Origin of the sequence: Pseudonocardia sp. EC080619-01, assembly GCF_001420995.1 — a bacterium.
GTDB lineage: Bacteria > Actinomycetota > Actinomycetes > Mycobacteriales > Pseudonocardiaceae > Pseudonocardia.
This window is the reverse complement of the sequence record NZ_CP012184.1, coordinates 1,613,176-1,669,495: the sequence shown is the minus strand read 5'-3', so window position 1 is coordinate 1,669,495 and position 56,320 is coordinate 1,613,176. Positions and strand designations below refer to the sequence as shown.

The 56,320-nt window shown below is 74.5% G+C and carries 55 protein-coding genes (1 of these 55 cut by a window edge); 31 read left to right on the top strand and 24 right to left on the bottom strand.

Annotated features, from left to right (window positions below; genetic code table 11):
• Positions 1–152 carry the 3' portion of a multicopper oxidase family protein gene (locus AD017_RS07670; RefSeq protein ID WP_060573749.1) on the top strand. It extends 1,372 nt beyond the left edge of the window, so 152 of the gene's 1,524 nt are visible here — the last part of the coding sequence; the start codon falls outside the window, past its left edge; it ends in the stop codon at positions 150–152.
• Complete coding sequence (locus tag AD017_RS07665) at positions 145–555, top strand: hypothetical protein (protein WP_060573747.1); 411 nt, start codon at positions 145–147, stop codon at positions 553–555. The genes AD017_RS07670 and AD017_RS07665 overlap by 8 nt, the downstream gene beginning before the upstream one ends.
• Here AD017_RS07665 and AD017_RS07660 read toward each other — a convergent pair.
• Positions 545–2,071 (bottom strand): AMP-binding protein, encoded by a 1,527-nt coding sequence (locus tag AD017_RS07660; protein ID WP_060573745.1) that lies wholly within the window; start codon positions 2,069–2,071, stop codon positions 545–547. The genes AD017_RS07665 and AD017_RS07660 overlap by 11 nt on opposite strands.
• 136 nt (positions 2,072–2,207) lie before the next feature.
• Between AD017_RS07660 and AD017_RS07655 the strand changes: the two genes are divergently transcribed.
• Positions 2,208–3,176, top strand: a complete 969-nt coding sequence (locus AD017_RS07655; RefSeq protein WP_060576290.1) for an aldo/keto reductase — start codon at positions 2,208–2,210, stop codon at positions 3,174–3,176.
• Positions 3,177–3,193: 17 nt separating this feature from the next.
• Here AD017_RS07655 and AD017_RS07650 read toward each other — a convergent pair whose 3' ends face one another.
• Positions 3,194–4,426, bottom strand: a complete 1,233-nt coding sequence (locus AD017_RS07650; RefSeq protein ID WP_082538354.1) for an MFS transporter — start codon at positions 4,424–4,426, stop codon at positions 3,194–3,196.
• Between the two features lie 45 nt (positions 4,427–4,471).
• Between AD017_RS07650 and AD017_RS07645 the strand changes: the two genes are divergently transcribed.
• Complete coding sequence (locus AD017_RS07645) at positions 4,472–5,659, top strand: ROK family transcriptional regulator (RefSeq protein WP_060573743.1); 1,188 nt, start codon at positions 4,472–4,474, stop codon at positions 5,657–5,659.
• Positions 5,660–5,663: 4 nt separating this feature from the next.
• Here the strand turns inward: AD017_RS07645 and AD017_RS07640 are convergent, their stop codons facing one another.
• Positions 5,664–7,376, bottom strand: a complete 1,713-nt coding sequence (locus AD017_RS07640) for a pyruvate dehydrogenase (protein ID WP_060576288.1) — start codon at positions 7,374–7,376, stop codon at positions 5,664–5,666.
• A gap of 238 nt (positions 7,377–7,614) precedes the next feature.
• Here AD017_RS07640 and AD017_RS35195 point away from each other — a divergent pair, with 238 nt between their 5' ends.
• Positions 7,615–7,770, top strand: a complete 156-nt coding sequence (locus tag AD017_RS35195; RefSeq protein WP_010226402.1) for a hypothetical protein — start codon at positions 7,615–7,617, stop codon at positions 7,768–7,770.
• A gap of 203 nt (positions 7,771–7,973) precedes the next feature.
• Here AD017_RS35195 and AD017_RS07635 read toward each other — a convergent pair whose 3' ends face one another.
• A complete protein-coding gene (locus tag AD017_RS07635) occupies positions 7,974–8,858 on the bottom strand; it encodes a 3-keto-5-aminohexanoate cleavage protein (protein ID WP_227012689.1) in 885 nt (294 codons plus the stop codon).
• 168 nt (positions 8,859–9,026) lie between these two features.
• Between AD017_RS07635 and aroQ the strand changes: the two genes are divergently transcribed.
• The 7 genes from aroQ to AD017_RS07600 all read left to right on the top strand — a co-directional run bounded on the left by aroQ (position 9,027) and on the right by AD017_RS07600 (position 15,726).
• Entirely contained in the window at positions 9,027–9,629 is a 603-nt protein-coding gene (gene aroQ / locus AD017_RS07630; RefSeq protein WP_202968835.1) for a gamma subclass chorismate mutase AroQ, read from the top strand.
• A 99-nt stretch (positions 9,630–9,728) separates the two neighbouring features.
• On the top strand, positions 9,729–10,775 hold the full coding sequence (locus tag AD017_RS07625) for a hypothetical protein (RefSeq protein WP_060576286.1): 1,047 nt from the start codon (positions 9,729–9,731) through the stop codon (positions 10,773–10,775).
• A complete protein-coding gene (locus AD017_RS07620; RefSeq protein WP_060573740.1) occupies positions 10,772–11,518 on the top strand; it encodes an aspartate/glutamate racemase family protein in 747 nt (248 codons plus the stop codon). Before AD017_RS07625 ends, AD017_RS07620 begins: the two co-directional genes overlap by 4 nt.
• Positions 11,519–11,645: 127 nt before the next feature.
• Positions 11,646–12,368: a GntR family transcriptional regulator gene (locus AD017_RS07615; RefSeq protein WP_060573738.1), complete on the top strand. Its 723-nt coding sequence runs from the start codon at positions 11,646–11,648 to the stop codon at positions 12,366–12,368.
• Positions 12,365–13,369 carry an ADP-ribosylglycohydrolase family protein gene (locus tag AD017_RS07610; RefSeq protein ID WP_060573737.1) on the top strand — a complete coding sequence of 335 codons (1,005 nt, stop codon included), beginning with the start codon at positions 12,365–12,367 and terminating at the stop codon, positions 13,367–13,369. Before AD017_RS07615 ends, AD017_RS07610 begins: the two co-directional genes overlap by 4 nt.
• 9 nt (positions 13,370–13,378) lie before the next feature.
• A complete protein-coding gene (locus tag AD017_RS07605; protein ID WP_060573735.1) occupies positions 13,379–14,824 on the top strand; it encodes a cytosine permease in 1,446 nt (481 codons plus the stop codon).
• Positions 14,821–15,726 carry a PfkB family carbohydrate kinase gene (locus tag AD017_RS07600; protein WP_060573733.1) on the top strand — a complete coding sequence of 302 codons (906 nt, stop codon included), beginning with the start codon at positions 14,821–14,823 and terminating at the stop codon, positions 15,724–15,726. Before AD017_RS07605 ends, AD017_RS07600 begins: the two co-directional genes overlap by 4 nt.
• Before the next feature lie 6 nt (positions 15,727–15,732).
• Here the strand turns inward: AD017_RS07600 and AD017_RS07595 are convergent, their stop codons facing one another.
• From AD017_RS07595 to AD017_RS07550, 10 genes are all read right to left on the bottom strand, one after another.
• The gene (locus AD017_RS07595; RefSeq protein WP_139317005.1) at positions 15,733–16,209 is read right to left on the bottom strand and encodes a hypothetical protein; all 477 of its coding nucleotides are present in this window, start codon (positions 16,207–16,209) and stop codon (positions 15,733–15,735) included.
• 154 nt (positions 16,210–16,363) lie between these two features.
• Positions 16,364–17,224, bottom strand: coding sequence for an alpha/beta fold hydrolase (locus AD017_RS07590; RefSeq protein ID WP_060573729.1), 861 nt, complete (start codon positions 17,222–17,224; stop codon positions 16,364–16,366).
• Positions 17,221–17,859 (bottom strand): isochorismatase family protein, encoded by a 639-nt coding sequence (locus AD017_RS07585; RefSeq protein ID WP_060573727.1) that lies wholly within the window; start codon positions 17,857–17,859, stop codon positions 17,221–17,223. The genes AD017_RS07590 and AD017_RS07585 overlap by 4 nt, the downstream gene beginning before the upstream one ends.
• Entirely contained in the window at positions 17,856–18,374 is a 519-nt protein-coding gene (locus AD017_RS07580; RefSeq protein ID WP_010223929.1) for a (2Fe-2S)-binding protein, read from the bottom strand. Before AD017_RS07580 ends, AD017_RS07585 begins: the two co-directional genes overlap by 4 nt.
• Positions 18,371–20,728, bottom strand: coding sequence for a xanthine dehydrogenase family protein molybdopterin-binding subunit (locus AD017_RS07575; RefSeq protein ID WP_060573725.1), 2,358 nt, complete (start codon positions 20,726–20,728; stop codon positions 18,371–18,373). Before AD017_RS07575 ends, AD017_RS07580 begins: the two co-directional genes overlap by 4 nt.
• Positions 20,721–21,506: a xanthine dehydrogenase family protein subunit M gene (locus tag AD017_RS07570; RefSeq protein ID WP_010223925.1), complete on the bottom strand. Its 786-nt coding sequence runs from the start codon at positions 21,504–21,506 to the stop codon at positions 20,721–20,723. Before AD017_RS07570 ends, AD017_RS07575 begins: the two co-directional genes overlap by 8 nt.
• On the bottom strand, positions 21,503–22,813 hold the full coding sequence (locus tag AD017_RS07565; protein ID WP_227012688.1) for an MFS transporter: 1,311 nt from the start codon (positions 22,811–22,813) through the stop codon (positions 21,503–21,505). Before AD017_RS07565 ends, AD017_RS07570 begins: the two co-directional genes overlap by 4 nt.
• A 115-nt stretch (positions 22,814–22,928) precedes the next feature.
• Complete coding sequence (locus AD017_RS07560) at positions 22,929–24,197, bottom strand: FAD-dependent monooxygenase (RefSeq protein ID WP_060573723.1); 1,269 nt, start codon at positions 24,195–24,197, stop codon at positions 22,929–22,931.
• Between the two features lie 161 nt (positions 24,198–24,358).
• Complete coding sequence (locus tag AD017_RS07555; RefSeq protein WP_060573721.1) at positions 24,359–24,871, bottom strand: MarR family winged helix-turn-helix transcriptional regulator; 513 nt, start codon at positions 24,869–24,871, stop codon at positions 24,359–24,361.
• A gap of 82 nt (positions 24,872–24,953) precedes the next feature.
• Positions 24,954–25,547: a TetR/AcrR family transcriptional regulator gene (locus AD017_RS07550; protein ID WP_010223919.1), complete on the bottom strand. Its 594-nt coding sequence runs from the start codon at positions 25,545–25,547 to the stop codon at positions 24,954–24,956.
• A 172-nt stretch (positions 25,548–25,719) separates the two neighbouring features.
• Here AD017_RS07550 and AD017_RS07545 point away from each other — a divergent pair, with 172 nt between their 5' ends.
• A complete protein-coding gene (locus AD017_RS07545) occupies positions 25,720–26,643 on the top strand; it encodes an SDR family NAD(P)-dependent oxidoreductase (protein ID WP_060573719.1) in 924 nt (307 codons plus the stop codon).
• Between the two features lies 1 nt (position 26,644).
• On the opposite strand, the gene AD017_RS07540 is transcribed toward AD017_RS07545, so the two are convergent.
• Positions 26,645–28,279: a glycoside hydrolase family 13 protein gene (locus AD017_RS07540; RefSeq protein WP_060573717.1), complete on the bottom strand. Its 1,635-nt coding sequence runs from the start codon at positions 28,277–28,279 to the stop codon at positions 26,645–26,647.
• Between the two features lie 48 nt (positions 28,280–28,327).
• Here AD017_RS07540 and AD017_RS07535 point away from each other — a divergent pair, with 48 nt between their 5' ends.
• A complete protein-coding gene (locus AD017_RS07535) occupies positions 28,328–29,362 on the top strand; it encodes a LacI family DNA-binding transcriptional regulator (protein ID WP_060573715.1) in 1,035 nt (344 codons plus the stop codon).
• Here the strand turns inward: AD017_RS07535 and AD017_RS07530 are convergent.
• The gene (locus AD017_RS07530; protein WP_060576284.1) at positions 29,336–31,372 is read right to left on the bottom strand and encodes a copper-translocating P-type ATPase; all 2,037 of its coding nucleotides are present in this window, start codon (positions 31,370–31,372) and stop codon (positions 29,336–29,338) included. The two genes, AD017_RS07535 and AD017_RS07530, sit on opposite strands and share 27 nt — an antisense overlap.
• Positions 31,373–31,501: 129 nt before the next feature.
• On the opposite strand from AD017_RS07530, the gene AD017_RS36105 reads away from it, so the two are divergent.
• The 6 genes from AD017_RS36105 to AD017_RS07500 are packed head-to-tail and all read left to right on the top strand — an operon-like array spanning position 31,502 to position 36,096.
• Complete coding sequence (locus AD017_RS36105; protein WP_060573713.1) at positions 31,502–32,899, top strand: NUDIX hydrolase; 1,398 nt, start codon at positions 31,502–31,504, stop codon at positions 32,897–32,899.
• Complete coding sequence (locus AD017_RS07520; RefSeq protein WP_060573711.1) at positions 32,896–34,689, top strand: ABC transporter ATP-binding protein; 1,794 nt, start codon at positions 32,896–32,898, stop codon at positions 34,687–34,689. The genes AD017_RS36105 and AD017_RS07520 overlap by 4 nt, the downstream gene beginning before the upstream one ends.
• A gap of 24 nt (positions 34,690–34,713) precedes the next feature.
• Positions 34,714–34,932 carry a hypothetical protein gene (locus AD017_RS07515; RefSeq protein WP_010227438.1) on the top strand — a complete coding sequence of 73 codons (219 nt, stop codon included), beginning with the start codon at positions 34,714–34,716 and terminating at the stop codon, positions 34,930–34,932.
• A 27-nt stretch (positions 34,933–34,959) separates the two neighbouring features.
• Positions 34,960–35,331, top strand: coding sequence for a cupin domain-containing protein (locus AD017_RS07510; protein WP_010227440.1), 372 nt, complete (start codon positions 34,960–34,962; stop codon positions 35,329–35,331).
• Positions 35,312–35,641, top strand: coding sequence for an META domain-containing protein (locus AD017_RS07505; protein WP_075314005.1), 330 nt, complete (start codon positions 35,312–35,314; stop codon positions 35,639–35,641). The genes AD017_RS07510 and AD017_RS07505 overlap by 20 nt, the downstream gene beginning before the upstream one ends.
• A gap of 38 nt (positions 35,642–35,679) precedes the next feature.
• Positions 35,680–36,096 (top strand): META domain-containing protein, encoded by a 417-nt coding sequence (locus AD017_RS07500; protein WP_060573707.1) that lies wholly within the window; start codon positions 35,680–35,682, stop codon positions 36,094–36,096.
• Between the two features lie 16 nt (positions 36,097–36,112).
• Here the strand turns inward: AD017_RS07500 and AD017_RS07495 are convergent, their stop codons facing one another.
• Positions 36,113–36,886 (bottom strand): alpha/beta hydrolase family protein, encoded by a 774-nt coding sequence (locus AD017_RS07495; RefSeq protein ID WP_010225261.1) that lies wholly within the window; start codon positions 36,884–36,886, stop codon positions 36,113–36,115.
• A 134-nt stretch (positions 36,887–37,020) separates the two neighbouring features.
• Here AD017_RS07495 and AD017_RS07490 point away from each other — a divergent pair, with 134 nt between their 5' ends.
• From AD017_RS07490 to AD017_RS07480, 3 genes are all read left to right on the top strand, one after another.
• On the top strand, positions 37,021–38,226 hold the full coding sequence (locus AD017_RS07490) for a macrolide family glycosyltransferase (protein ID WP_010225259.1): 1,206 nt from the start codon (positions 37,021–37,023) through the stop codon (positions 38,224–38,226).
• A 125-nt stretch (positions 38,227–38,351) separates the two neighbouring features.
• On the top strand, positions 38,352–39,857 hold the full coding sequence (locus AD017_RS07485; RefSeq protein WP_227012687.1) for an alpha/beta hydrolase: 1,506 nt from the start codon (positions 38,352–38,354) through the stop codon (positions 39,855–39,857).
• An 84-nt stretch (positions 39,858–39,941) separates the two neighbouring features.
• On the top strand, positions 39,942–40,532 hold the full coding sequence (locus AD017_RS07480; protein WP_060573703.1) for a hypothetical protein: 591 nt from the start codon (positions 39,942–39,944) through the stop codon (positions 40,530–40,532).
• Here the strand turns inward: AD017_RS07480 and boxB are convergent.
• From boxB to AD017_RS07460, 4 genes are all read right to left on the bottom strand, one after another.
• Positions 40,489–41,901: a benzoyl-CoA 2,3-epoxidase subunit BoxB gene (gene boxB, locus AD017_RS07475; RefSeq protein ID WP_010225253.1), complete on the bottom strand. Its 1,413-nt coding sequence runs from the start codon at positions 41,899–41,901 to the stop codon at positions 40,489–40,491. The genes AD017_RS07480 and boxB overlap by 44 nt on opposite strands.
• Before the next feature lie 4 nt (positions 41,902–41,905).
• Positions 41,906–43,615, bottom strand: a complete 1,710-nt coding sequence (boxC, locus tag AD017_RS07470) for a 2,3-epoxybenzoyl-CoA dihydrolase (protein ID WP_060573700.1) — start codon at positions 43,613–43,615, stop codon at positions 41,906–41,908.
• Between the two features lie 84 nt (positions 43,616–43,699).
• The gene (locus AD017_RS07465) at positions 43,700–44,143 is read right to left on the bottom strand and encodes a GNAT family N-acetyltransferase (RefSeq protein WP_060573699.1); all 444 of its coding nucleotides are present in this window, start codon (positions 44,141–44,143) and stop codon (positions 43,700–43,702) included.
• Positions 44,144–44,243: 100 nt separating this feature from the next.
• Positions 44,244–45,905 (bottom strand): benzoate-CoA ligase family protein, encoded by a 1,662-nt coding sequence (locus AD017_RS07460; RefSeq protein ID WP_082399104.1) that lies wholly within the window; start codon positions 45,903–45,905, stop codon positions 44,244–44,246.
• A gap of 143 nt (positions 45,906–46,048) precedes the next feature.
• On the opposite strand from AD017_RS07460, the gene AD017_RS33275 reads away from it, so the two are divergent.
• Positions 46,049–47,998 (top strand): AAA family ATPase, encoded by a 1,950-nt coding sequence (locus tag AD017_RS33275; protein WP_082538353.1) that lies wholly within the window; start codon positions 46,049–46,051, stop codon positions 47,996–47,998.
• A gap of 13 nt (positions 47,999–48,011) precedes the next feature.
• Here AD017_RS33275 and AD017_RS07450 read toward each other — a convergent pair whose 3' ends face one another.
• The gene (locus AD017_RS07450; protein ID WP_060573697.1) at positions 48,012–48,239 is read right to left on the bottom strand and encodes a hypothetical protein; all 228 of its coding nucleotides are present in this window, start codon (positions 48,237–48,239) and stop codon (positions 48,012–48,014) included.
• Between the two features lie 101 nt (positions 48,240–48,340).
• On the opposite strand from AD017_RS07450, the gene AD017_RS07445 reads away from it, so the two are divergent.
• Genes AD017_RS07445 through AD017_RS07430 form a run of 4 tightly spaced genes read left to right on the top strand, consistent with a single transcriptional unit; the run spans position 48,341 to position 50,701 of the window.
• The gene (locus tag AD017_RS07445) at positions 48,341–48,547 is read left to right on the top strand and encodes a hypothetical protein (protein WP_060573695.1); all 207 of its coding nucleotides are present in this window, start codon (positions 48,341–48,343) and stop codon (positions 48,545–48,547) included.
• Positions 48,544–49,029, top strand: a complete 486-nt coding sequence (locus AD017_RS07440; RefSeq protein WP_060573694.1) for a DUF6879 family protein — start codon at positions 48,544–48,546, stop codon at positions 49,027–49,029. Before AD017_RS07445 ends, AD017_RS07440 begins: the two co-directional genes overlap by 4 nt.
• Positions 49,026–49,871: a helix-turn-helix transcriptional regulator gene (locus AD017_RS07435; protein WP_060573693.1), complete on the top strand. Its 846-nt coding sequence runs from the start codon at positions 49,026–49,028 to the stop codon at positions 49,869–49,871. Before AD017_RS07440 ends, AD017_RS07435 begins: the two co-directional genes overlap by 4 nt.
• A gap of 26 nt (positions 49,872–49,897) precedes the next feature.
• A complete protein-coding gene (locus tag AD017_RS07430) occupies positions 49,898–50,701 on the top strand; it encodes a PIG-L family deacetylase (RefSeq protein ID WP_060573692.1) in 804 nt (267 codons plus the stop codon).
• Here AD017_RS07430 and AD017_RS07425 read toward each other — a convergent pair.
• On the bottom strand, positions 50,698–51,828 hold the full coding sequence (locus tag AD017_RS07425; protein WP_227012686.1) for an acyltransferase: 1,131 nt from the start codon (positions 51,826–51,828) through the stop codon (positions 50,698–50,700). The two genes, AD017_RS07430 and AD017_RS07425, sit on opposite strands and share 4 nt — an antisense overlap.
• Positions 51,829–52,068: 240 nt before the next feature.
• Between AD017_RS07425 and ctaD the strand changes: the two genes are divergently transcribed.
• Genes ctaD through AD017_RS07410 form a run of 3 tightly spaced genes read left to right on the top strand, consistent with a single transcriptional unit; the run spans position 52,069 to position 55,830 of the window.
• Positions 52,069–53,823, top strand: a complete 1,755-nt coding sequence (gene ctaD / locus AD017_RS07420) for a cytochrome c oxidase subunit I (protein WP_010231630.1) — start codon at positions 52,069–52,071, stop codon at positions 53,821–53,823.
• A 37-nt stretch (positions 53,824–53,860) separates the two neighbouring features.
• A complete protein-coding gene (serB, locus tag AD017_RS07415; RefSeq protein ID WP_010231629.1) occupies positions 53,861–55,084 on the top strand; it encodes a phosphoserine phosphatase SerB in 1,224 nt (407 codons plus the stop codon).
• Positions 55,081–55,830: a peptidyl-tRNA hydrolase gene (locus tag AD017_RS07410; RefSeq protein WP_010231625.1), complete on the top strand. Its 750-nt coding sequence runs from the start codon at positions 55,081–55,083 to the stop codon at positions 55,828–55,830. Before serB ends, AD017_RS07410 begins: the two co-directional genes overlap by 4 nt.
• A 1-nt stretch (position 55,831) precedes the next feature.
• Here AD017_RS07410 and AD017_RS07405 read toward each other — a convergent pair whose 3' ends face one another.
• Positions 55,832–56,254, bottom strand: a complete 423-nt coding sequence (locus AD017_RS07405; protein ID WP_060573691.1) for an organic hydroperoxide resistance protein — start codon at positions 56,252–56,254, stop codon at positions 55,832–55,834.
• Between the last annotated feature and the right edge of the window lie 66 nt (positions 56,255–56,320).

The window sequence follows — 56,320 nt, the reverse complement described above, 5'->3', positions numbered from 1 at the left end:
GCCACCCCGACCCGGCGGTGCCGTACATGTACCACTGCCACCTGCTCCACCACGAGGACCAGGGAATGATGGGGCAGTTCGTCGTGGTGCCGCCCGGGACCGCCGACGTGCCGCGGACCCTCGCCGCCGTGGTGAGCGGCCACCATGGCTAGGCCGCTCGCCGCCGTCCCGTTCCGGGTGTGGGCGGTGTTCCACGGGCTGCTCGTGCTGGCCCAGGTCGGGGCGGCCGGCGCGCTGCTCGACGCCGTCGGCCCGGCACTGGCCTGGCACGGCGGCATCGGGGGCTCGCTGATCCTCGTCGCGATGGTGCAGACGGTGCTCGCGGTCCCGGCGGTGTGGCCGGGCGGGATGCCGGTGTGGCCGCTCGCGGTGAGCGCGGTGCTGGTCGTCGCCGACACCGCGCAGGTCGCGATCGGGCACGCGGGGCTCCTGACGCTGCACGTCCCGCTGGGGATCGCGGTCGTCGTGACCCAGGTGGTGGTGGCGGTGCGGGCGCTGCGCCCGGCCCGGCCCGCCGCGCGGACGGCGGACCGGGCGCCGGTGCTCAGGCCGTGACGCCGGTGAGCTCGGCCCGCAGCCGCTTCTTGTCGGTCTTTCCGATCCCCGTCAGGGGCAGCTCGGGGACGAAGCTGACCCGGGGGACGTACATGTCCCCGGCGCGCTCGGCGACCAGGCCGGTCAGGTCCCCGGCGGACGGCGCCGGGTCGCCCGCGACCACGGCGGCGTGCACGACCTCGGTGCCGTCGCCGTCCGGGACGCCGAACACCGCGGCCTGGCGGACGCCCGGGTGCTCCATGAGGGTGTCCTCGAGCTCCGAGGTGTACACGTGCCCGCCGACGACGATCACCATGTCCTTCACGCGGTCCACGACGTGCAGGTAGCCGGCGTCGTCGAGCCGGGCGACGTCACCGGTCCGGACCCAGCCGTCGGAGATCGTGCGGGCGGTCAGCTCCGGCTGCTTCCAGTAGCCGTCCATCTCGGTGCCGGTGTGCACCCACAGCTCGCCGTGCTCGCCGTCGGCGACCCGGGCGCCGTCGTCGCCGGTGATCGCGATCTCGGTGCTCGGGACGATCCGCCCGACGGTGCCGAGGAGCTCCGGCTTCTCGTGCTCGGCGGGGGTGAGGATGCTGATCCCGCCGGCCTCGGTCTGGCCGTAGAACTGGGTGAGGACCGGCCCGATCCGCTCGTGCGCCTCCGCGATCCGGCGGGGGTTCGCGGGCGCCCCGCCGTAGAGCAGCGAGCGCAGCGACGACAGGTCGGTCTCGTCGAGGCCGGGGTGGTCGAGCAGCCGGTACAGCAGCGGCGGGAGCAGGAACGAGTGCGTGATCCGCTCGCGCTCGACGGCGGCGAGGAAGTCGCCGGCGTCGAACCGGTCGAGCAGGACGACCGTCCCGCCGCCGGTGAGCATCCGGTCGGCCACCCCGCCACCGGCGTGCGCGACCGGCGTGGCGACCAGCATCCGGGCCGGGCCCTGCGGGGTCAGCGGCTCCATCGCCTCGCGCAGCCGGGCCGCGCGGGTGTGGTGGTCGAAGGTGTAGGTGATCCCCTTCGGGTGGCCGGTCGTGCCGCCGGTGTGCCGGATCTGCTCGACGTCCTCCGGGCGGGCCCGCCCGCGGACCGGCTCGGTGGACGCGGCGGCGGACTCCGCCAGGACGTCCTCGCGCCCGGCGACCGTGCCCAGCGCCAGGACCTCGGCCGGCGCCGCGTGGTCCAGGACCGCGGCGGCCTGCTCCGCCTGTGCCGCGTCGACGAGGACGAGTGCGGGCTCGACGTCGTCGACGATCCGGGCCTGCGCCGCGGCGGCCAGTCCCTCGTGCGGCTGGGTGACCCCGGCACCGAGGAGGTTCACCGCGTAGCGCGCGATCAGCGCCTCGGGCGAGTTCCCGGCGAGCAGCGCGACGACCTGGCCGGGCCCGACCCGGCCGTCGAGGGTGTGCGCGAGCCGGTGCACGGTGTCGGCGACGTGACCGGCCGTCAGGCGTCGGTCGCCGTGCACGAGGGCCTCGCGGTCGCGTCCGGTCTCCAGGGCGTCCAGCAGTTCCTCGACGTCGGTGTGCGCGCCGGTCGGCATCGGTGGTTCCTCCAGGTGGTTCGTGTCCGACGGGATCGTTACCAGACGCAACGATCGACATGGGCCCGTGCTTCCGGAAGGTGAGCCGATCGACACCTCTCGCTTCGTCGCCGGGCCGGCGGGGTACCCGCCCGCCATGACGACGATCGGGAACCAGGTGTCGGGGCTCTGCCTCGGGACGAACGTGTTCGGCTGGACCGCGGACGAGGAGACGTCGTTCGCGCTGCTCGACGCGTTCGTCGGCGCGGGCGGGTCCATGCTGGACACCGCCGACTCCTACATGGCCGCCGCCGAGGGCAACTCGGGCGGCGAGTCCGAGACGGTGATCGGCAACTGGCTCGCCGCCCGGCCCGGGATGCGGGACCGGGTCGTGCTCGCGACCAAGGTCGGGCAGCTCCCCGGCCGCGAGGGGCTCGGCCCGGAGAACGTCCGTGCGGCCGCGGAGGACTCGCTGCGCCGGCTGCGCACGGACCGGATCGACCTCTACTACGCCCACGTCGACGACGAGGCGGTGCCGCAGGAGGACTACCTCGCCGCGTTCGACGGGCTGGTCCGGGACGGGAAGGTCCGCGAGATCGGGGCGTCGAACTTCTCCGCGGACCGGCTGCGGTCGGCGCTCGCGGTCGCCGGCGGCACCGGTGGGGCCCGGTTCACCGCGACCCAGCCGCACTACAACCTGATGGAGCGCGGCTACGAGGCCGAGGAGGCACTCGTCGCCGAGACCGAGGGGCTCGCCTGCTTCCCGTACTTCGGTCTCGCGAAGGGGTTCCTCACCGGGAAGTACCGGGCCGGTGACACCGCCGCGGTCGACTCCGGCGTGACCAGCGGGCCGATGGCGCGGGCCCGCGCCGAGGGGGCGCGGGCCTACCTCGCCGACCCGCGGGCCGAGAAGGTGCTGGCCACCCTGGACGAGATCGCCCGTGCCCGCGGCGTGGCGGTCCCCGCCGTGGCACTGGCCTGGCTGGGCGCCCAGCCGACGGTCGCCGCGCCCATCGCCAGCGCGCGCACGACCGCGCAGCTCGACGCCGTCCTCCCGGCGCTGACCCTGACCCTGGAGCCGGTCGAGCTGGCCGCGCTGTCCGACGCGAGCGCGCCGGACGCGTGACCGCCGCGGCGCCGGGGCTACGCGGCCAGCGCGAGGTCCCGGCGCCGCTCGACCCGCTCCATCCGGACGGCGACACCCAGCGCCACCAGGCCGAGCAGGGGCAGGACGGTGGCGGCCGCGGCGGGCGACGTCCAGCCCCAGCCCGCGGCCAGCACCGCGCCGCCCAGCGCCGCGCCGAGCGCGTTCGCCACGTTGAACGCGGCGTGGTGCAGGGCGGCGCCCAGCGTCGGGCCCTCCCGGCCGGCGTCCATCAGGCGGGTCGCCAGCGCCGGGGTCGTCGCCGTCGTCGTGAAGGCCAGTGCGAACAACGCCACCAGCGCCATGACCGCCGACGACGCCGTCACCGCGAACACCGCCATCGACAGCGCCGCCGCGCCGAGCCCGGCCGCGATCGTGCGGACCGGCGCCGCCTCGGCCATCCGGCCCCCGGCCTGGTTGCCCAGCGTCATGCCCAGTCCGTACACGGCGAGCGCGAGCGGCACCGCGGCCTCGGCGAGACCGGAGACCTCGGTGAGGATCGGGGTCACGTAGCTGTAGACGGCGAACGAGCCGCCGAACCCGGTCGCGATGACGGCCATCGTGATCCACACCTGGCCGCGGCGCAGGGCCGACAGCTCGGCGACGACCGAGCCGCGGCGCTCCTCGCGCACGTCGGGGACCAGCCACCACACCGCCACCATCGTGACGACGGCGATCGCGCCGGTCGCCAGGTAGGCGGCGGGCCAGCCCGCCGCCTGGCCGAGCCAGGTGGCTCCGGGCACGCCGACGATGTTCGCGATCATCAGTCCGCTCATCACGGTCGCGATCGCGCGCGGCCGCCGCTCCCGCGGCACGAGCGACGCGGCCAGCACCGACGCCGTCCCGAAGTAGGCGCCGTGCGGCAGCCCGGCCAGGAACCGGGTCCCGACGAAGGTGCCGAACGTCGGCGCGAACGCCGAGGCGATGTTGGTGACCGCCAGCGCGGCGGCCAGCACCAGCACCAGCCGCTTGCGCGGCCACCGCGCTCCCAGCACGGCGAGCACCGGGGCGCCGACGACGACCCCGAGCGCGTAGGCGCTGATCGCGGTGCCGGCCTGCGGCACCGTCGCGCCGAGATCGGCGGCGAACGCAGGCAGCAGGCCCATCGAGGCGAACTCGGTGGTGCCGATCGCGAGCCCGCCCAGCGCCATGGCGAACAGCGCGGGGCCGGGCTTTCCGGTGGTGGAGGAGGGGGTGGGAGAGTGGCCGGTGCGCGCGGGGTAGTTTTTCATCGCGTCACGAGGATAAAGACCGCGCGCCCGGAGGTGTCAAACGAGATGGGGGCGGTGTCAGCCGGTTCACGTCCCGGCCGGGCCGAGACCGACCGCTGGCGGGCCACCGCGGAGGCCCTCCGGGAGGTCCGGCGCGAGCCCGGGCTGACCCGGGTCGAGCTGGCCCGGCGGCTGCGGCTGGCCAGCGGGTCGGCCACCGAGATCGCGGGCCGGCTGCGCGACCTGGGCTGGGTGGCCGAGGAGCGCGCGCCGTGCGGGGGCCGCGGCAGGCCCACCACCCGGCTCGTCCCGGCGCCGGGCGGGCCCGCCGTCGTCGCGGTCGACGTCCGGTTCGAGGACTGGCGGGCCGGGCTCGTCGGTCTCGACGGGGAGCCCGTCGCCGTGCGGTCCGGGCGGCACACCCGCCGGGACCCGGAGACCGTCGTCTCCCGGCTGGCCGCGGTCGTCGGCGAGCTGGTCGCGGAGCATCCCGGCCCGGTCGTCGCCACCGGTATCGGGGTCGCGGCCACGATCGTCGACGAGCATCTCGCCCAGGGCGCGGGCCAGGGCTGGAGCCCGCTCGACGTGCGCCGGATCGCCGCCGGGCACGGCCTGCCGGTGCTCGTCGGGAACGACGCGAACCTCGCCGGTGTCGCCGAGGTGCGCGACGGCGCCGCCGCCGGGGCGGGCACGGCGCTGTTCCTCACGGTCGAGGTCGGCATCGGCGGCGCCCTGCTGCTGCGCGGGCGCCCGCAGACCGGCGCGCGCGGTGCGGCGGGGGAGTTCGGGCACCTGCCGTTCGGGGACCCGTCGCTGGAGTGTGCGTGCGGTGCCCGGGGATGCTGGAACAACGGCACCGACGGCCGGGCGCTCGCCCGGATGCTCGGGGAACCCGAGCCCGACGACCCGTACTCCTACACCGGCCGGGTGCTCGACCGGGCGGCCGCCGGGGACGCCGCCGCGACGTCGGTGGTGACGTCGGCGGCCGCGTCGCTCGCCCGCGGCACGGCCGGCCTGGTCAACGCGCACGACCCGGAGGTCGTCGTGCTGGGCGGGCTCGCGCCCGCGCTCCGGGCCGCCGCCCCGGAGTCGTTCGCCGTCGCCTACGACGCCGGGCTGATGGCGTTCCGCCGGACCGAGCCGCCCCCGGTGCACGACGCCGCGCACGGTGCCGACGGCGTCCTGCGGGGAGCGGCGGCCATCGCCCTCGACCACGCCACCTCCCCGGCCGGGCTGGCGGCCCGCGCGGGCTGAGCGGTCACGGCCGCGGGATAGACCGCAGGTTGCTGCGCGCCAGCTCGATCATCTTCCCGACGCCGCCGTCGAGCACGGTGCGGGTCGCCGCGAGCGCGAACCCGCGGACCTGCGCCGCCGTGACGTGCGGCGGGATGGACAGCGCGTTCGGGTCGGTGCGCACGTCCACCAGGGACGGGCCGTCGTGGTCGAGCGCCGTCCGCAGTGCGGACCGGACGTGGTCCGGGTCCTCCACGGTGACGGCGTGCGCGCCCGCGGCGCGGGCGATCCCGGCCAGGTCGGCCGGGCCGTGGTCGGTCTGGAACGACGGGTAGCCCGCGACCATCATCTCCAGCCGGATCATGCCCAGCGATCCGTTGTTGAACGCGACGACGGTGAGCGGCAGCTCGTGCTCGACGGCGGTCAGCAGCTCACCGAGCAGCATCGTGAGCCCGCCGTCGCCGGACAGCGAGACCACCTGCCGTCCGGGGAACGCGCTCGCCGCGCCGATCGCGTGCGGCAGCGCGTTGGCCATCGTGCCGTGCCGGTAGGAGCCGATGATCCGGCGCCGGCCGTTGGGGGTCAGGTAGCGCGCGGCCCACACGTTGCACATGCCGGTGTCGACGGTGGCGATCGCGTCGTCGGCCATCTCGTCGTCGAGGACGTCGGCGACGTGCTCGGGGTGGATCGGACGCAGGTCCGAGACCTTCCGGGTGTAGGCGCCGACGACCTTCTCCAGCGCCTCGGCGTGCCGGCGCAGCATCCGGTCGAGGAAGCTCCGGTCGGTCCGCGCCGTGATCCGCGGCAGCAGGGCGGCCAGCGTGGACCGGGCGTCGCCGTGCACGCCGAGTTCCAGCACCGTGCGCCGGCCCAGGTGCGCGGCCTCGGCGTCGATCTGGACGGTGCGGGCCTGCGGCAGGAAGTCGTCGTAGGGGAAGTCGGTGCCGATCAGGATCAGCAGGTCCGCCTCGTGGGTGGCCTCGTAGCAGGCGCCGTAGCCGAGCAGCCCGCTCATGCCGACGTCGTACGGGTTGTCGTACTGGATCCACTCCTTGCCGCCGAGCGAGTGCCCGATCGGGGCCTGCACCGCCCCGGCCAGTGCGAGCACCTCGTCACGAGCGCCCGCGATCCCCGCACCGACGAACAGCGTCACCGACGACGCCCCGTCCACCAGCCGGGCCAGCTCGTCGACCTTCGCCGGGTCCGGGACGACGGTGCCGGACGGCGTCACCAGGTCCGAGTGGCCGGTGTCGTGCGCGGCCGGCTCGGCGCTGACGTCACCGGGCAGCACCAGCACCGAGACGTCGCGGTGGGCGATCGCGCTCTGCATCGCCATCCGCTGCATCCGCGGCATCTGCTCCGGACGGGAGATCAGCTCGCAGTAGCCCGAGCACTCGGCGAACAGGTGCTCCGGGTGGGTCTCCTGGAAGTAGCCGGTGCCGATCTGCACCGACGGGATGTGCGAGGCGATCGCCAGCACCGGCGCGCCGGTGCGGTGCGCGTCGTAGAGGCCCTGGACGAGGTGCGTGTTCCCGGGCCCGCAGCTGCCGGCGCATACGGCGAGCCGCCCGGTCAGCTGCGCCTCGGCGGCCGCGGCCAGCGCCGCGCCCTCCTCGTTGTGCACGTGCACCCAGCGGATCCGGCCGTCCCGGCGGATCGCGTCGGCGAGCGGGTTCAGGCTGTCCCCGACCAGTCCGTAGATCCGTTCGACGCCCGCCTGGTGCAGCAGCTCGATCATCTGGTCGGCCACGGTGCGGCTCACCGGCACGCTCCCTCCACTCGGTCCGTCGGGTGCAGGGTCCCCCGCTCACCGCTCGTCGAACCGCCGTGTGGTGTGCCGGCCGCGGCAGCCGGTCGATCCCCGTCACGCCGGCCGCCCGTACATCACGATCGGCGTGTCGGAATCGGTCCACGCGGTGCAGTGCCCGCGATGTCGATGTACATTCCACCCACATTCCGGAAGGGAGGATGATCGAATGATCATTCTGGGACTGATCTTGCTCGTCGTAGGGTATTTCCTGAACATCGGACTGCTCACCACGCTCGGCGGCATCCTGCTCGTGATCGGTGTGATCCTGGTGATCCTCGGTGCGATCGGCAAGCCGGTGGGTGGTCGGAAGACCTGGTTCTGACCAGGCCGATCGTTTCCCGGTGAGGTCCGGGTGACGGTCGGCTCGCGACGGGTCGAGGGGCGTGGTCCCGGGGAATTCCCCCCGGAGTCACGCCCCTCTCGCATTCCAGCTCGGCATCGGCCCGGTAATTCATGTTTCGCCGGTCGTCCCGGGGGTACCGCGACGTCATTCCCGGGGTACTCGATCATGAATTCCGGGGAATGTCACCGGACGCCCAGGATTGCGCGGGCACGGGCCGGGGAGGCCGGGGTCGCGCCGGCCGACTCGATCACCCGCAGCGCCCCCTCGACGAGCTCCCGGTTGGACGGTGCCGACCCCGCGCGGTCGTGGAAGTCCTCCAGTCCGACCCGCAGGTGCCCGCCGCGCCGCACCGCGAGCTCCGCCAGGCCGGACCCGACGACGTCACCACCCAGGACGGCCACCGACCACGGCAGGCCGGACGGCTCCAGCAGCTCCAGGTAGGCCTCCAGCGCGGCGGGCGTCGGCGGGAGCCCGAACTGCAGCCGGTCGGCGAAGTAGAGCTTCACGATCGCCCCCGGCGGCACCCGGCCGTGCCGGTGCAGGGTCAGCGTGGTCCGCAGGAAGCCCGGCTCGAAGATCGAGATGCTGGGCGCGGCGCCGAGCTCGGCGGTCCGGGCGAACATGTACTCGGTGTCGGCGAACGAGTTCTGGTACGGCTCGGGCGCGGCCGCCGCGGGACAGGTCCCGTCGTCGAGCAGGCCGACGTTCACCGAGCCCGGGTCGACGAGCGTCAACCCGCCCATCCGGCGCCGGGCGAGCTCCTCGACGTGCGCCCAGCGGCGCCGCACCGGGACGTCCCGGGCGCCGGCCGCCATCGTCGGGTAGAGCAGGGCGTCGGGGTGGCGGGCGAGCACCGGTTCCCACGCCTGCACGTACGGCTCGACGGCGTGCACCCCGTCCCGGGTGAACATCGGCTCGTCGTTGTGGTTGTGCACGATCGCGGCACCGAGGTCGAGCGCCTCCAGGGCCTGCTCGGTGACCTCCCCCGGGTTGCGGGGGACGTGCGGGTTCTGCTCCCGCGTCGTCGTGCCGTTCAGGGCCGCTTCGAGGATCACCGTCGAGTCCACGCCGGTCAGCATCCCGATCCCGCCCCGGCCTCGTCGAGATGCAGCTCGGCGTCGCCGGGAGATCGACGACTCGCGCTGACCTGCATCTCGGTGCGGGCCGGACGTGCCCGGACGGACCGGCGGGTGGCGCGGCGCGGCCGTCCGGTGGGGGGGCGTAGGGTCCTGCGCGTGACCGGGATCCGCCGTCGTGCCGCTGTCGTCGCCGCCTCCGTCGCGGTCGTCGCCCTGGTGGCCGGGTGCGGCGACCCGCCCGAGCCGCTGACGGACGGCCCGGCGGGCGCGGCCCCCGCCGACGGGCTGACCCGGGTCGTCGATCTCGCGGCCGAGCGGGCGGTGCTGTCCGACCGCGTCGCCGCCGCCAAGGCCGGTACCGGGCAGCCGGTCACCGACCCGGCCCGGGAGAAGGTCGTCGTCGACGACGCCCGCGCCGACGCGGCCCGCGACGGCGTCGATCCCGAGTGGACCGCCCGGGTGTTCGCCGACCAGATCGCGGCGAGCACCCAGGTGCAGGAGGACCTGCTCCGGCGCTGGACCGAGCAGCCCGGCGCCCGCCCCGCCCCGGTGGACCTGGCGCAGGTGCGCCCGGAGCTCGACCGGATCGGCGACGAGCTGGTCGCCGCGCTGAAGCTGGCGACACCCGCCCGGGCACACGAGGACTGCGCGTCGTCGCTCGCGCAGGCCGCGGTCACCCGGTCGGCGACGCTCGACGACGTGCACCGGGCCGCCCTCGGCCGTGCCCTGATGTCGGTCTGCGACGGCACCCCGGAGTAGCCGCCCGCGCGTGACGGTCCTGTTTCGGCCCCGCCCAGGTCTTGCGTACCCGGATAGTACGTGCTCGGATTAACAGGACGAGCCATGGAGGTGGTCGCGATGGACCAGAACCTGTTCAACGACATCTGTCTGCAGCAGCTGACCCTGTCCGGCGTGCACGAGGGCGAGACCGTCGTGGTGCTGACCCGGGGCGCGGAGCGGACCGAGTACGCCGACGCCTTCCTCTGGGCGATCCAGAAGCTCGGCGCGACCGGCTACCACATGCGCCTGCCGTCCCCGGCGAGCGCGAACGGCGCCTGGGCGGTGGGTGACTCCGGCCTGGGGAACATCCCGCTGGCCGTCGACGCCCTGAAGGCCGCCGACATGGTCGTCGACTGCACGTTCCTGCTCTTCTCGCCCGAGCAGTTCGCGATCCAGGACGCCGGCACCCGGATCCTCACCGCCGTCGAGCCGCCCGAGCTGCTCGCCCGGCTGATGCCGACCACCGAGCTGCGCGAGCGCGTCGAGACCGGCGCCGAGCTCCTCGCCAAGGCGTCGGCCATGCGGATCACCAGCCCGCACGGCATCGACGTCACCTATCAGCTCGGCATGTACCCGACCATGAGCGAGTACGGCTACACCGACACCCCCGGCCGCTGGGACCACTGGCCGGCCGCGTTCGTGTTCACCGGCGGGTCGGACACCGGCGTCGACGGGAAGATCGTCCTCGCACCCGGGGACGTGCTGCTGCCGTTCAACACCTACGTGCAGACCCCGGTGGAGATCACCATCGAGGAGGGCTTCATCCGCGACATCCGCGGCGGCGCCGGCTCCTCGGGACTCGACGCGGACCTCCTGCGCTCCTACATCGAGAGCTTCGACGACCCGCGCGGCTACGGCATGAGCCACGTCGGCTGGGGTCTCGACGAGCGCGCGCACTGGCACGGGCTCACCCAGTTCGGCGGCGGCATGGGGATGGAGCTGCGCAGCTTCTACGGCAACGTCATGTTCTCCATCGGCCCGAACAACGAGCTCGGCGGCCCGAACGACACCGCCTGCCACTTCGACATCCCGATGCGCGGCAACTCCCTCTACCTCGACGACGAGCTGATCGTCGACGCCGGTGCGCTCACCGTGCCCGAGATGCGGCCGGTGAACCGCCGATGACCGACCACCACATCGGGATGATCGTCCCGAGCTCGAACCTCACGATGGAGACCGAGCTGCCGCGGATGCTGCGTGCCCGCGAGGACGCGCTGCCCGGCGACCGCTTCGTCTTCCACGCCGCCCGGGCCCGGATGCAGCACGTGACCCCCGAGCAGCTGCGCGCGATGAACGCCCAGGCCCAGCGGGCCGCCACCGAGCTGGCCGACGCCCGTCCGGACGTCGTCGCCACCGCGTGCCTCGTCGCGATCATGGCCCAGGGGCCCGGCTACCACTGCACCGCCGAGGACGACATCACCGCGGCGTTGCGGGCCGAGGGCTCGGAGGCGCCGGTCGTGTCCAGCGCCGGCGCGCTGCTGTCGGGCATCGCCGCGCTCGGGGCGCGGCGGGTCGCGATCATCACGCCGTACATGGAGCCGCTGACGAAGGCGGTCGTCACCTACATCGAGGACGCCGGCGTCGAGGTCGTGGACGCGCTGTCGCTGGAGGTGCCGGACAACCTCGCCGTCGCCCGGCTGGACCCGGCCGACCTGCGCGAGCACCACCGGAGGCTCGACCTCACCCGCGCCGACGCGCTCGTGCTCAGTGCCTGCGTGCAGATGCCGTCGCTGCCCTCGGTCCAGCCGGTGCAGGACGAGATCGGCATCCCCGTGCTGTCCGCGGCCACCGCGACCACCCACCGGATCCTCACCGAGCTGGGTCTCGACCCGCGGGTCCCCGGCGCCGGGGCGCTGCTGGCCGGCTGACCGCCGCCGCCCGTGGCCCGTACCCCGACACGGGGTGCGGGCCCGTCGGCGTGGCCGGATCCGCGCAGGTCGGGGCCGGTGAACGGGGTCTGGACAGGGCCCGGCATCGTGCTGTACATGTTTGTACATGTCTGAACAGGGTGGCCGGGGCAAGCGGGCCCGGCTCGTCGCGGACCTGACCGGCCGGATCCGTTCCGGCCTGCTTGTGCACGGCGAGCGCCTGCCGGGGGAGAACCAGCTCGCGCAGACCTACGAGGTGTCCCGCGGGACCGTGCGCAGTGCGCTCGCCGAGCTCCAGCGTCGCGACCTCATCGCCACCGAGACCGGGGTCGGCTCGTTCGTCACCTTCGACGGGGCGCCGCTCGACCAGCAGGTCGGCTGGGCCCGCGCGCTCGCCGGTGCGGGCGCCGAGGTCACCACCGAGCTGCTCGGCATCACCGCGGGCGGCGACCCGGCCGTCGCGGAGCGCGAGGGACCGCTGGTCACCGTCCGGCGGCTGCGGCGCGCCGACGGCCGCCCCGTCTCGCTGGAGACCGCGTCGCTCCCGGCGGGCGGAGCGCTCGCCGGGCTCCCGGACCGCGGCCTCGTCGACGGCTCCATCACCGCCACCCTCGCCGCGGCCGGCCTGCACGGCGCCGGCGGCGAGCAGTGGATCTCGGCGGAACCCCTCGACGCCGCCGACGCCGTCCGCCTCGAACGGACGCCGGGCGAGCTGTTCCTGCGGGCGGTGCGGGTCACCCGCACCGCCGACGGCGCGCTCGCCGAGCACGTCGTCAGCCTCCTCGACCCGCAGCGCTTCCGGTTCCACCTCGCGTTCGGCGGCACCACGACGGCCGGGGACGCCCGGTGAGCGGCGAGCACGACCGCGCGCTCGGCGCGCTGCTCGGCCTCGCCGTCGGCGACGCGCTCGGCATGCCGACCCAGTCGATGTCGCGGGAGGCGATCGCGGAGCGCTACGGCGTCGTCGACCGGCTCCTCGACGGCGCCGACGACCAGCCGATCGCCCCGAAGCTCCCCGCCGGGACCGTCACCGACGACACCGAGCAGGCCCTGCTGCTCGCCCGGATCCTCGTCGCCCACGACGGGCGGGTGCCGCCGCGGGTGTTCGCGGCCGCGCTCGAGGACTGGGAGCAGGAGATGATCCGGCGCGGGTCACGGGACCTGCTCGGCCCCTCCACGAAGCTCGCGCTGACCCGGCTCGCCGACGGCGAGTCCCCCGAGCGGGCCGGCCGCGACGGTGTCACCAACGGCGCCGCGATGCGGGTCGCCCCCGTCGGCATCGCCTGCACCGGGGCGCGGCTGCTCGACGCCGTCGTGGAGTCCGCGGTCGTCACCCACCACACCGCGCCCGGGATCGCCGCCGCCGCGGCGGTCGCCGCCGCGGTCTCCACCGCGGTGTCCGGTGCGGGGCTCCCCGCCGCGCTGGACGCCGCGGTGGACGCGGCCCGGGCCGGTGCCGGCCGCGGCGGGTGGGCGGCCGGTGCCTCGGTCGCCGACCGGCTGGTGGTCGCCCGCCGGATGCTGCCCGGGCTCGCCCCGGACGCCCTCGCCGACGCCGTCGCCGGTGTCGTCGGGACCTCGGTGACGGCCACCGAGTCGGTCGTCGCCGCGTTCGGCCTGGCCGCAGCACTCGGTGACGACCCGCGGGCCGCGCTGGTCACCGCCGCGTCGCTGGGCGGGGACACCGACACGGTCGCCGCGATCTGCGGCGCCGTCCTCGGCGCGGTGCACGGTGCCGCGGGCCTGCCCACCGATCTCGTCGCGACCGTGCGCCGGGTCAACGCACCGCTGCTCGACCCCCTCGACGACGTGGTCGCGGGGCTGCTCCACCTCCGGTCCACCGCCCGATAGGAGGCCGCCATGGCCACCGGTACCACCGAGACCGACGCCGGTACCGCCGGCGGAGCGCTCGAGACCCGCGGCATCGAGCCCGTCCCCGTCGCCGAGCGGCACGGGCGTCCGGGCGAGCTCTTCTGGGTCTGGTTCGCCGCCAACATCTCGATCCTCGGCCTCCCGCTGGGGGCGACGCTGGTCGCGTCCGGGCTCACGGTCTGGCAGGCGGTGATCGCCGCCGTGCTGGGCGCGGTCGGGTCGTTCGCCATCGTCGGCGCGGTCTCGATCGCGGGCCGCCGCGGCGGCGCCCCCGGACTGACGCTGTCCCGGGCCGTGTTCGGTGTGCGGGGCAACATCGGCCCGACGCTGGTGTCGCTGCTCTCCCGGCTCGGCTGGGAGACCGTCAACACGACGACGGCCGCGTTCGCCCTGCTCTCGCTGGTCACCATCGTCGCGGGTACCAGCCCGGCGGCGAAGGACCATCCGGTGATCATGATCGCCTGCATCGCGGTGTTCGTGCTCTGCACGGTGCTGGTCGCCGGGCTCGGGCACGGCGTGCTGGTGGCCGTCCAGCGCTGGGCGACCTGGGTGTTCGGGGCGCTGAACATCCTGGTCGGCGGCTTCCTGGTGGCCACCGTGGACTGGACGGCCGTCGCCGCGGCGACGCCCGCGCCCACCGGTGCGGTGGTGGCCGCGGTCGGCGTGATCGCCGCCGGGACGGGCATCGGCTGGGCGAACGCCTCGGCCGACATGTCCCGCTACCAGTCGCCGTCGGTGCGGGCCGGGTCGCTCGTGCTGTCGGCGGCCGCCGGTGCCGGGATCCCGCTGGTGCTGCTGATCTCGCTGGGCAGCCTGCTCGCCGCCGGTGATCCCGCGCTCGCCGAGGCCGGTGACCCGGTCGCCGCGATCCGCGACCTCCTCCCGGCCTGGATGGCGATCCCGTACCTGGTCGCCGCGTTCGGCGGCCTGCTGCTCTCCAACCACCTCTCGGTGTACTCGGCCGGGCTCACCACCCTGACCCTCGGCGTGCGGCTCCCGCGGGTGTACGCGGTCGTCGTCGACGTGCTGGTGACGTTCGCCGGGGCGATCTACTTCATGCTCGTCGCCGACGGCTTCTACACGCCCTTCATCGCCTTCATCAGCGCGCTGGCCGTGCCGATCACCGCGTGGGTCGGGGTGTTCGCGGTCGACATGCTGCGGCGCACCCACTACGACCCGGACGCGCTGATGGACACCGGGCGCACCAGCCGCTACTGGTACCGCGCCGGGATCGAGCCGCGGGCGACCACGGCCTGGGCGCTCGCGATCGTCGCCGGGTACCTGTTCGCGACCGTCGGTCCCTCGTCGCAGCCGTGGTTCACCGGGCCGCTGGCCGGGACCTGGTTCGGTGAGAACGGGCTGGCCTGGGTGATCACCTTCGTCGTGGCGGCCGGGGCGTACGCGCTGCTCGGCGGGTCCCGGGAGCCGCGGTGAGCGGCCGGCTGGTGCACACCGGCCAGGTGCTCGTCGACCTGGTCATGCGGGTGCCCGCGCTGCCGCCGCCGGGCGGGGACGTCATGGCCTCGGACACCGCGATGCTGCCCGGGGGCGGGTTCAACGTCGTCGCCGCGGCCGCCCGGGCCGGTGCCCCGGTGCTCTACGCCGGTGGCCACGGCACCGGGCCCCGCGGCGAGCTGGTCCGGGCGGCGCTGGCCGCCGAGGGCGTGCAGGTCGCGGCACCGCCCGACGCCGGTGGCGACACCGGGATCTGCGTGACGCTGGTCGAGCCGTCCGGTGAGCGGACGTTCGTGACCGGCAGCGGCGTGGAGTCCGGCCTGGCGGGCGGGCTGCCGCCGACCGGACCGGACGACGTGCTCTACGTGTCCGGCTACAGCCTGCTCGTCCCGGACAAGGCCGCCCAGGTCGTGGAGGCTGCGGCGGACACCGCCGGCACCGTGCTGCTCGATCCCGGACCGCTGGTCGGCGACGTCCCGGCCGGGACGTGGGCCCGGATGCTCGCGGCGACCGGGGTGCTCAGCTGCAACGCCCGGGAGGCGAAGCTGCTGTCCGGTGAACCGGATGCCACCGCCGCGGGCCGCGAGCTCGCCCGGCGGCTCCCGGACGGTGCGGTGGTCGTGGTGCGCGACGGCGCCGCGGGCTGCGTGCTGGTCCGGGACGGGCGGGCCGAGCAGGTCCCGGCGCCGTCCGTGCGGGCGGTCGACACCAACGGGGCCGGGGACGCGCACTGCGGGGTTCTCGCCGCCGAGCTGCTGCGCGGCGCCGGGTGGGCCGTCGCCGCGCGCCGGGCGAACGCCGCCGCGGCGCTCGCCGTGACCCGGCACGGCCCGGCGACGGCCCCGACCCGGGCCGAGGTGGACGCGCTGCTCACCGCCTGAGGCGGATCAGCCGGGGGCACCGACCGCGGTCGCCATGCCCTGCACGGCCTCCTGCACCTCGCGGAAGGCGGGGCCGCAGGTGGCCGGGTCGCCGCCGCCGACCGTGCCCGGATCGGTCGCGCAGCCCGCGGTGAACCGGTCGACGGCCGCCTCGGTGGCGTCGGCCTGCGGGGCCGCGGCGGGCGCGTCCCGGCGGACCTGCCCGACGACGTTGCGGATCTCGGTGACGAACCGCCCGCAGCGCGGGAAGACCTGCGCCGGGTCGCCGTCGAAGCAGGTGTCCTCGGCGAAGAACCGGAACTTGGTGCGCAGGGCGTCGAGGCCGGGGGCGCCGACGCGGTCGGAGGCACTCGTGCCCTCGCCGGTGGTGGTCCGGGTGGTCGCCGGGCCGGTCCCGCACCCGGCGAGCACGAGGAGGGCCGCCACCGCGACGGTGGCGGCCCGGACGGACACGCGACGGCCGGATCGGGTTCGGGGACGCACCCGGCCACGGTAATCCCGCCGTCCCCGGCCCGGCACGACGGCCGGGCACCGCGCCGGGCACCGCGCCGAACACCGAGCCGACGCCCGAACGGCACGCCATGCACCCGGCGGTCGGTGTGACGGGTGCACGGCGTGCCGTGCGGCGGGGACCGGCTCAGCCGGCGGCGTGCTCCAGCGCCTCGCGCAGCAGAGTCAGTGCCGCGGGCGGGTTGTCCCAGAACACCATGTGCCCGGCGTCCGGGACGCCGGCGAGCCGGGCGGCCGGGTTCGCCGCGCCGATCTCGGCGACCCCGGCGGCGGGGACCACGGGGGAGCCGTCGCCGTACAGGACGGTGACCGGCCCGGGGACCTCCGGCCACGCGGTGAAGAAGTCCTCGCTCTCGAACCCGGCGTGGGTCGCGCGGATCGCGGCCTCGTCGCAGGACGAGAGCCACCGTGCCCGCAGCTCCTGCTCCGCCCGCGGCCAGCGCGGCCAGGCGCGGGCGACCTCGTCGGCGTCGGTGCCGCGCTGCGCCTCGTGCAGCTGCCCGAGGAACGCCTCCAGGGTCGTCGGGTACGGGTCGCGGCCGGGCCCGGACAGCGGCGGGTCGACCAGCACCGCGCCGCGGACCGGGCGCCGTGTCGCGGCGACGGCGGCGATCCGGGCGCCCATGGAGTGTCCGAACAGGATCGTCTCGGACCCGAGGCCGAGCCCCTCCAGGACGGCGAGCACGTCGCCCGCGTAGTCGTCGAGCGTCCACGAGGTGCCGGTGTCGGACAGGCCACGGCCGCGGACGTCGAGCACCACCGGGCGGAAGCCGTCGGTGAGCTCGCGCGCGACGAAGTCCATCGTGACCGCCGGGCTGGTGATGCCGGGCAGGACGAGCACGGGGACCCCGGGGCCGCAGTAGTCGAGCAGGTGCAGGCGGACGTCGCCGTTGCGCACCCAGCGGGACACGGCGGGCACGTCGGCGAGGTCGGCCAGCGCGTCCTGGCGGACCTGGCGGGTGGTGAGCGTCGCCGTCGTCGGGGTCATGCGATCTCCTTCAGGTACCCGAGCGCGTCGCCGAGGGAGATCACGTCGCCGTACTTCGCTCCGATGTCGAACAGGTTGGCCTCGTGCGGGCCGTCGGCCCGGTCGCCGACGCACTCGCGCGGGACGAGCACACCGAACCCGGACTGCACCGCGTCGACGGCGGTGGCGCGCACGCAGCCGCTGGTGGTGGCGCCGCAGACCAGCACGGTGTCCACCCCGGCCGCGGTGAGGAACGCGGCGAGACCGGTCTCGAAGAACGCCGAGGCACCCTTCTTGGTGAGCACGTGGTCGCGCTCGCCGACCGGCAGCCGGGTGTCGAGCGCGACCGACGGCGAGCCCTCGGCGAGCCCGCGCATGCCCGGCACCTTCACCAGCCACGGCAGCGTGTCGAGCTCGGCGGGGGAGAAGGCGATGGTCGTCCAGACGACCGGGGCCCCGGCCGCCCGGGCCGCCTCGACCAGCGACGACGTCGCCGCGACGACGTCGGTCAGGTCCGCCCCGGTCGGGTACGCCGGGTCGGTGAACCCGGCCGTCAGGTCGACGACGACGACGGCGGGCCGCGGCCCCCGGCGGGTCTCGGCCCCGAACCCGGCGCGCGAGTAGGTGGCGTCGGTGGACTCTCCGTGCAGACTCAACGGGTGCTCCCTGCGGTGTCGAGTGCGGCCTGGAGGCTCGCACGGCGGCGGGACGCGCAGTCGTCGACCGCGTCCACGACGGTCTGGTAGCCGGTGCACCGGCAGAGGTTCGAGGCGACGACCTCGCGGATCTCCTCGCGGGTCGCGCCGGGCTCCTCGGCGAGGAACCCCTCGGCGAGCATCAGGAAGCCGGGGGTGCAGAACCCGCACTGCAGCCCGTGGTGCTCGCCGAAGCAGCGCTGCAGGTCCGACAGCTCGCCGTCGGGGCCCGCCAGCGACTCGACGGTGCGGATCTCCGCGTTCTCGACCTGCGCGGCGAACAGCAGGCAGGCGCGCGCGGGGCGGCCGTCGACGAGGACGGTGCACGCCCCGCAGATGCCGTGCTCGCAGCCGACGTGCGTGCCGGTGAGGCCGAGGTCGTGGCGCAGCACGTCGGCGAGGGTGCGGCGCGGCGGGATCGCCAGCTCGTGGCGCTCGGAGTTGACGGTCAGCTCGACCAGCTGCACGTCGGTCATGACGCCTCCTCGTGCGGCGCGAGAGCCGCGAAGATCGCGTGCCGGGGGATCGGGGTGGAGTCCAGCTCGACGCCGGTGCCGCGCAGGGCGTCGTTGACGGCGTTGAGGACGGCGGCCGGCGCGCCGATCGTGCCACCCTCGCCGGCGCCCTTCGCCCCGTTCGCGGTGAACGCGCACGGCGTCTCGAGGTGCTCGATCCGCACGTCCGGGATCTCGGCGGCGGTCGGCACCTTGTACTCCATGAAGCTCGGCGCCAGCGGCTGGCCGGCCTCGTCGTAGAGGACCTCCTCGAACAGCGCACCGGCGATGCCCTGGGCGATGCCGCCGCGGGCCTGGCCCTCCACGACCCGCGGGTGGATCGCGACGCCGCAGTCCTCCACGCACACGTAGCGGAGGATCTCGACGCCGCCGGTGCCGGGGTCGAGCGCGACCACGCAGCCGTGGGTGGCGTTGGAGAACGTGCCGTCGCCGCCGACGTCGAAGCTCGCCGTCGCCGTCAGCCCGGGGCCGACGTCCTTGGGCAGCAGGTGCGACCGCAGGTAGGCGACCTCGGCGAGCTCGGTGAAGGGCAGCGTGCGGTCAGCGGCGCGGACGCCGCCGCGGCCGTCGAGCTCGCAGGTGTCGACGTCGACCCCGGCCAGGTGCGCGGCCAGCGCGCGGAGCTGGTCGCCGAGCTTCACCGCGGCGGCCGACGCCGCGGAGCCGCCGATGGTGACCGAGCGGGACGCGAACGAGCCCCAGCCGTAGGTGATCCGGTCGGTGTCACCCTGCACGATCTTGACCTTGTCGTAGGGCACCCCGAGCCGGTCGGCGACGATCTGGGCGAACGTCGTCTCGTGGCTCTGGCCGTGCGACAGCGTGCCGGTGGTGACCGACACGGTCCCGTCGAGGTCCATCGTGATCTGGGAGAGGTCGAAGCCGGGCACGACCTGCATCTTCCGCTGGGCGAAGGCGCCCGAGCCGTAGCCGGTGCGCTCGGAGAAGCAGGAGTACCCGATCCCGACGACGCGGCCGGGCTCGGTGTGGCGGTGCCAGCCCTCGTCGCGCAGCACCCGCTCGCACAGGTCGAGGGACTCGAGGTAGGACCCGGGGTCGTAGGTGATGTTGTTGATCCCGCGGTAGGGGAACTCGGTGATCAGGTTGCGGCGGCGGACGTCGAGCGCGTCGAGCCCGAGCGACCGGGCGGCGCGCTCCATCAGGCGCTCCATCACCATCACGTACTGCGGGCGGGACACCCCGCGGTACGGCGCGGTCGGCGCCTTGTTGGTCGTGACCGCGCGGCCCCGGACCCGGTAGGCCGGGACCCGGTAGACGCCGGGCATCTCGGCCGACGCCATCAGGGGCTCGATCCCGGCGGTGAACGGGTAGCAGGAGTAGGCGCCCATGTCGCAGACGACGTCGGCCTCCAGCGCCAGGATCGCGCCGTCGGCGTCGAACGCGGCCCGGGCCGTGTAGTGCTGCTCGCGGGCGAGGAAGCTCGCGGTCAGCGCCTCCCGGCGGTCCTCGATCCACTTCACCGGCCGGCGCAGCCGGCGGGCGGCGGCCGCGGCGGCGATCTCCTCGCGGCCGACGACGCACTTCTGCCCGAACCCGCCGCCCATGTCCGGCACGGTGACCCGGACCTGCTTCTCGTCGAGCCCGGCACAGCGGGCGAGGACGGTCCGGACCTGGTGCGGGACCTGGGTGCAGGTGCGCACGAGCAGCTGCTCGTCGCGGTCGTCCCAGTCGGCGACGACGCCGCGGGTCTCCAGCGGCAGGGCGTTCTGCCGCCCGGTGCGGGCCTCGACGGACACCACCGTGTGGGCGGCGTCGAAGACGGCGTCGATGCCCTCGGTGGCGAACAGCGAGACGTCGACGAGCACGTTGCCCGGCGCCTCGTCGTGCACCGGGGCACCGGCCGCGGCGAGCGCGGCGGTCTCGGTCACCACCGGGTCGAGCGGCTCATAGTCGACGACCGCGGCCTCGACGCCGTCCTCGGCGGCGTACGGGTCGGTCGCGAGGACGACGGCGACCGGCTCGCCGACGTAGCGCACCTTGTCGCGGGCCAGCACCGGCATCGACGTCGGCGTGAACTCCTCGGCGGGCCGGTCCAGCAGGGCGGTGATGTCGGCGAGACCGAGGCCGGCGGCGTCGAACGCGGCGACGACGCCCGGCACCCCGCGCACCTCGGAGAGGTCGACCGAGGTGAGCAGGGCGTGCGCCTCGGTGCTGCGGACGAACGCGGCGTGCAGCATCCGCGGCAGCGTGATGTCGTCGACGAACCGGCCGCGGCCGGCGAGCAGCCGCGGGTCCTCGCGGCGCGGCACGTCCGCGCCGACCCACGTCCCGTCGGTCCGGAACCCGGGCTCACGCATCGGGCACCTCCTCCCGTGCGCGGGCGACGAGCGTCCGGACCAGCCCGCGCCGGTACGACGCCGGGACGCCCGGCTCGTCGCGCAGGTCGAGACCGTCCGCGACCTCGCCGGGGGAGCCGGCCGGGCGGACGGCGACCGGCACGGAACCGACCCCGCCCAGCACGACCGACTCCGTGTCCAGGTCCACCCCCGCCGCGACGACGGCGAAGTCGCCCCGCCGGTCGGCGTACTCGGTCAGCGCGGCGCGCGGTGCCGGGCGCGGGAAGACGATCTCGACGATCACCTCGTCCGGCTCCAGCGCCGTGGTGAAGGGCCCGAGGAAGAACCCGCCGGCGGCGACGTCGCGCCGTCCGGCCGGGCCCTCGACGACGATCACCGCGTCCAGCAGGACGGCGAGCAGGCACCACTCGGCCGTCGCGTCGGCGTGGGCGATGCTGCCGCCCACCGTGCCCCGGGTGCGGATCGGCAGGTGGCCGACCCACCGCATGGTCCGGGACAGCACCGCGAAGTCCGGCCCGAGATCGGCCTTCTCGACGTCGCGGTGGGTGGTCAGCGCACCGATCCGCAGGGCGCCGCCGTCACGGCGGATCCCGGCCAGGCCGGGCACGTGGGTGATGTCGACCAGGTGCCCGGGGCGGGCCATCCGGTAGTTCATCATCGCGACCAGGCTCTGCCCGCCGGCCAGGATCTTCGGTTCCTCCTCGGCCAGCTCGCCGAGCAGGGCCACCGCACCGGTGACCGACGACGCCCGGTGGTAGGTGAAGGGAGCGGGTTTCACGCCTTCTCCACCACCTGCGCGTCGGTCTGCTCCTCGGTCCCGGTGATCCTGTCCAGCTCGCGGCCGCGGGTCTCCGGCGCGCCGAGCGCCATGAACACCACCGCGGCGACGACGAGCAGGCCCATCAGGGTGAAGGTCAGCGGGAGGCCCAGCACCGGCCACAGCAGGCTGCCGAAGACCAGCGGGACGAACCCGGTGACCGCCCGGCTCGACGACGACGCCCAGCCGAACCCGGACGCCCGCAGCTCGGTCGGGTAGAGCTCGGAGACGTAGGCGTACATGACCGGGATGACGACCAGGGCGAAGAACCCGAACACCGCGATCATCGCGATCGCCGCCGCCGACGACTCCATGACCAGAGAGAACACGATCAGCGACAGCGCGGCCAGTGGTGCCGCGATACCGATGACCCACTTGCGGCCGAGCGTCTCGACCAGCAGCACCGAGGTGATCACGCCGAGGATGCCGACGGCGTTCATCACCGTCGTGGAGCCGAACGCGGCGACCTCGCCCATGCCCTGGGCGCGCAGGATCGACGGCATCCAGGACAGCGCGGCGTAGTAGACGACCATGACCGTGATGAACAGCGACCACGCGACGCCGGTGATCCGCGGCGAGAACGCCCAGACCAGCTTCAGCTGCTCGGCGACGGCACCGACGCCGCGCCGGCCGGACCGGACGGGCTCCGGGGCGACGGCGGCGATCGCGTAGGGCTCCGGGGTGGCGCCGGTGCGGCGGACCAGGTCGTCGATGACGACGCGGGCCTCGGCCTCGCGGCCGGTGCGGGCCAGGTACAGTGGGGACTCCGGGACACCGCGGCGGATCCAGAACAGCAGGATCGCGGGCAGCACCATCAGGGCGAGCATCCAGCGCCAGTTGCCCTCGACCGGGACCAGCAGGGTCGCCGAGAGCCCGGCCAGCGTGGTGCCGATCGGCCACCAGCCGTCCATCGCGGCGAGCACCCTGCCGCGTTGCTTGCGTGGTGAGAACTCGCTGACGATCGCGTAGTCGACCGGGATGCAGCCACCGAGGCCGACACCGGCCAGGAACCGCAGTGCCAGGAAGATCTCCCAGCTCGGCGACAGCGCGCCGAGCACCGAGAACAACGCGAAGATCAGCAGCGTGATGCTGAAGGCGCGCTTGCGGCCCATCCGGTCGGCGATCGTGCCGAACGCGACGGCGCCGACCGCCATGCCGACCAGGTTCGCCGTGGCGACCAGCCCGCGCTGCCCGGTGGAGAGGTCGAACTCGGTGCCGAGCAGCGGGGTGAGGAAGCCGTTGAGGGCGACGTCCCACGCGTCGAACATGTAGCCGAGGCCACCGATGATGAAGATCTTCCCCTGGACGTTCCACCGCCAGGGCAGGTCCTGGACGACCTGGTCTGCATGTCGGTACTCCTGTCGTGTGTGGCGGGAACGCAGCTCAGCGGGCGAACTGGTAGGTGATGGCCTCGTTGTCGGGATCGTGCAGCGGCGATCCGCGCCAGAGCCAGTCGTAGGAGACGTCGGACTCACCGTCGAAGCGGGCGAGCTTCTCGTCCCGCGCACGCTGCTCGGGGCCGTCGGGCAGGTGGTAGAAGGCCATGTTCTGCAGCGATGCGTCCTGCACCATCCCGGCGTGCTTGGCGCGGCGGTGCACGTAGCGGGTCAACGCGCCGTCCACACCGGACCGTCCGGCGGCGCCCAGCTCCTCGGCGAGCACCGCCGCGTCCTCCATCGCCTGGGAGGCGCCCTGGGCCTGGTAGGGGAGCATCGCGTGGCAGGCGTCACCGAGCAGGGCGACCCGGCCGTCGACCCACACCGGGTCCCGGCGGCGGCGGTAGAGGGCGAAGGCGGCGACGTCGTCCTTGGCCTTGGCCAGCATCGCCGGGACGCGGTCGTCCCAGTCGGAGAAGGCCTCGACCATCTCCTCGGCCGACGCCGGCGCCGTCCAGTCCCGCTCGACCCGGGGCGAACAGGGCACGATCGCGACGATGTTCAGGAACTCGCCCTGCCGCACCACGTAGTGCACGAGGTGCTTGTCCGGGCCGTACCAGATCGTCGAGTGGTAGCGGTCGACGAGGAAGCGGGTGGCCGGGTCGGCGGCGATCAGGTCGCCCGGGATCAGTGCCCGGTAGGCCATCTCGCCGGAGAAGACCAGGGAGTCGTCGAACCCGGCGAGGTCGCGGACGGACGACCGGATGCCGTCCGCGCCGACCACGACGTCACCGGCGAAGCGCTCGCCGCGGGCGGTGACGGCGACCGGCCTGGCGGCGTCGCCGCGGTCCAGCTCCACGACCTTCGCGTCGGTGTGCACGTCGACGACCGGCCCCGGGCCCTCCGGGTCGAGGCAGGCGTCGAGCAGGATCCGGTGCAGGTCGGCCCGGTGGTAGTGCCAGTAGGGCGCGCCGTAGGCGTCGACCACCGACCGCCCGAGCGGGAGCTGCGCGATGACGCTGCCGTCGGCCCAGCGCCGGCGGACCTGGTCCTGAGGTGCGGTGTGGATCCGCTCCATCTCGGCCCGCAGGCCGAGACCGATCAGCACCCGGCTGGCGTTCGGGGCGGTCTGGATCCCGGCCCCCACCTCCCCGAGCTGCGGAGCGGCCTCCAGCACGGTGACCCGGAAGCCCTGCTGGCGCAGGGCCAGCGCGGCGGTGAGCCCGCCCAGGCCGCCTCCGGCGACCGTGATCTCCAGGGACTGGCTGGGTGCCACGACGTACCTCCTCGCGTCCGGTGGGCCGCGTGGCGTCTGTGACGCAGCCCGCACGAGAAGTCATCCGAGCACGTACTATCCGGATACGCAAGAGTTTGGTCGAGGTGGAACCGGAACCGCAACGCGCGGTGACGTCCTGTTAACGAACGCCGGTCCGGCGGTCACTCCGGGTCGTCGAGCGGGTCGCGTTCCGCGACCGCCTCCCAGTGCGCGCCGAGGGTGTTGAGCAGGCCGGCGATCTCGCCGCGACGGTCCTCCGGGACGGCGGCGAGCAGTTCCTGGTCCAGCCGGCGGGTACGGCGGGTCACCTCCCCGAGCGCGGCGGCGCCGTCGTCGGTGAGGGACAGCAGCTTGCGGCGGGCGTCGCGCGGCGACTCGGTGCGCAGGATCAGGCCGCGGCGCTCCATCCGGCGGCAGACGTCGGCCATCGTCGAGGTGTCCAGTGCGACGGCGCCGGCGAGCGAGCTCTGGTCGGAGTCGGGGTAGGCGCGGATCGCGGACAGCACGGCGAACTGCGGCCCGGTGAGCACGGCGTCGACGTGCCGGTTCCAGGCGGCGAGATACGCCTGGTACATCCGGCGGGCGCCGTACCCGGGTGCGGCGACGAGGCTCGCGGGCGGGGCCGCGGTGACGGCCGGTCTCTGCTCGCGACGTCGCCGCAGCGGCTCGCCCATGGTCCCTCCGAGGCCGATCCGGACCCGGTGTCCGGAACCGTCCCGATCCTACGTGCCCGGACGATCACGCCCGGTGGTGGGCTCAGCGCGTGCGGAGGCCGTCGACCAGCAGGTCGAGCAGGCGTCCGGCCTGGCTCCGGCCCTCCGGGTCGGCGATCGCCATGCAGATCCCGCTGGTCCCGACCAGCACGTCCGCCGCGTCCACGTCGGACCGCAGCGTGCCGTCGGCGATGCCGGCCTCGTGCAGCGACCGCACCGCCTCGATCATCCGCTCGCGGCTCTGCGCGAACGGGTTGTGACCGCAGGCGACCAGCGCGTGCAGCGAGTCCGCCAGGTGCTTCTTGGTGATCACGTAGTCGACGAAGCGGTCCATCCACATCCGCAGCGCCTCGTCGGCGGGCAGTTCGGCGCGCAGCTCGCCCGCGGCCGTGCAGAGCCGGTCCAGCTCGTTGCGGTAGACGGCCTCGACCAGCGCGTCCCGGTTGGGGAAGTGCCGGTAGAGGGTCCCGATGCCGACGCCGGCGTCCTTCGCGATGCCGTCGAGCGTGGGTGCGGGGCCACCGGTGCTCTCCGCCGTGAACGCCCGGACCGCTGCGGCGAGCAGCAGTTCACGGTTGCGGGCGGCGTCGGCCCGCAGTGCGGGACGGGTGCCGGTGCCGCCGGTGCCGGTGGCCATGAGGTGCCTCCTCGAACGCGATCGACCCCACGATACGACTTGCAAAGCGGAGGACGCTCCGGATAGAGTTCCGAGTCATACGGAGAGTCCTCCGTTTCTTTGTCTCCCGGATACGCCACCGCGCAGTGCCGCCGATCGCCGCGTACCCCGGTGAACAGAAGGGATCACCCACATGTTCCTCCGGTCCACGACCACCCGATCCCCGATCGCCCCCGTCCCGCCCACCGCCGGCGAGGTCGTCCACGCCGGTCCCACCGCCGCCGATGTGCTCGACGGCGTCGACCTGACCGGGCGGCGCGCCGTCGTGACCGGCGCCGCGTCCGGCGTCGGCCTGGCGGCCGCCCGCGCCCTGGCCGCCGCCGGCGCCGAGGTCACCCTGGCCGTCCGCGACGCCGACGCCGGTACCGCCGCCCGCGCCGCGATCGTCGCCGAGACCGGCAACGAGCACGTCCTCGTCGGCGAGATCGACCTCGCCGACCAGCGTTCGATCGCCCGCTTCGTGCGGCTCTGGGACGGCCCGCTCCACATGCTCGTGCACGCCGCCGGTGTGGCGGGTGCACCGCTCACCCGGACCGTCGACGAGTGGGAGCTGCACCTCGCCGTCAACCACCTCGGCCCCGCCTCGCTGAGCGCGGGCCTGCACTGGGCCCTCACCGCGGTGGACGGTGCCCGGATCGTGCACGTCACCTCGTCCGCGCACCGGCTCGCGGAGTTCGATCTCGAGGACCCGCAGTTCATGTCCTCCCGGTACGACCGGGAGGAGGCCCACGCCCGGTCGCGGACCGCCGCGGTGCTGCACACCGTCGAGGCGGCCCGGCGCTGGTCCGGTGACGGGATCTCGGTCAACGCCGTGGACCCCGGCACCGACCCGGACGCCGGGGCCGCGACGATCGCCCTGCTCGCCGCGTCCCCGCTGGTGGGCGGGATCAGCGGCCGCTACTTCACCGACCTCGCCGAGGCCGGTCCCGCGGACCCGGTGACCGGGCGCGGGGTGGCCGCCCACGCCGTCGACCCGGTCGTCGCCCGCAGGGTCTGGCGCTGGACCGAGCGGTCCCTGCGCGAGATCTGGTTCTCCGGGCTGCCCGTGGTGGCCTGAGTCAGGCGGTGCGCAGCCAGACGGTGGTGTCGGCCGGGACCTCGCCGCGCGGGGTGAGCGGGCCGCTGGCCAGCATCACCTCGGCGTCCTCGGGCAGTGACACCGGCGCGGAGGACACGTTCACCAGTGCGGTGAACCCGCCATCGCCCTCGTCGGAGGTCCGGCTGAGCGCGAGGGTGCCCTCCGGCGAGTCCTGCCAGGTCAGGCTCCCGCCGCCGAGTGCCGGGTGCGCCCTGCGGATCGCCAGGGCGTCCCGGTACAGGTGCAGCACCGAGTCCGGGTCGGCCTCCTGGACGTCCGCCGCGTGCCGGGCGAAGACGTCGGGCTGGGGGAGCCAGGCGGGTCCCCCGAAGCCGAACCACGGTTCGCCGGCGGCCCAGGGCAGCGGGACGCGGCACCCGTCACGACCCCGCTTGGTGTGCCCGGACAGCACCCAGGTGGGGTCGTCGAGCTTCTCGACCGGGATGTCCTCGACCTCGGGCAGGCCGAACTCCTCGCCCTGGTAGAGGTACGCGGTGCCGGGCAGGGCGAGCATCAGCAGGGTCGCGGCCCGCGCCCGCCGCAGCCCGGTCTCCGGGTCGGCCGGGAGCTCGAGCACGTCGTCGAGGTTCCAGCCCCGGCCCGCCTCGGGCTTGCGGGCCAGCCGGCTCGGGTGCCGGCAGACGTCGTGGTTGGACAGCACCCAGGTCGCCGGAGCGCCGACCGCGGTGTTCTCGGCGATCGCGTCGTCGATGTTGCGGCGCAGGTCGTCGGCCAGCCAGGCCGCGGTCAGGAAGTTGAAGCCGAACGCGGTCTGCAGCTCGTCCGGGCGCAGGTAGCGCGCGAGCCGCACGGGGTCGGGCACCCACGCCTCGGCGACGAAGACCTTCGGCGGGTCGTAGGAGTCGGCGATCGCGCGCCACGACCGGTAGACCTCGTGCACGCCCTCGCGGTCGAGGTAGGGGTGGCCGCCGTCCTGGACGTCGTTGACGCCCGCCACGAGGTCCGGCAGGCCCGGCTCCTTGACCATCGAGTTGGCGACGTCGATCCGGAAGCCGTCGACGCCCCGGTCGAACCAGAACCGCAGCGTCTCCTCGAAGTCCGCGCGGACCTCGGGGTTCTCCCAGTCGACGTCGGGCTGCGTGACGTCGAACAGGTGCAGGTACCACTGCCCGTCCGGGACGCGCTCCCACGCCGGTCCACCGAACATCGACCGCCAGTTGTTCGGCGGCTCGTCGCCGCCGGGCCCGCGGCCGTCGCGGAACACGTAGCGGGCCCGCTCGGGGGAGCCCGGCGCGGCGTCGAGTGCGGCGCGGAACCACGCGTGCTGGTCGGAGTGGTGGTTGGGGACGATGTCGAGCAGCACCCGGATGCCGCGCCCGTGCGCCTCGGCGATCAGCGCCTCGGCCTGCGCGGTGTCGCCGAACATCGGGTTGATCGCCCGGTAGTCCGCGACGTCGTAGCCGCCGTCGGCCAGCGGCGACGGGTACCAGGGGTTGATCCAGATCGCGTCGACGCCGAGCCGCGCGAGGTGGTCGAGCTTCGCGCGGAGCCCGGTGATGTCGCCGGTGCCGTCGCCGTTCCCGTCGGCGAAGCTGCGGATGTAGACCTGGTAGACGACGGCGTTGCGCCACCAGTCGAGAGCGTGGGCGGTCATGTTTCATACTGTTGCACGCTGTTGCAACGCTGTCGAGGTCCGAGGAGGATGACCCCCGTGACGGACGAGCCGGTGCACGAGGTCGTCCGCCGGGTGGGTGTCCGGCGGGTGGCCCAGCTGGCCGGGGTGTCCCCGGCGACGGTCTCGCGCGCGCTGCGCGAGGGCACCCCGGTGTCCGACGAGACCCGGCAGCGGGTGCGGTCGGCCGCGGTCTCGCTCGGGTACCGGGCACCGGCCCGCCGTCTGACCGTGGCCGTGCTCGCCCGGTTCCCCACCCGCTGGTTCTTCGCCGAGGCCGTCGCCGGGGTCGAGTCCGTGCTGTCCGCCGAGGGACACGCCCTGCAGCTGCACAACGTCGGCGATCCCGCGGGGCGGGCGCACTTCTTCGCGACGCTCCCGGTGCGCGGACGGGTCGACGGCCTGATCGTCGTCGCGTCCGCCGTCGACGACGGGGAGCGGGCCGCGCTGGACGACCTCGGGGTCCCGGTCGTCGCCGTCGGCGACACGATGGCGGGCCGGCCGCGGATCGGGATCGACGACCGGGCCGGGGCCCGGGCGGCCGTCCGGCACCTGGTCGGGCTCGGCCACGACGGTGTCGCGCTGGTCTCGTTCGACCCGGACGAGGCGTGCGGCCGGGTCACCACCCGGGCCCGCCACGCCGGCTGGGCCGACGCGCTCGCCGAGTCCGGCCGCGCCCGCGGCCCGGTGCTGGAGGTGGGCGGTGACATCGAGGCCGGCGACACGGCGGCCGGGGCGCTGCTCTCGCTGCCCCGGCTGCCGACGGCGGTGTTCGCGATGGCCGACGAGGCGGCGCTCGGCCTGGTCCGCACGCTGCGCCGGGCCGGGGTGGACGTGCCCGGCCAGATCTCGGTGATCGGGTTCGACGACCACGAGATGGCCGCCGTCGCCGACCTGACGACCATCGGGCAGCCGGTCCGGCGGCAGGGGGAGCTGGCCGCGCGGGCGCTGCTCACCGCGCTCGGCGGCGCGGAGCCGGAGCGCGTCGAGCTGCCCACCCGGCTCGTCGTCCGCGGGACGACGGCGCCGCCGCGGTCCTCACCCGGCCAGCCGCTCGGGGCGTAGCTCGACCCGGCGGAGGAGCTGGGCGTTGAGCGCCACCACGATCGTCGAGAGGCTCATGAGCACCGCGCCGACCGCGGGCGGCAGCACGAACCCGACCGGAGCCAGCACGCCCGCGGCGAGCGGCACCGACACCAGGTTGTAGCCGGCCGCCCACCACAGGTTCTGCAGCATCTTCCGGTACCCGGTCCGGGACAGCTCGATCACCGACAGCACGCCGCGCGGGTCCGACGAGGCCAGGACGACGCCGGCGGAGGAGATCGCGACGTCGGTGCCCGCGCCGATCGCGACGCCCACGTCGGCCCGGGCCAGTGCGGGGGCGTCGTTGACGCCGTCCCCGACCATCGCGACGACCGCGCCGCGGTCCTGGAGCTCGGCGACCCGGTCGTCCTTGCCGTCCGGGAGGACCTCGGCGAACACCTCGTCGACGCCGAGGTCGACGCCGACCGCCTCGGCGACCGGCCGGGCGTCCCCGGTGACCATGACGACGCGGACGCCGCGGTCGTGCAGCGCACCGACGGCGGCGCGCGACTCGGGGCGGACCGTGTCGGCGAGCCCGATCGCGCCGGTCACCCCACCGCCCCCGCGCACCACGTACAGCACGGTGGCGCCGTCCCGGCTCCACGGGGCCGTCGTGGCGGCGACGCCGGCGGGGACCTCGATCCCCCGTTCGCGCAGCAGGGCCGGGCCGCCGACGGAGACCTCCGTGCCGTCGACGGTCGCGGTGACCCCGCGCCCGGTGTGCGCGCGGAACCCGTGCGCCTCCGGCACGACGAGCCCGCCGGCCGCGGAGACGACCGCACGGGCCAGCGGGTGCTCGCTGTCGGCCTCGACGGCCGCGGCCAGCGCGAGGGTGCCGTCCTCACCCGCGACGCCGACGACGTGCGGGGCGCCGGTGGTCAGCGTGCCGGTCTTGTCGAACAGCACGGTGTCGACGGTGCGGGTGCGCTCCAGCGCGAGCCGGTCGGTGACGAGGATCCCGGCGCGCGCGGCGCGGGCCGTCGAGATCGCGACGACCAGCGGGATCGCCAGGCCGAGCGCGTGCGGGCAGGCGATCACCAGCACCGTCACCGTGCGGGTCACGGCCCCGGGCAGGTCGCCGGCCAGCGTCCACGCCGCGAACGTCAGCACACCCGCGCCGGCGGCGAACCAGAACAGCAGCGCGGCCGCGCGGTCGGCGAGCGCCTGCGCGCGGGACCGGGACCCCGCCGCCCGCTCGACCAGCCGGCGGATGCCCGACAGCGCGGTGTCCTCGCCGACCGCGTCGACCCGTACGCGCAGTGACGAGTCGGTCGCGACGGTCCCGGCGACGACCCGGTCATCCCGTTCCCGCGGGACCGGCCGGGACTCGCCGGTGATCATCGACTCGTCGACCTCGGCGGAGCCGTCGACGACGGTGCCGTCGGCGGGGACCCGTCCGCCCGCCCGGACGAGCACGGTGTCGCCGACCGCGAGATCGGCGGGGGAGACGGACTCGGTGCCGCCGGCGGGCCCGATCCGCTCGGCGGTGTCGGGGAGCAGCGCGGCGAGGGCGTCGAGCGCTCCGGTGGCCTGGCCGAGCGCCCGCATCTCCAGCCAGTGGCCCAGGAGCATGATCACGACGAGGAGCGCCAGCTCCCACCAGAAGTCCAGGCCGCCGATGCCGAGCGAGCTGAGCAGGCTGGCCACGTAGGCGACGGTGATCGCCAGGCCGATCAGCAGCATCATGCCGGGCCGGCGCGTCCGGATCTCGGTGACGGCGCCGGTGAGGAACGGCCGTCCGCCCCAGAAGAAGATCACCGAGCCGAGGACCGGCGGGACCCACACCGACCATGCCGGCGGGGTGTAGCCGAACAGCATCCCGACCATCTCGCTGAACGCGACGACGGGGACGGCCAGGACCAGGGTGAGCGCGAAACGGTCCCGGAACATCGCGGCGTGGCCGCCGTGGCCGCCGTGGCCGCCGTGACCCTCGTGTGCGCCGTGACCCTCCTGGATGCCGTGCTGGTCGCCGGCCGCCGTTCCGCTCGTCATCGCCATCACCCTCCCGGATCGCCGGTCGCGTGCAACACCGATACCCCCCAGGGGTGTTCCACGGCGTCCGGGCGACGCTTAACCCGCACACAGCGTGCCGTTACCCGGCCGCCGGGCACCGTTCCTCGCGTGTCGACCTCCACCGCCGCCGCGCCCGCCGCGCCCGCGCACCCCGCCCCCGTGCATCCCGCCGCGCGACCCGGCTCCGCGGCCCTCGGGGAGCCGGCGGGAACCCCACCGGTCCGGGCGTTCCACGCCGGCCCGCCCGCCACCGGACCGCTGGCCCGGGCCCGGCTCGCCGGCAGCGCGGCGACGGCGGCCGCCTGGCTGCGGACCGTCGCCCGCTCCGGTGAGCCCGACCCGCCGTCGGTCGCCGCCGCGCTCGACGCACTCGGCACCCTGCGCACCGAGCTCCGCTCGCTGCGTCCGCTGCTCGACCGGGAGCACGCCGTCCGGTGCCGGGCCGCGACCGACGCACCCGCCCGTGACCTCGCCGCGCGGCACGACCTGGACGTCCGGATCGACCTGCTCGGCACCGTCGCCGGCGACGGCGAGGCACGGGCCCGCCGGGACGCGCTCCTGCGCCTGCGCCGCCGCTCCCCGCTCGTCGTGACCGGGGCCGGCCTCGACGGGTGCCTCGACGAGCTCGCGTCCGGCCGGATCCCGCTCCGCGACGGTGCCCCGCTCGGCGACCCCGGCCTGCCCGCGACCGTGCTGCTCCCGCCGCTGCTGCACCGGCGGTTCCGCAAGCTCACCCGCGACACCGACCCCCGCGACGCCGGCGCGGTCCACCGGCGCGCCGCCGAGCTGCGGATCGTGCTCGCCCTGGCGTCCGACGCGGGGCTCGGCGGCGATCCGGGGGCCCGGCACCGCTCCGGGCCCGCCGTCGTCGCCGCGGTCGCCGGCGACCTGCAGGACCGGGCCGCCACGGCGCTGCTGGCCGGCACCGCCGCGACCCTGTTCGCCGGCACCGCCGTGACGGCCGCCGACCTCCCACCGGGGCCCGCCCGGGACGCGCTGCTCGCCACCGGCCCACCCGGGCTCGCCGGACCGCTCGCCGACCTGGCCGCGCTGCGGGACCTGCTGCCCGTCGACACGACCGGCCCGGCCCGGCGCGCCGCGGGCGGTGTCGTCCTGCGGTCCGGCCCGGACGGTCCCGAGGTGCTGCTCGTGCACCGGACCCGGCGCGGTGACTGGTCGCTGCCGAAGGGGGCGGTGGAGCCGGGCGAGGCCGACGTCGACGCGGCGCTGCGCGAGGTGCGGGAGGAGACCGGCCTGCGCTGCCGGGCCGGAGCCGAGGTGACGGGCGTCCGCTACCGGGACCGCAACCGCCGCGCCAAACAGGTCCGGTACTGGCTGATGACCCCGCTCACCGGGGCGACCGGCCGCCCGGACCCGGCCGAGGTCGACGGCGTGGCCTGGGTGCCGCTGCGGGACGCGGCCGGGCGGCTGACCCGGGAGCGCGACCGCGTCGTCGTGGCGGGGGTGGCGGCCGAGCACGCCCCGCCGGGGCGGGTGACCCGGTGACCGCGGTGCTGTGGCGGTTCCGGGACCTGCTGGTCCCGCACCGCCGCCGGCTCGCCGCGGGCGGGCTGCTGACGGTCGTCGCCGCCGGGCTGGCGCTGCTGCTGCCGTGGCCGCTGGCCGTCGTCGTCGACGCGGTGCTCGGCGGGGCGGGGGTGCCGGACCTGCTGGAGCCCGTCGCCGCCGTGACCGGGACCGGTGCCGGCCTGGCCGCGGCGTGCGCGCTGGCGCTGTGCCTGGCCGCGGCCGCGGGGGCCGCCGCGACCTACGGGGCGGAACGGGTGCTCGCCGGGGTCGGGGAGCGGCTGCTGGCCGACCTGCGGCACCGGCTGTTCGTGCACCTGCAGGCGCTGCCGCTGCGCTACCACGACGGTCAGCGCGTCGGCGACCTCGGCAACCGGCTCACCGCCGACACCTCGACGGTGCAGTCGCTGCTGGTGGCGGTGCTGTCGGTGCTGCTGCCGAACGCGACGCTGCTGGTCGGGATCGTCGCGGTGACCCTGGTGGTGGACCCGGCGTTCGCGCTGCTGTCCCTGGCCGTGGGGCCGGCGCTCTACGCCGTCCTCGTGCACTACCGGGTGATCATCAAGTCCTGGGCGTCGGTCGCCCGCGCCGCGGAGGGCCGGGTCGCCGCGCACGCCGTCGAGTCGCTCGGCGCGATCCGGCTGGTGAAGACGTTCGCCGGCGAGGCCCGCTCGGAGTCCCGCTTCCGCGGGCACGGCCGCGAGCGGATGGCGGCCGGCCTGCACCGGGTCGACCACGCCGCCCGGCTGCCCGCCGTCGTCGACGTGCTGGTCCACACCGGACGCGCGGTGGTGCTGCTGGCCGGCTCGCTGCGGGTGCTCGACGGGTCGATGGACCTCGGGGTCCTGCTGGTGTTCCTCACCTACAACGAGCGGCTCTACCAGCCCGTCCGGCAGCTCGCGAAGCTGCAGACGACGATCAGCAAGGGGCAGGCGTCCGCGGACCGGATCTGCGAGGTCCTCGACACCGTCCCGGACGTCGCCGACGCACCCGGTGCCCGCCCGCTGCCCCGGCTGCGGGGACACGTCGAGCTGCGCGGCGTCCGGTTCGGCTACGACCCGGCGCACCCGGTGCTGCACGACGTGTCGATCGTCGCCCGGCCGGGCGAGACCGTCGCGCTGGCCGGGCCCACCGGCGCGGGCAAGTCCACGGTCGGCGGCCTGGTCCTGCGGCTGCACGACGTCGACGCCGGTGCCGTGCTGCTCGACGGGCACGACGTCCGCACCGTCACCGGCCGCTCCCTGCGGGACCAGGTCGCGGTCGTCCCGCAGGACCCGGTGCTGCTCTCCGGGACGATCCTCGACAACATCCGCTTCGGCGCCCCGTACGCGACCCGCGCGCAGCTGATCGAGGCCGGCCGCGCCGCGCACGTCGACGAGTTCGCCGAGCGCCTCCCGGACGGCTGGGACACCGTGCTCACCGAGCGCGGGACGACGCTGTCGGGCGGGCAGCGCCAGCGCGTCGCGATCGCCCGCGCGCTGGCCCGCGACGCGCCGGTCGTCATCCTCGACGAGCCGACCTCCGGGCTCGACGCCGTGTCCGAGTCCCTGGTCATGGCCGGTCTGGAACGGCTGACGGCCGGTCGCACCGTGATCGTCGTCGCGCACCGGCTGTCGACGCTGCAGTCCGCGGACCGCATCCACGTCCTCGACCGCGGACGGGTGGTGCAGTCCGGCACGCACGCCGAGCTCGCCGCCGCCGACGGCCTGTTCCGCCGGATGCACCGCCTCCTGACCGACGACGACCGTCGGGGGTCCGTGCTTTCCTGACGGGTGACACCCGGGAGGTGGGCCGTGGTCAGGGTCGAGGGGCACTGGCGGAACCGCAGCTGGGTCCGCACGCACTACCGGCACCCGCTGCGGCCCGAGCCGGACCAGACGGGGCTGGTGTTCCCGCGGGCGCGGATGGTCCGGATCGACCTGTCCGTCCACGGCGGACCGTTCCCGGCGGAGCCGGTGGACCGGCGTCCCGGGCCGGCGCTGCCCGCACCGCGGCCGCCCCGTGACGGCTGACCCGGACCACGTGACGAGGATGGGGCCATGCCGAACCTGATCGAGAACGCGAGCCGGGTCACCGCCGCAGGCACCCCGCCGAAGACCATCGACGAGCACGTCGGCCGGGTGAACACCGGCACCGACCGGGTCTCGCTGGCGCACATGCGCAGCCCGTCCGGCTGGGCCGAGCCCGGCCAGACCCCCGAGTTCGACGAGTACACCCTCGTCCTGCGCGGGGAGCTGCGCGTCGAGCACGCGGGCGGCGAGCTCACCGTGGCCGCCGGCCAGGCCGTGCACACCACCCCGGGCGAGTGGGTCCGCTACAGCTCGCCCGGCCCGGAGGGCGCCGAGTACGTCGCCGTCTGCCTGCCCGCCTTCGAGCTCGGTGCCGCGCACCGTGACGACGACGCCGGCTGACCTGACCGGCCGCTGGGTCCCGGCCGACGGCACCGCGCAGGGCCGGGCGTTCGCCGAGCTCGCCGACGGCGGCGGCTGGACCGGCTCCGACGGCTGCAACCGGCTGCGCGGCACCTGGTCGGCCGGTCCCGGCGGCGCCTTCGCCGGGACCTGCGGGCCCACCACCCGGATGGCCTGCGAGAACGTCCCGATCGGGCGGTGGTTCGAGTGCGCGGCGACGGCCGTCGTGGAGCGTGACGTCCTGGTCCTGCGCGACGGCGCGGGCACCGAGCTCGCCCGCATGGTCCGCGGGGGTGCGCCCGGCCGGTGAACCGCGGTAGAGGTGGGAGCCGACGGAGGAGAGGAACCATGACCGCACGGATGCTGCTCGGACCGGCGCTGCTGGTCGTGCTGGTGCTCGCCGGCTGCGCCGACGCCGCCGCCGGCCCGTCCGGCGCCGCCCCCGGCCCCCGCCCCGCGGCCGCGGGCGACCTGCTGGGCCGCTGGTACCCCGCCGACGGCACCGCGCAGGGCCGGGCGTTCGCCGAGTTCGCCGACGGCGGCGCCTGGACGGGGTCCGACGGCTGCAACGGCCAGAGCGGCACCTGGGCGGTGGGCCCCGGCGGCGCCGTCACCGGCACCTCCGGGATGAGCACGATGATCGCCTGCGAGAACGTGCCGGTCGCCCGCTGGATCGCCGAGGCCGACCGCGCCGAGATCGACGGCACCGATCTCGTCCTGCACGGCGGCTACGGCACCGCCCGCCTGGTCCGCGACCTGCCCTGACGGGGAGCGGCCCGGGTCACCGCGGGAGCGGCAGCCAGTCCAGGACGTCCCGGATCCGGGCGTCCCAGTAGGACCACTCGTGCCCGCCGGGCCCGTCGTGGCCGGTCACGTCGATCCCGGCGGCGCGGGCGTGCCGGGTGAACCGCTCCGCGTGCGGGTGCAGCGGGTCCTCGGTGCCCGCGCAGACGTACAGCGGGGGAGCGGCCGCGGGCAGGCGGTCGACCAGCGTGAACAGGTCGTCGCCGGTGCCCGTCACCGGGTCCCCGCCGAAGATCCGGTCCCAGATCCGCGGGTCCTCCTCCCGCGGCGGGCCCTGGATCAGCGCGCCGATGTCCAGCACCCCCGACAGCGACGCGGCGGCGCCGAACCGGCCGGGATCGCGCAGCGCCCAGCCCAGCGCGCCGTAGCCGCCCATCGACAGGCCCGCCACGAACGTCCGGTCCGGGTCGCCGGACACCCGGAAGAACCGGCCGACCAGCTCGGGGAGCTCCTGCTCGATCCACGTCCGGTACCGGCCGCCGTAGGCCTGGTCGGTGTAGAAGCTGCGGTGCACCTGCGGCATGACGACGGCCAGCCCGAGCTCGTCGGCGTAGCGCTCGATCGCGGTGTAGCGGGTCCACGCCGTGTCGTCGTCGGACAGTCCGTGCAGCAGGTAGAGCACCGGGGGCGGCGCGCCGGGATCGCGGACGCCGGCGCCGATCCGGGTGCGCGACGGCTGCGGCAGCAGGACGGTGATCGACGTGGCCAGACCGAGGGAGTCGGCGACGACGTCGCAGCGCAGCCGGGCCACTACGCGCCGGCCGCCGGGGCCGGGGCCGGCCCGCGCAGGAGATCCACGGGCGGTGATCCTCGCCGGGGCCGGGCGGCGCGGTCAAGGAACCCGGCTGCGCGACGGCACCGGCGCGGGGGAGGATCGGTGGTGCCATGAGCCACGTCCTGATGTCCACCGTCGCCGCGCACGGCCACGTCCACCCCAACCTGCCGGTGATGGCGGAGCTGGTCGCCCGCGGGCACCGCGTCACCTACCCGGTTCCCGAGCGTTTCGCCGACGCGGTCTCCGCCACCGGTGCGACCGCGCTGCGGATCCGCACCGACCTGCCCGACCCGGCTCGCGGCGAGCAGTGGCCCGAGGGCGGGGTCGAGGCGATGCGGCTGTTCTCCGGCGAGGCCCGTTCCGCTTACGAGCAGATCGCCGACGCGCTGCAGTACGAGCACCCCGACGTCGTCTGCTACGACGGCAGCGGATGGGCCGGGCACGCGCTCTCCCGGGTGTGGGGGCTGCCCCGGGTGGAGCTCGCCCCGCACATGGTCGCCTGGGACGGGTTCTCCGAGGACATGGCCGACGCCTTCGCGTTCCTCGACGCCCCCGAGGGGCTGGCGTGGCGTGCCGAGCTGGACGCCTGGCTGGCCGAGGTCGGCGCCGGCGTCGGGAACCGGGAGTTCCTGGGCCGCCCGGACCGGTCGGTCGTGCTGATCCCGGAGGCCATGCAGCCGCACGCGGACCGCGTCGACCGGGAGCGCTACACCTTCGTCGGGCCGGTCATCGGCGACCGCTCGCACCAGGGGCTCTGGCCGAAGCCGCGGAACCCGCTGCTGCTGGTCTCGCTCGGCTCCGCCTACAACGACCGGCCACGGTTCTGGCGCGACTGCATCGCGGCGATGCACGGGACCGGGTGGACGACGGTGCTCGCGACCGGCCCGCACGTCGACCGCGCCGACCTCGGCGAGATCCCCGGCGACGTCGTCGTCCGGGAGTGGGTGCCGCAGCTCGCGGTGCTCGCGCAGGCGTCGGCGTTCGTGACGCACGCCGGGATGGGCGGCTGCTCGGAGGGGCTCTGGCACGGCGTCCCGATGGTCGCCGTGCCGCAGGCCGTCGACCAGTTCGGCAACGCGGACGTGATCGCCGGGCTCGGCGTCGGCGAGCACCTGCCTGCCGGCGAGGTCACCCCGGAGAGCCTGCGGGAGGCGGTGCTGCGGGTGTCGTCGTCGGAGGACGTGGCACGGCGCTGCGCCGAGCAGAAGGCCGTCGCCCGGGCCGCGGGCGGCGCGGCGCAGGCGGCCGACGTGATCGAGTCGCTGCTGCCCCGGGCGCGCTGCGCCGGCTGCACCGGTGGCCTCTGCGGCCGTTGACGGCAACCCCGCTCATCCGATCGTGTCGCCGCCCGGCGTGGTGATTGTGAGCTGAGCGTTGCGAATGGCAACGTCACCGCTCTCGGTCGGGGGACGGGCACCGGGTGCCCGGAGAGGTGGGGTCGGTGCGCAGGACGCTCGTGTCACTCGTCGTCGCGATGGGGGTGGCCGTCGGCACCGCCACGCCCGCGGTCGCGGCCCCGGCCGCACCGGCCATCGCGTGGGGCCCGTGCAGCACCCCGTCCCTGACGACGGCCGGCGCCGAGTGCGGCTTCCTGACCGTCCCGCTCGACCACGCCGACCCCGGCGGGGAGACGGTCCAGCTCGCGGTCTCCCGGGTCCGGCACACCGTGCCGCAGGACCGCTACCAGGGCGTCGTCCTCGTGAACCCGGGCGGACCCGGTGGGCCCGGGGTCGGGCTGAGCCGGCTCGGCTCGGCCGTCCCGAAGGACGCGGGCGCGGCCTACGACTGGATCGGCTTCGACCCGCGCGGCGTCGGCGAGAGCAGGCCCGCCCTCAGCTGCGATCCCGGCTACGGCGGCTACGCCCGCCCCGACTACCGCCCCGAGCACGGCGCCGAGGCGGCCTGGCTGCCCCGGGTGAAGGCGTACGCCCGGGCCTGCGCCGAGAAGGGCGGGGAGCTGCTGGAGCACCTGCGCACTGAGGACACGGTGCGTGACATGGACCTCCTCCGGCAGGCACTCGGCGCCGAACAGATCAACTACTACGGCTTCTCCTACGGCACGTACCTCGGGCAGGTCTACGCGAGCACGTTCCCGGACCGGGTCCGCCGGATGGTGCTCGACGGCGTCATCGACCCGCGGGACTGGTGGTACCAGGGCAACCTCAACCAGGACGTCGCGTTCGAGCGCAACATCGGCGCGTTCTTCGACTGGGTCGCGAAGAACGACGCCACCTACCACCTCGGCACCACCGGCGACGCCGTCGAGAAGCGGTACTACGACCTGCGCGAGCAGTTCCGGACGAGGCCGGCCGGCGGTCGGATCGGCTCGTCGGAGTGGACCGACATCTTCCTGCGCGCCGGGTACAACGTCGGGGAGTACACGACGGTCGCCGAGGCGTTCGTCGCAGGCACCCGTGGCGACGCCGTGGCCCTCACCGCCGCCTTCGGGCAGGCCGGGTCGCCGACCGACGACAACAACTACGCCGTCTACCTCGCCACCCAGTGCACCGACGCCCCGTTCCCGCAGGACTGGGACACCTGGCGGCGCGACAACACGGAGACCGACGCGACGGCGCCGTTCGAGACCTGGGGCAACGCCTGGTACAACGCGCCCTGCCGGGACTGGCCGGTGCCGCCCGGACCGGCCGCGACGGTCGAGGGGACCCTCGACCAGGGACCGCTGCTGATCTCCGAGACCTACGACGGCGCCACCCCGTACGAGGGTGCGCTGCAGGCGCGCCGGACGTTCCCCGGGTCGTCGCTGATCGAGGGCGTCGGCGGGCACACCCACTCGGCGTCGCTGTCCGGGGTGTCGTGTGTGGACGACCGGGTGGCCGACTACCTGCTCACCGGTGCCCTGCCGGACCGGGTGGCGGGGGACCGGTCGGACGTGCAGTGCCCGGCCGTGGCACCGCCGGACCCGGGGGCGGGACCCGCCGGGGGCTGACGCCGGCCCGGAGCCCCGGGTCCGTGGCCGCGCGGCGCCACCGGATCACCCGCATCCTGGACCGATGCGACGACGGCGCGCGACGTGACGGGCGGACTCGACCCGATCGACGACGTCCTCGTCCCGGCCGGGGCCCTGCTGACCCTGGTCACGACCGTCGGCACCGTCCACTGGCTCAAGGGCAAGCGCCGCATCGCCCTGCTCGCACCGCTGTCGGTCGTCTCGGTGATCGGCATCGTCGGCGTCGCCCGGGTCGCGAAGCCGGACTCGCCGTGGGCGCGCTGGCGCTACTCGGCGGACCGCCTGGGCCAGGCGCGGATCCGGTACGGCGGCACCGCGGACGACACCCCGGCACACCGCTGGGAACCACCCGCCACCGCGGCGTTCGGCGTCGTCCTCGCCGGGATCGTGGCCGGGGTGCCGTTCGGCGCGGTGACCTCCCTGGTGGGCGGTGTGATCCTCGCGCACGCGCTGCTGGCGTCGGCCGGGCGGCCGGCGTCCCTCACGGTCTGCACGGCGACGGCCGGGGCGGCCGCCGCCGGCGAGGTGGTGACGGTGCTGCTGGCGCGGGGGAGCGTCCCCGGGGCGGCGACGACACTCGTCGTCGCCGCCGGGGTCGCCCTGCTGCACCTCAGGCGAAGTGCACGTACTCGTACTCGAACGGCTTCCCGTTGATCCCGTTCGACGGCGGCGCGATCCAGCCGGCGATCTTCCCGGGCTCGTAGACGGGCCGCATCAGGTTCTGGACGTGCGTGCGGTCGGCGTCCGTCGGCAGCCAGCCGTCCTTGCGGGCCTCCCACGCGTCCGAGCTGACGAGATCGCCCTTCGGCGTCACGTGGTGCCCGGAGAACAGCCCGACCTCGCGGTTGAAGCCGACGTGCGGCAGGTACACGCGCCCGTCGAAGCCGTTCTTCTCGAGGATCCGGTTCCAGCGCTTCAGCCCGGACCGGCAGTCCTTCACGTACTCGTTGCGCAGGTCCAGGTTCAGCGCGAGCAGGGCCGGGACCTGGTCGGTGACCACCGCGCCGTCGTGCACCTGCTCCATGTCGTAGCCGTCATCGGTGAGGAGGTGGTCGTCGTGGCGGCGCTCCTCCTGCCAGCGGCCCTTGAGGCCGGCGGTGAAGTAGTTGGCCGCGTTCGTCGACTGCTCGGACCCGAACAGGTCCAGCGACACCGAGTAGTGGAAGTTGATGTACTTCTGGATCACGTCCAGCGGGACGCCGCCGTGCGGGGCGATGTCGGCGGTGTCGTGCTCGCGCATCAGCTCGCAGGTCCGCTGGATCACGCGGTCGATGCCGGTGGTGCCCACGAACATGTGGTGGGCCTCCTCCTTGAGCATGAACTCGCAGGTCCGCGACAGCGGGTCGAACGCCGACTCCTTCAGCGTGCCGAGCTGGTACTTGCCGTCCCGGTCGGTGAAGTAGGTGAACATGTAGAAGCTGAGCCAGTCCGGCGTCTCCTCGTTGAACGCGCCGAGGATCCGCGGGCTGTCCAGGTCGCCGGAGTTGCGGTGCAGCAGCGCCTCCGCCTCCTCGCGGCCGTTGCGGCCGAAGTAGGCGTGCAGCAGGTACACCATCGCCCAGAGGTGCCGGCCCTCCTCGACGTTGACCTGGAACAGGTTCCGCAGGTCGTAGAGGCTGGGCGCGGTCTCCCCGAGGCGGCGCTGCTGCTCCACCGACGCCGGCTCGGTGTCGCCCTGGATGACGATCAGCCGCTGCAGGTCGGCGCGGTACTCGCCGGGCACCTGCTGCCACACCGGCTCGCCGCGGTTCTCGCCGAACGCGATCCGCCGGTCGTCCCCGCGCTCGGCGAGGAACACGCCCCAGCGGTACTCCTCCATCGCGACGTGGCCGAACTGCGCCCAGCCCTCCTTGCCGACGTCGACGGCGGTGCGCAGGTAGACGTCCTGGGTCGGCACGGCCGGGCCCATCGTCTTCCACCAGTTGATGAAGTTCGGCTGCCACGACTCCAGCGCCCGCTGCAGCTTCCGGTCGCCGGCGAGGTCGACGTTGTTCGGGATCTTCTCGGTGTAGTCGATCGACATTGCTTCACACCCGCTTGCGGTCGAAGTCGGCCCTGCGGCCCGTCCCGTACTTGCGCAGTGCGCCCTCCGGTCCGGAGGCGTTCGGGCGCACGAAGATCCAGTTCTGCCAGGCGGTGAGCCGTCCGAAGATGCGGCTCTCCATCGTCTCCGGCCCGACGAAGCGGTGGTTGGCCTCCATCCCCGTCAGGGCGTCGGGGGACAGCGAGGCCCGCTCCTCGAGCATGATCCGGACCTCGTCGTCCCAGTCGATGTCGTCCGGGGCGTCGGTGACCAGGCCGAGCTCCAGCGCCTCGCGCGCCTCGATCCGCCGGCCCACCTCCTGCCGGAGCTTGGCGACGTGGTCGTCGTCGCCGTGGAACCGCGAGCCCAGCCGGGTCACGCCGTTGCCCATCGGGAACGTCCCGAAGTTCGACGCCGTGAGCATGATCTGGGCCTCGTCCTGCTGCTCCGAGTCGTCCTCGTCGAGCGTGCCGTCCAGCATGTACTGCCGGTCGCAGGCCAGGGCCAGCTCCAGCAGCGCCCCGGCGAAGCAGGAGCCGGGCTCGATCAGCGCGATCAGCGAGCGCGAGGTCACGTCGAGCCGCTTGAGGGTGCGCTTGAAGTAGTGCCGGATCTCGTTGACCAGCCAGTCCGACGACGAGTACTCCTCGATGACCTTCTCGAAGGCCAGCGCGTCCTCGACGTCGCCGCGGGTCCGGACGATCCAGGTGCCCAGCTCCAGCTCGTTGCTGCGCAGCCGGAGGACCAGGTCGTCGAGCTGGCGGGTCACGGCCAGCGGCCAGAAGTCCGCGCCCAGCTCGTAGACCCGCTCCAGCGACGACGGCACGCCGCCGTCCGGCCCGTCGACGGTGATCTCGACCAGCCCGCGGTCGCGGTCGAACTCCGCGCGGACGTGCGGGTAGAAGATCCCCTCGTCGTTCTCGGTGCGCTGCAGCGGCGGCAGCTCGATCCCCGCGCCGCCGGGCAGCCGGGACGACGCCGCGGCGGCCGCGTCGGCCCGCTCCCGGACCGTCTCGTCCCACTTCCGCTTCGGGATCACCTCGTCGACGAGCTTCCACTCGACGGCCTGCTTCCCGCCGAAGCCCTCGGACCTGGTGGCGAAGACGTCGGCGCGGTCCTTGCGGACCTTCCGCTTGTCGGTGACCCGGGTCAGGCCGCCGGTGCCGGGCAGCACGCCGAGCAGCGGGACCTCGGGCAGCGCGACCGTCGACGAGTTGTCGTCGATCAGCAGGATGTCCTCGCAGGCCAGCGCCATCTCGTAGCCGCCACCGGCGGCGGTGCCGTTGAGGGCGGCGATCCAGCGCTGGCCGGAGTGCTCGGTGGCGTCCTCGATGCCGTTGCGGGTCTCGTTGGTGAACTTGCAGAAGTTCACCTTCCACGGGTGCGGCGACCCGGCGAGCATCCGGATGTTCGCCCCGGCGCAGAAGTTGCGGTCGCGTCCGCTGGTCAGCACCACGGCCTTCACACCGGGGTGGGTGAAGCGGAGCCGCTGGGTGATGTCGTGGAGCTCGATGTCGACGCCGAGGTCGTACGAGTTCATCTTCAGCTCGTAGCCGGGGACGAGACCGCCGTCCTCGTCGACGTCGAGCTTCACCCGGGCGACGGCCGGGTTCTCCGGGTCGATCTCCAGCTGCCAGTGCCGGTACGTCGACGGGTCCCGGTCGAAGTCGACGGCGGGGGACCCGGCATCGGTGGTGGGGCCGGCATCGCTCATGGGACGGGCGCCTCCTCGCGTCGTCGCGGTGGTTCAAAGGCTACAACAAGACGACGCGACGACGGAAGTTTGTGGAGTGTCGCCTCAGCCCGAGTTCTGCACGACCCCCGCGGGGACCTGCTTGCGCAGCTCGCCGACGTCGTTGCGGACGAACCCGTGCCCGGCCAGCCACTCGGTGACCTGCTCGGGATCGGGGTGACCGTGCGGCACGACGTTGTAGATGTAGTGGAGCCTGCGACGTCCCGCCTCGGTCTCCAGGTGGGCGAGGACGAACGCGCCGACCCCACCGCCCCGGGCGTCCGGGCGGACCAGGAGGAGGATCTCCGCGTCGCCCCAGGACCCGTCGAGGCGGCCGTAGCCGAGGGTCCGGCCCGCGCCGTCCTCGACCCGCCACCACTCGTCGCCCAGCGGGTCACCGGACTCCGGGCGGCCCAGCCCGAACAGTGCGGGATCCAGGCCCCCCAGCACCTGCCGCTTGCGGTCGTCCCAGCTCGCCGGGGTCTCCGCGACCCATGCCCAGGTGTCCACTCCGGCCTCCTCGCTCCTCGGGTGACGGGTGCCGTCTGCGAGTGAACCCGCCCGACCGGGATCGGGCCAGGGATCGTCGCTGATTGCGACACCTCGGACCTCAGACGACCGTCTGTGCTTCGGTCTGCTGCCCGCTCACCCCGGGGAGCCCGGACGCCTGCTCGCGCAGCCGGTACCGCTGGATCTTCCCGGTGGGGGTCTTGGGCAGCTCCGTCACCGCGACGACGACCCGGGGACGCTTGAACGACGCCAGCCCGTCCCGGCAGAACGCGACGAGCTCGTCGGAGCTCGGGGCGGCCGCGGCGTCGCGCGGCACCACGAACGCGACCGGCTTGTCGAGCCCGTCGGCGTCCGGCACCCCGACGACGACCGCCTCGGCCAGCCCGGGGTGCTCCAGCAGCCGGGTCTCCACCTCGCCGGGGGAGACCCAGATGCCACCGACCTTGAGGACGTCGTCGGCGCGGCCCAGGCAGGTCCAGGACCCGTCGGCGTTGCGGACGTACTGGTCGCCCGTGCGCATCCAGCGGCCCTGGAACACCAGCCGGTTCACCTCGGTGCGGCACCAGTAGCCGGTGCAGACCGAGTCGCCGGCGACGAAGAGCATCCCCTGCTCGCCCGGCTCGGTGATCACGCTGCCGTCCGGGCGGCGGAGCTCCACCTCGTAGCCGGGCACCGGGAACCCGGAGCTGCCGGGCACGACCTCGCCGGGCCGGTTGGAGATGAAGATGTGCAGGGCCTCGGTGGACCCGATGCCGTCCAGCACCTCGAAGCCGTAGCGGTCGCGGACGCCGTGGAACATCCGGGCCGGGAGCGCCTCCCCGGCCGAGGCGCCCCGGCGCACGGTGGCGAACCGTTCCGGGGGCAGGTCGGCGGCGATCATCGGGCCCCAGAAGCTGGGGACGGCGAAGAACAGCGTCGCCCGGTGCTCCTCGGCGAGTCGCGAGTACAGCTCCGGGGCCGGCCGCGAGGGCTCCAGCACCGCGCAGGCGCCCACCGACAGCGGGAAGAACATCGAGTTGCCGATGCCGTAGGCGAAGAACAGCTTCGCCACCGACAGGCAGACGTCGTCGCGCCGGATGCCGAGCACCTGGGCCCCGTAGGTCTCGCCGACGAACCGGATGTCGCTGTGCCGGTGCATCGCGCCCTTGGGCCGCCCGGTGGTGCCCGAGGTGTAGAGCCACAGCGCCTGCGACTCCGCCCAGGTCGGGGCGGGCTCCGGCATCGGCTCGCCGGCGGCGAGCAGCTCGTCCCAGGTCAGGGAGGCGACCCCGGGCGGCGTCGCCGGCGCCGCCGGGCCGGTGGTGACGACGCGCTCCAGGTCCGGCGCCCCGGCCGTGGCCTCGGCGAGCTGCGCGGCGAACGCCTCGCCGCCGATCACCGTCGTCGCGCGGGAGTCCCGCACGAGGACGGCGAGCTCGCGACCGGTGAGCATGGTCGAGCTCGGGACCGCGACGGCACCGGCCCACATGGTGCCGAGGATCGCGGTGAAGAGCTCGACGTCGTCGGGCATCACCATCAGGACGCGCTGCTCGGGACGCACGCCCACGGCGCGCAGCGCCCCGGCCACCGCGCGGACGCGGTCGGTCAGCTGGGCGTAGGTGAGCGCACCGCCGGGGAACCGCACGGCGGTCCGGCCGCCGTCGCCCGCGGCGACCCGCGCGGACGTCAGGTGGGCGGCGGCGTTGAAGGCGTCCGCGCTGCCGCGGGGGGCCGGGATCGGGGTGGAACGGGCGGGCTCGTCGGCGTTGACGACATCGGCCATGGTGGGTGGCTCCTGTGCCGGTTCGGGAGTCTGTGATGCTACACACATCGGACGTGCCGTCAACGGTTCGTAGATCGACGCCGGTGCGTTCCCGGCGCCCGTGTGGTGAGCTGATCGGCAGTCGACACCAGGAGGTCGCCGCGGTGACAGCGCTGTCCCCAGTCCCCTCGTCCCCGCAGGTCACGCAGGCCACGGGTGCGTCACCGGTACCGCTCGTCGGGCTCGACCGGCAGCGCGAGGTGCTCACGGTCGCCCTCGCGACCGGCCGCCACGTCGTGCTGGAGGGCCCGCCGGGCACCGGCAAGTCGACGCTGCTGCACGCGATCGCGCGCGAGTCCGGCCGCCGGACGGTGTTCGTGGAGGGCAACGCCGAGCTGACCCCGGCCCGGCTCGTCGGCGCCTTCGACCCGGCCCAGGTCCTGACCGACGGCTATGTCCCCGCCGCGTTCGTCGACGGGCCGCTGCTCACCGCGCTGCGCGGCGACGGCGACTCCGGGCTCCTCTACCTCGAGGAGATGAACCGGATCCCCGAGGAGACGCTGAACGTCCTGATCACGGTCCTCACCGAGGGCGAGATCACCGTGCCCCGGCTGGGCACGGTCCCCGCCGGGCCCGGCTTCCGGCTGATCGCGGCGATGAACCCGTTCGACGCCGTCGGCACCGCCCGGGTCAGCCAGGCCATCGCCGACCGGATGTGCCGGGTCGTCCTCGGCTACCAGCCGGAGGCCGCCGAGCGGCGGATCACCGGCGCCGTGACCGGGCGCGACCCGGCGGCCGTCGCGCTGGCCGTGGCGCTGACCCGGCGCACCCGCGAGCACCGCGACGTCCGCACCGGCTCCTCGGTGCGGGGCGCGATCGACCTCGCGCACGTCGTCGACGGGCTGGCCGCGATGCGCGGCGAGGACCCCACCGGCCGGGACACCGCGCGCGACGCCATGCACGCGGCGCTCTCCGGCCGGATCCGCGTCGCCGACGGCGTCGACCGGACCCCGGAGGCGGTGCTCGACGAGATCCTCGACGACGTCTGGCCGCCCGACGCCGAGTCCCCACCCGAGCCGCCCGCACCCGGCGACGAGGAGAACCCTCCCGCGGACGGCGGTGAGGGTCCGGGAAAAGCCGGGAGTCCGGCCCCCGCTGACGGGGCGCCGGACACCTCGCGCCGGGGCCGCCCCGCGCGCGGGCCCCGCACGCTGGGCCGCGACGAGCTCGCGTCCCGGCACGAGGGCTTCGCCGCGGTCTCGCCGGAGCTCGGCGAGCTCGACGACGCCGCGTTCGACGACGCGCTCGCCGCCGACCCGGAGGCCGCCGCGGCGTTGCTCGCCGATCTCGCGGTCGCCACCGACGCGCAGCTGCGGGCCCGGGCCCGGCGCCTCGCCGGGCGGGTGTTCCTGCGGCTGGGCCGGGTCGGGCCCGCCCGGTCGCGCGGCACCCGGCGGCTCGGGCCCCGGCCCGGCGGGCAGGGCGACCTCGACCTCGACCGGACGCTCGACGGCTGGCAGCCGGGCCCGCACGCGCGCCGGCCGGGACCGGCCGACGTCGTCACCCGGGACTGGACGGCGCACCGCAGGGCCGTGGTGCTGGCCGTCGACGTCTCCGGGTCGATGCAGGGCGACGCGGTGGCGCTCGCCGCCGTCGCCGCCGCGGGCGTGGTGCTGGCCTGCACGAGTGGCGGGACCGCGGGCGGGCCGCAGGACCCCGGCGTGCTCGTCTTCGGCTCGGAGGTGCGGACGCTCGCCACACAGGGCGTGCCCCGTCCGGCCGACGACCTCGTCGGCGAGCTGGTCGCCGTCCGGGGCCACGGGGTCACCGACGTCGCGGCCGCGCTGCGGGCCGCCTCGGTGCAGCTCGCCGGGGCGGTCGCCGAGGAGCGCACCGTCGTGCTGCTGTCGGACTGCCTGCACACCAGCGGCGACGACCCGCTCACCGCGCTCGCCGGGATCGACCGGCTGCACGTGCTGCTGCCGCAGCCCGGCGACCCCGACCCGGCGGCGCTGCGGGCGGCCGGGGCGCTCGCAGCCCGCGGCGGGGGTGTGTACGACACCGTGTCACGGCTGGCGCAGGTCGGGCCGGCGCTGACCCGGATCCTGGGCTGAGCCCGGGATCAGATCATCGGGCGGGCGGGGGAGTGAGGTCGTCGCGTGCCCGTCGGGCGCGCTCGGCGATCAGGCGGACGTCGCAGGGGTAGCGGCGCCGACCGCTCTGCGGACCGGGGCAGGCGGGACACCAGCCGCGTCGGTCGACGTGCTCGGCGAGGATCGCGTCGAGCAGGCCGTCCTGGGAGAGGAGGAAGGAGACCAGCGCGTCGTTCCGGGGAAGTTCCGATCCGAAGGCCATATGCGCAATCTATGCGCATCTCATGCAGAGGTCCAGACTGGACCTGGCGTCGATCGAGGGCGATGATGGACTTTCGAACAGCATGAACATGGAGATGGCATATGCGACTGCAGCTGCTGGCGAAGGACAACAACTCGGGCGAGGTCGGCTGTCCCTCGGTGCACCGTGACCTCGACTCCGGTGGTCTCGTGTTCCAGGGACCGGCCGTCGAGATGCGACTCCTGCCGAACGCGTTGCCCGGCGAACAGGCCGTACTCCTGGAACCCGAGATCGTGCGGCGCGCCGCCGCCGCCCTCGGATGGCTGTGAGGTTCCCGTCCGCGCTGCTCGGCGGCTTCGAGACGGCCCGAGAGTCGATCTTCCGTCTGGAGACCCTCGACTTCTATGCCGGAGATCCCAATGCCGAGCGTCACCGAACCGGTGGCAGCTGGCTGGACACCCCGTCGAAGGACGACTGGTGCCGGTTGGTGCGCCGCCGGACGGCGGAGGGGGTCGTCATGCGCCGCGTTCATCTCGTCCGGCGACCTCTGTCGGCGTACCTGCGCTACCGGATCGACTGGTCGAACCCGCTGAACATCGCCGCCGGTGAGGACTGCCGGATCGTCGAGGCCGGGATCGACGGCGCGACCGACTTCTGGATGTTCGACGACGAGGTCGCGTGGTTGATGCGGTACGACGCCGGTGGCGATCTCCGTGCGGTGGAGTCGGCGGCACCGGACGACCTGGCTCGGTGCCGCGAATGGAAGCGCCGTGCCGTCGATCTGGCGCTGCTGGCAGAGTCCGGTAGGTGAGTCCGGACCGCGACAGCCCCGCTGCGGCGCTCGGCGGCCGCCTGCGCGAGCTGCGTGCCGGCCCGTTCAGGTCGGGGTCTGAACTGGCGCGGCACCTGGGCTGGCAGCAGTCGAAGGTCTCCCGGATCGAGCACGGGCGACAGCTCCCGACCCGTAGCGACCTCGACCGCTGGGCCCGGGCGGCCGGTGCCGGCGACGAGGCCCGCGCCGCCCTGCACGACCTCCTCGACCGCGCGCACGTCAGCACCGTGTCGAACGCCGCCGCAGGCCGCCGGCCGGGTGGCCTCGAGTCGCTCCAGGACGACCTGCGCGACCTCGAGCGGGCGTCCACCCTGGTCGCGGAGTACCAGCCGCACCTCGTGCCGGGGCTCGCCCAGACCCCCGCCTACACCAGGGCGTGGCTGACGCAGGCGGCCCGGCCCGGCCTGGCCGGGCACGTCGACGTCGAGGGGATCGTCGCCGCGCGGTCGGCGCGGCAGGCGATCCTGCACGAGCCCGGGCGCCGGGTCGTCCTGGCGATGGGCGAGGGGGCGTTGCGCAGCGTCCACGGCCCGGCCGAGGTGCAGCGCCGGCAGCTCGGCTACCTGCAGGTGATCGCGGACCTCCCCGCGGTCGAGCTGCTCGTCGAGCCGTTCACGGCCGCCACCGCGACCCTGCGGGGCTTCCAGCTGCTCGACGACCGGGTCCTGCTGGAGGACGCCGACGGCACCCGGCACCTGACCGACCCGGACGTCGTCACCCGGTTCCGCGGAACGCTCGACGCCGTGCGGGAGCGCGCGGTCACGGGGGAGGCCGTGATCACGCTGCTCGGGGACGTCATGGAGTCCCTCCCCGGCCGCTGAGGATCCGCTGCGTAGGCTCGCCCGCCGTGGGGACCCTCGTCAGCTTTCACGCCCATCCCGACGACGAGTCGATCGGCACCGCCGGCACGCTCGCCAAGGCCGCCGCGCTCGGACACCGTGTCGTGCTCGTGTTCGCCACCCGCGGCGAGCTCGGCGAGCCGGTGCCCGGTGTGCTCGCCGACGGCGAGCAGCTCCCGGTGCGCCGCTCCGCGGAGTGCCACGAGTCCGCCCGCGTGCTCGGCGTCGCGCGCGTCGAGTTCCTCGGCTACGTCGACTCCGGGATGATGGGCGACCCGACGAACGACGCGCCGTACTGCTTCTGGCAGGCGTCGGTGGAGCACGCCGCCCGGCGCCTCGCGCTGATCTGCGAGGAGGAGGCGGACGTCCTCACCACCTACGACGACAACGGCGGCTACGGCCACCCCGACCACATCCAGGTGCACCGGGTCGGCGCCCGCGCCGGCGAGCTCGCCGGTGTCCCGGTGGTCGCGCAGAACACCACCAACCGGGACTGGCTGATGCGCGGGATGCGGGGCCTCCAGAAGGAGCGCGGCGGCGACTGGCAGATGCCCGAGCTCCCCGACGACGGCTCGTTCGGCAAGCCCGAGTCGGAGATCACACACCGGGTGGAGGCCGTCGAGTACGCCGAGACCAAGCGCGCCTCGATGCGGGCGCACGCCAGCCAGATGGGCCCGGACCACTTCATGCTGACCATGCCCGAGCCGGTGTTCGCGATGGGTCTGGGCACCGAGTTCTACATCGTCGACGTGCAGCCCAACCCGGCCTCCGCGCCGGACGTCTGGACCGACGTGTTCGAGCCGCTGCGCTAGCGGGCGGCCACCCGGTCCCAGCTGCGCATGAGCACCCCGTGCGCGGGGCGTTCGACGAGCCGGGTCAGCAGCCAGCCGAGCAGTACCGCGACGACCAGCATCGCCGCGGACTGCAGCAGCGGCCCCACGCCGACGTCCTGGAGCCGGCGCATCACCACGTAGCCGACGGTCTGGTGCATCAGGTAGACGCCGTAGGAGATGCCGGCGAGCCTGCGGAAGGCGGTCGCGAGCGGCGCCGGTATCCAGCCGCCGGGGCGGGGGAGCCGGGCGACGAGCGCGACCAGCGCGATGCCGACGCACACGAGTGCCGCGGCGACCGCGTCGATGTGGTCGAGATCGACCCGCAGCACCCCGTCCGGGCCGGGCATGAGGCCGTGCACGAACTGCGCGAGCCCGCAGAACGCCAGCAGTGCGAGCGCGTGCCCGTTGCCCATCCGCCGGGTCGACCACAGCCAGACGGCGATCCCGGCGACGAACAGGTGCAGCCGGTGGAACCCGAAGCCGTCGACGATCATCCGGTACCACTCGGGCGGGTCGGCCGGGTCGTCCGGCCGGGCCCGCAGCGGCCAGAGCAGCAGCGGGACGAGCACCATCGTCCACAGCAGCACCCGCAGCCGCGGGCCGAAGCCCCACCGGGTCGTGCTGAGCACCGCCGCCGCGGTGAAGGCCATCAGCTGCAGGGGCAGCGTCCAGAAGGCCGGGTCGAGCCACGGGTACCGGACCGTGTCCCAGTTCCCCAGCATCAGCCAGTTGACGACGACCTCGCGCGCGTCGGGCGACGCCCAGTCCTCGGGGGAGAGGAAGCGCAGCGCCACCCAGGCCACCGGGACGGCGACGAGGAAGGCCGGCAGCAGCCGCGCCACCCGGCCCCACCAGTAGCGGCCCGGGGAGTGCCTGCCGAGGGTGGCGCACGCGAAGTAGGCGGAGACGACCAGCAGCAGGCTCGCCCCGACCTGGTGGTCGAAGGAGAGCCGGCGGGGGATGAGCTCCGGATGGAGCACCGGCCCGAGGTGCGTGGCGTGGTAGAGCACCACCAGCAGGACGAACCCGCTGCGCAGCACGTCCCAGCCGGGTTCCCGCCGCCGGGACCCCGGCCGGCCGGGCTCTGGAGGAGTCGGCACGACCACCCCGACACGGTAAGCGCGGCACCCTCCGCGCCCTCCCACACCCCCGAAGGAGGCCCTGACTGCGCGCCCGGGGGGTGTCGGTTCTACCCTTCGTAGAGCACAATCGGCGCGCGCCGCGCGAACGGTCGGGGACCCCGGGTGGATCTTCACCGACCGGACGGGCGGCGCTCGCCGGTCGGGAAGTAAGGTCCTCCCGTCCGCGAGGACGTGCTCAGGTCAGGCAAGTGCATGGAGGCCCAGGTGACAGCGGTCGAGCCCAAGCCGATCTCGACGCGCCCGTATCCGGCGCGCCGGGAGGGCAAGGGATCCACGTTCCTCAGGATGCTGAGGACGACGGATCCGAAGGACATCGCGATCCTGTACCTCTGCACGTCGTTCGCGTTCTTCGCGGTCGGCGGCGTGATGGCGCTGCTGATCCGCGCCGAGCTCGCGCGACCGGAGCTGCAGTTCCTGTCCACCGAGCAGTACAACCAACTGTTCACGATGCACGGCACGATCATGCTGCTGCTGTTCGCGACGCCGATCCTGTTCGGCTTCGCCAACTACATCGTGCCGCTGCAGATCGGCGCGCCCGACGTGGCGTTCCCCCGGTTGAACTCGTTCTCGTACTGGCTCTACCTGTTCGGCGGGATCATCGTCGTCTCCGGGTTCCTGACCCCGGGCGGCGCCGCGGACTTCGGCTGGTTCGCCTACACCCCGCTGTCCGACGCGATCCGCTCGCCGGGCGTCGGTGGCGACCTGTGGATCATGGGCCTGGTCGTCTCCGGCCTGGGCACGATCCTGGGTGGCGTCAACTTCATCACCACGATCGTCTGCATGCGCGCGCCGGGCATGACGATGTTCCGGCTGCCGATCTTCACCTGGAACATCTTCATCACCGCGCTGCTGATCCTGATCGCGTTCCCGATCCTGACCGCGGCCCTGCTGGGCCTGGCCGCGGACCGGCACCTCGGTGCGAACGTGTTCAACCCGGAGCACGGCGGTGTGGTGCTCTGGCAGCACCTGTTCTGGTTCTTCGGCCATCCCGAGGTCTACATCGTCGCGCTGCCGTTCTTCGGCATCGTGTCGGAGATCTTCCCGGTCTTCTCGCGCAAGCCGCTGTTCGGCTACAAGGGCCTCGTCTTCGCGACGATCGCGATCGCGGCGCTGTCGGTCGCGGTGTGGGCGCACCACATGTACGCCACCGGCGCGGTCATGCTGGCGTTCTTCTCCTTCACCACGTTCCTGATCGCGATCCCGACGGGCGTCAAGTTCGTCAACTGGATCGGGACCCTGTGGAAGGGCAAGATCACCTACGAGACGCCGATGCTGTTCTCGGTCGGCTTCCTCGTCACGTTCCTCTTCGGTGGCCTGACCGGCATCCTGCTCGCGATGCCGCCGGTGGACTTCCACGTGTCGGACACGTACTTCGTCGTCGCGCACTTCCACTACGTGCTCTACGGCACGATCGTGTTCGCGACGTTCGGCGGGATCTACTTCTGGTTCCCGAAGATGACCGGGCGGTTCCTCGACGAGACCCTCGGCAAGATCCACTTCTGGCTGACCTTCGTCGGGTTCCACCTGACGTTCCTGGTGCAGCACTGGCTGGGCAACGAGGGCTACCCGCGCCGGTACGCCGACTACCTGCCGATGGACGGCTTCACGACGCTGAACATGATCTCCTCGATCGGTGCGTTCGTGCTCGGTGCGTCGACGCTGCCGTTCTTCTACAACGTGTTCAAGAGCTACCGGTTCGGTCGCGTCGTGCAGTCCGACGACCCGTGGGGCTTCGGCAACTCGCTGGAGTGGGCGACCTCCTGCCCGCCGCCGCGGCACAACTTCACCGAGCTGCCCCGGATCCGGTCCGAGCGGCCGGCGTTCGACCTGCACTACCCGCACCTGGTCGAGAAGGCGCGCGCCGAGGCGCACGTCGGTGGCCGCGCACACCCGACGGAGGTGCTGGCCAAGGAGGTCGGCAAGGAGTCCTGGCCGGACGACGACCCCAAGTCCAACTGAGGTGGCGGTAGCCGCTCCCGGTCCGGCCCCGTCCACCGTGCTCGTCACGGTGACCGGGCCGGACCGTCCGGGTGTCAGCTCCGTCCTCTTCGCCGCCCTCACCGCCGCCGGTGTCGAGCTCCTCGACCTGGAACAGGTGGTCGTCAACGGGCGGCTGACCCTCGGGGCGCTCGTCGTCCCGCAGGGTGATCCCGAGGACCTGCAGGAGTCCGTGGGCGAGGCCATGGACTCGATCGACATGTCGGTCCACATCGAGATCCAGCGCGACGGGCGCACCGATCCCCGTCCGCAGCCGACCCACGTCGTCACGGTGCTCGGGCGGCCGATCACCGCCCGCGCGTTCGGCGCGATCGCGGCGGAGCTCGCCGCGGTGGGTGCGAACATCGACGCCATCCGCCGGGTCGCCGACTACCCCGTCACCGGGCTGGAGCTGCTGGTCTCCCCGGTCCCGGACGGCGACGCCGACTCCTACCCGCCCGGCACGCTGCGCAAGCGCCTGGTCGAGGTCGCCCGGTCGGCCGGTGTGGACGTCGCCGTCGCGCGGGCCGGCCTCGCCCGCCGCAGCAAGCGGCTGATCGTCTTCGACGTCGACTCCACCCTGATCCAGGGCGAGGTCATCGAGATGCTGGCCGCGCGGGCCGGGGCGGACGTCGAGGCCGAGGTCCGCCGGGTCACCGAGGAGGCGATGGCCGGGAACCTGGACTTCGCCGAGTCGCTCGCGGCGCGGGTCTCGGCCCTGAAGGGGCTGCCCGCCTCGGTCGTCGACGAGGTCGCGGCCGAGATCGAGCTCACCCCGGGCGCGCGGACGACGATCCGCACGCTGAAGCGCCTCGGCTACCGCTGCGGCGTCGTGTCCGGCGGGTTCACCCAGGTGATCGCCGGCCTGGCCGACGAGCTCAAGCTCGACTTCGTCGCCGCGAACGAGCTGGAGATCGTCGACGGCAGGCTGACCGGCCGGGTCACCGGCGAGGTCGTCGACCGGCCCGGCAAGGCGGTCGCGCTGCGCCGGTTCGCCGAGGCCCACGAGATCCCGATCGGGCAGTCGGTCGCGGTCGGCGACGGCGCCAACGACATCGACATGCTCTCCACCGCCGGGCTCGGCGTCGCGTTCAACGCCAAGCAGGCGCTGCGCGACGTCGCGGACACCTCGGTGACGGTGCCCTACCTCGACGTCGTGCTGTTCGTCCTGGGGATCACCCGCGACGAGGTGGAGGCCGCGGACGCCGAGGAGGGCGTGCTGCGGCGGGTCCCGATCGCGTGAGCGACGTGGTCGGTGACCCCGTCCTCGGCCTGCTCGCCGAGCGCTACGGCACCGGAGCACGCCGCCGGGAGATCCCGCCCGAGCCGGACGGCGTCGTCCGCGCCATGCCGGTGGTCCTGCGCATCGAACGCGACCCGCTCCCGGGCCGTACCCCGCTCCTGGAGGCGGCCGCGACCGCCGCGGTGGCGGTGTGCCTGGACCCGCGGGCCCAGCCGGGTGGCGAGTGGCACGACGCCGTCGAGACCTGGATCGACGGCCGCATCCGCAAGATCGCCCGCCGGGCGCGTGGGGCGCACTGGCGGGCGGTGCAGGACCTGCCCGGCGTGACCGTCGAGGTCGGCGGAGCGGAGGCCCGGGCGTTGCTCCCCGGCCCGGTCGACGACGTCCCGAAGACCGTCTCCCGGCTCCAGATCGGGGGGACCGAGCTGGAGCCGGACGACCCCGGTGCGCCGCCCGCGGACACGCCCCTGGTGCTGCTGAACCCGCACGTGGAGATGTCCGTCGGCAAGGCGGCGGCCCAGGTGGGGCACGCCACGATGATCCTCGGAGCCGTCGGCGGCTGGCCGGTCGCCGACGAGCCGGGCGTGCCCCGGTGCGCCGTGCGGACCCCCCGCCCCGCCGACTGGGAGCGGTACCGCACGGCGCTGGAGCGGGGCGGGCCCGGACTCGTCGCGGTCCGGGACGCCGGGTTCACCGAGGTCGCCCCGGGCACGGTCACGTGCCTCGGGGTCGAGCACCCGGGCTGACTCAGACCGTCGTCGCCAGCTGGACGTCGACGTTGCCGCGGGTGGCCTTCGAGTACGGGCACACCTGGTGCGCGGCCTCGACGAGCGCGTCGGCGTCGGCCTGGTCGAGGCCCGGCAGGTTCGCGGTGATCTGCGCCGAGACGGCGAAGCTGGTGTCGTCCGGGGCGAGGCTCACCTGCGCGGTGACGGTGGCGCCGTCCGGGACCGCCGCCTTCTTCTTCCCCGCGACGAGGCGCAGCGCACCGTGGAAGCAACTCGCGTACGCGGCGGCGAACAGCTGCTCGGGGTTGGTCGCGCCACCGGGGCCGCCGAGGCCGGGGGGCATCTTCAGGTCCTGGTCGATGAAGCCGTCATCGGTGCGGATCCGGCCGTCCCGGCCACCGCCCGACGAGATCGCCTCGGTCGTGTACACCGCGTCCGCCATGCTCTGCTCCTCGTGTCGTGGTTTCGATTGCGCACAACCTAACGCGGGGACCCGGGGCGCGCAGCA

Coding starts and splice junctions, on each gene's coding strand:
- AD017_RS07550 (WP_010223919.1), bottom strand. CDS start 25,547: ATGGCCACCGGCACCGGCGGCACCGGCACCCGTCCCGCACTGCGGGCC.
- boxB (WP_010225253.1), bottom strand. CDS start 41,901: ATGTCGATCGACTACACCGAGAAGATCCCGAACAACGTCGACCTCGCC.
- AD017_RS07500 (WP_060573707.1), top strand. CDS start 35,680: ATGACCGCACGGATGCTGCTCGGACCGGCGCTGCTGGTCGTGCTGGTG.
- AD017_RS07590 (WP_060573729.1), bottom strand. CDS start 17,224: ATGACCCCGACGACGGCGACGCTCACCACCCGCCAGGTCCGCCAGGAC.
- AD017_RS07575 (WP_060573725.1), bottom strand. CDS start 20,728: ATGCGTGAGCCCGGGTTCCGGACCGACGGGACGTGGGTCGGCGCGGAC.
- AD017_RS07615 (WP_060573738.1), top strand. CDS start 11,646: ATGTCTGAACAGGGTGGCCGGGGCAAGCGGGCCCGGCTCGTCGCGGAC.
- AD017_RS07450 (WP_060573697.1), bottom strand. CDS start 48,239: ATGGCCTTCGGATCGGAACTTCCCCGGAACGACGCGCTGGTCTCCTTC.
- boxC (WP_060573700.1), bottom strand. CDS start 43,615: ATGAGCGATGCCGGCCCCACCACCGATGCCGGGTCCCCCGCCGTCGAC.
- AD017_RS07655 (WP_060576290.1), top strand. CDS start 2,208: ATGACGACGATCGGGAACCAGGTGTCGGGGCTCTGCCTCGGGACGAAC.
- AD017_RS07535 (WP_060573715.1), top strand. CDS start 28,328: ATGACCCCCGTGACGGACGAGCCGGTGCACGAGGTCGTCCGCCGGGTG.
- AD017_RS07580 (WP_010223929.1), bottom strand. CDS start 18,374: ATGACCGACGTGCAGCTGGTCGAGCTGACCGTCAACTCCGAGCGCCAC.
- AD017_RS07625 (WP_060576286.1), top strand. CDS start 9,729: ATGGACCAGAACCTGTTCAACGACATCTGTCTGCAGCAGCTGACCCTG.
- AD017_RS07555 (WP_060573721.1), bottom strand. CDS start 24,871: ATGGGCGAGCCGCTGCGGCGACGTCGCGAGCAGAGACCGGCCGTCACC.
- AD017_RS07460 (WP_082399104.1), bottom strand. CDS start 45,905: ATGGCCGATGTCGTCAACGCCGACGAGCCCGCCCGTTCCACCCCGATC.
- AD017_RS07565 (WP_227012688.1), bottom strand. CDS start 22,813: ATGTTCGACGCGTGGGACGTCGCCCTCAACGGCTTCCTCACCCCGCTG.
- AD017_RS07640 (WP_060576288.1), bottom strand. CDS start 7,376: ATGATCGAGCTGCTGCACCAGGCGGGCGTCGAACGGATCTACGGACTG.
- AD017_RS07540 (WP_060573717.1), bottom strand. CDS start 28,279: ATGACCGCCCACGCTCTCGACTGGTGGCGCAACGCCGTCGTCTACCAG.
- AD017_RS07605 (WP_060573735.1), top strand. CDS start 13,379: ATGGCCACCGGTACCACCGAGACCGACGCCGGTACCGCCGGCGGAGCG.
- AD017_RS07510 (WP_010227440.1), top strand. CDS start 34,960: ATGCCGAACCTGATCGAGAACGCGAGCCGGGTCACCGCCGCAGGCACC.
- AD017_RS07490 (WP_010225259.1), top strand. CDS start 37,021: ATGAGCCACGTCCTGATGTCCACCGTCGCCGCGCACGGCCACGTCCAC.
- AD017_RS07530 (WP_060576284.1), bottom strand. CDS start 31,372: ATGACGAGCGGAACGGCGGCCGGCGACCAGCACGGCATCCAGGAGGGT.
- AD017_RS07405 (WP_060573691.1), bottom strand. CDS start 56,254: ATGGCGGACGCGGTGTACACGACCGAGGCGATCTCGTCGGGCGGTGGC.
- AD017_RS07665 (WP_060573747.1), top strand. CDS start 145: ATGGCTAGGCCGCTCGCCGCCGTCCCGTTCCGGGTGTGGGCGGTGTTC.
- AD017_RS07660 (WP_060573745.1), bottom strand. CDS start 2,071: ATGCCGACCGGCGCGCACACCGACGTCGAGGAACTGCTGGACGCCCTG.
- AD017_RS07620 (WP_060573740.1), top strand. CDS start 10,772: ATGACCGACCACCACATCGGGATGATCGTCCCGAGCTCGAACCTCACG.
- AD017_RS07545 (WP_060573719.1), top strand. CDS start 25,720: ATGTTCCTCCGGTCCACGACCACCCGATCCCCGATCGCCCCCGTCCCG.
- AD017_RS07650 (WP_082538354.1), bottom strand. CDS start 4,426: ATGAAAAACTACCCCGCGCGCACCGGCCACTCTCCCACCCCCTCCTCC.
- AD017_RS07645 (WP_060573743.1), top strand. CDS start 4,472: ATGGGGGCGGTGTCAGCCGGTTCACGTCCCGGCCGGGCCGAGACCGAC.
- AD017_RS35195 (WP_010226402.1), top strand. CDS start 7,615: ATGATCATTCTGGGACTGATCTTGCTCGTCGTAGGGTATTTCCTGAAC.
- AD017_RS07445 (WP_060573695.1), top strand. CDS start 48,341: ATGCGACTGCAGCTGCTGGCGAAGGACAACAACTCGGGCGAGGTCGGC.